At 66.7% G+C, this 57,258-nt stretch carries 53 protein-coding genes and 1 other RNA gene (1 of these 54 only partly in view); 27 read left to right on the plus strand and 27 right to left on the minus strand.

What is annotated here, in order from left to right; translation table 11 throughout:
• The 10 genes from M3C25_RS03520 to M3C25_RS03565 form a co-directional block, all read right to left on the minus strand.
• Positions 1-3,196: FtsK/SpoIIIE domain-containing protein (locus tag M3C25_RS03520; protein ID WP_259855082.1), on the minus strand; the 3,196-nt coding region annotated here is incomplete at its 3' end.
• A gap of 133 nt (positions 3,197-3,329) precedes the next feature.
• Positions 3,330-3,791 carry a pilus assembly protein TadG-related protein gene (locus tag M3C25_RS03525; RefSeq protein WP_102162988.1) on the minus strand — a complete coding sequence of 154 codons (462 nt, stop codon included), beginning with the start codon at positions 3,789-3,791 and terminating at the stop codon, positions 3,330-3,332.
• Positions 3,788-4,240, minus strand: coding sequence for a hypothetical protein (locus M3C25_RS03530; RefSeq protein WP_102162987.1), 453 nt, complete (start codon positions 4,238-4,240; stop codon positions 3,788-3,790). Before M3C25_RS03530 ends, M3C25_RS03525 begins: the two co-directional genes overlap by 4 nt.
• 8 nt (positions 4,241-4,248) lie before the next feature.
• Positions 4,249-4,689 (minus strand): TadE family protein, encoded by a 441-nt coding sequence (locus tag M3C25_RS03535; protein ID WP_259855083.1) that lies wholly within the window; start codon positions 4,687-4,689, stop codon positions 4,249-4,251.
• Positions 4,690-4,691: 2 nt separating this feature from the next.
• A complete protein-coding gene (locus M3C25_RS13140) occupies positions 4,692-4,988 on the minus strand; it encodes a hypothetical protein (protein ID WP_375544673.1) in 297 nt (98 codons plus the stop codon).
• A 78-nt stretch (positions 4,989-5,066) separates the two neighbouring features.
• Complete coding sequence (locus M3C25_RS03545) at positions 5,067-6,044, minus strand: type II secretion system F family protein (RefSeq protein WP_259855084.1); 978 nt, start codon at positions 6,042-6,044, stop codon at positions 5,067-5,069.
• Positions 6,045-6,056: 12 nt separating this feature from the next.
• Entirely contained in the window at positions 6,057-6,929 is an 873-nt protein-coding gene (locus M3C25_RS03550; protein ID WP_259855085.1) for a type II secretion system F family protein, read from the minus strand.
• Between the two features lie 6 nt (positions 6,930-6,935).
• Positions 6,936-8,162 carry a TadA family conjugal transfer-associated ATPase gene (locus tag M3C25_RS03555; RefSeq protein WP_102162984.1) on the minus strand — a complete coding sequence of 409 codons (1,227 nt, stop codon included), beginning with the start codon at positions 8,160-8,162 and terminating at the stop codon, positions 6,936-6,938.
• Between the two features lie 350 nt (positions 8,163-8,512).
• Entirely contained in the window at positions 8,513-8,986 is a 474-nt protein-coding gene (locus M3C25_RS03560) for a RidA family protein (protein WP_102162983.1), read from the minus strand.
• Between the two features lie 142 nt (positions 8,987-9,128).
• Positions 9,129-9,587 (minus strand): GNAT family N-acetyltransferase, encoded by a 459-nt coding sequence (locus M3C25_RS03565; RefSeq protein ID WP_170274575.1) that lies wholly within the window; start codon positions 9,585-9,587, stop codon positions 9,129-9,131.
• Positions 9,588-9,725: 138 nt separating this feature from the next.
• Here M3C25_RS03565 and M3C25_RS03570 point away from each other — a divergent pair, with 138 nt between their 5' ends.
• From M3C25_RS03570 to M3C25_RS03605, 8 genes are all read left to right on the plus strand, one after another.
• Positions 9,726-10,376: an FAD-dependent oxidoreductase gene (locus M3C25_RS03570; RefSeq protein ID WP_259855086.1), complete on the plus strand. Its 651-nt coding sequence runs from the start codon at positions 9,726-9,728 to the stop codon at positions 10,374-10,376.
• A gap of 73 nt (positions 10,377-10,449) precedes the next feature.
• Positions 10,450-10,596, plus strand: a complete 147-nt coding sequence (locus M3C25_RS03575) for a hypothetical protein (protein ID WP_259855087.1) — start codon at positions 10,450-10,452, stop codon at positions 10,594-10,596.
• Between the two features lie 6 nt (positions 10,597-10,602).
• Positions 10,603-10,845 (plus strand): hypothetical protein, encoded by a 243-nt coding sequence (locus tag M3C25_RS03580; protein ID WP_259855088.1) that lies wholly within the window; start codon positions 10,603-10,605, stop codon positions 10,843-10,845.
• 3 nt (positions 10,846-10,848) lie between these two features.
• Positions 10,849-13,704: a DEAD/DEAH box helicase family protein gene (locus M3C25_RS03585; RefSeq protein ID WP_259855089.1), complete on the plus strand. Its 2,856-nt coding sequence runs from the start codon at positions 10,849-10,851 to the stop codon at positions 13,702-13,704.
• Between the two features lie 59 nt (positions 13,705-13,763).
• Positions 13,764-14,894, plus strand: coding sequence for a peptide chain release factor 2 (prfB, locus tag M3C25_RS03590; RefSeq protein WP_102162979.1), 1,131 nt, complete (start codon positions 13,764-13,766; stop codon positions 14,892-14,894).
• A 131-nt stretch (positions 14,895-15,025) separates the two neighbouring features.
• A complete protein-coding gene (ftsE, locus tag M3C25_RS03595) occupies positions 15,026-15,715 on the plus strand; it encodes a cell division ATP-binding protein FtsE (protein WP_259834321.1) in 690 nt (229 codons plus the stop codon).
• Positions 15,712-16,626: a permease-like cell division protein FtsX gene (ftsX, locus tag M3C25_RS03600; protein ID WP_102162977.1), complete on the plus strand. Its 915-nt coding sequence runs from the start codon at positions 15,712-15,714 to the stop codon at positions 16,624-16,626. The genes ftsE and ftsX overlap by 4 nt, the downstream gene beginning before the upstream one ends.
• 5 nt (positions 16,627-16,631) lie before the next feature.
• Entirely contained in the window at positions 16,632-17,879 is a 1,248-nt protein-coding gene (locus M3C25_RS03605; protein ID WP_102162976.1) for a peptidoglycan DD-metalloendopeptidase family protein, read from the plus strand.
• 182 nt (positions 17,880-18,061) lie between these two features.
• Here the strand turns inward: M3C25_RS03605 and M3C25_RS03610 are convergent, their stop codons facing one another.
• Positions 18,062-19,693, minus strand: coding sequence for an HNH endonuclease signature motif containing protein (locus M3C25_RS03610; RefSeq protein WP_259855090.1), 1,632 nt, complete (start codon positions 19,691-19,693; stop codon positions 18,062-18,064).
• 361 nt (positions 19,694-20,054) lie between these two features.
• Between M3C25_RS03610 and smpB the strand changes: the two genes are divergently transcribed.
• Complete coding sequence (gene smpB, locus M3C25_RS03615; protein ID WP_102162974.1) at positions 20,055-20,525, plus strand: SsrA-binding protein SmpB; 471 nt, start codon at positions 20,055-20,057, stop codon at positions 20,523-20,525.
• 612 nt (positions 20,526-21,137) lie between these two features.
• Positions 21,138-21,513: a transfer-messenger RNA gene (gene ssrA / locus M3C25_RS03620) on the plus strand.
• 96 nt (positions 21,514-21,609) lie between these two features.
• Here ssrA and M3C25_RS03625 read toward each other — a convergent pair.
• Entirely contained in the window at positions 21,610-21,930 is a 321-nt protein-coding gene (locus M3C25_RS03625) for a hypothetical protein (protein WP_259855091.1), read from the minus strand.
• A gap of 690 nt (positions 21,931-22,620) precedes the next feature.
• Here M3C25_RS03625 and M3C25_RS03630 point away from each other — a divergent pair.
• The 9 genes from M3C25_RS03630 to M3C25_RS03670 all read left to right on the plus strand — a co-directional run bounded on the left by M3C25_RS03630 (position 22,621) and on the right by M3C25_RS03670 (position 32,085).
• A complete protein-coding gene (locus tag M3C25_RS03630; RefSeq protein WP_259855092.1) occupies positions 22,621-24,435 on the plus strand; it encodes an ABC transporter substrate-binding protein in 1,815 nt (604 codons plus the stop codon).
• Positions 24,436-24,455: 20 nt separating this feature from the next.
• The gene (locus tag M3C25_RS03635) at positions 24,456-24,590 is read left to right on the plus strand and encodes a hypothetical protein (RefSeq protein WP_259835347.1); all 135 of its coding nucleotides are present in this window, start codon (positions 24,456-24,458) and stop codon (positions 24,588-24,590) included.
• A 1-nt stretch (position 24,591) separates the two neighbouring features.
• Complete coding sequence (locus M3C25_RS03640) at positions 24,592-25,644, plus strand: ABC transporter permease (protein ID WP_259835349.1); 1,053 nt, start codon at positions 24,592-24,594, stop codon at positions 25,642-25,644.
• 1 nt (position 25,645) lies between these two features.
• Positions 25,646-26,656 carry an ABC transporter permease gene (locus M3C25_RS03645; protein ID WP_239557071.1) on the plus strand — a complete coding sequence of 337 codons (1,011 nt, stop codon included), beginning with the start codon at positions 25,646-25,648 and terminating at the stop codon, positions 26,654-26,656.
• Positions 26,656-28,431, plus strand: a complete 1,776-nt coding sequence (locus M3C25_RS03650; protein WP_259855093.1) for an ABC transporter ATP-binding protein — start codon at positions 26,656-26,658, stop codon at positions 28,429-28,431. The genes M3C25_RS03645 and M3C25_RS03650 overlap by 1 nt, the downstream gene beginning before the upstream one ends.
• Complete coding sequence (locus tag M3C25_RS03655; protein WP_259855094.1) at positions 28,428-29,414, plus strand: S66 peptidase family protein; 987 nt, start codon at positions 28,428-28,430, stop codon at positions 29,412-29,414. Before M3C25_RS03650 ends, M3C25_RS03655 begins: the two co-directional genes overlap by 4 nt.
• Complete coding sequence (locus M3C25_RS03660) at positions 29,411-30,214, plus strand: serine hydrolase (RefSeq protein WP_259855095.1); 804 nt, start codon at positions 29,411-29,413, stop codon at positions 30,212-30,214. Before M3C25_RS03655 ends, M3C25_RS03660 begins: the two co-directional genes overlap by 4 nt.
• Before the next feature lie 99 nt (positions 30,215-30,313).
• Positions 30,314-31,363, plus strand: coding sequence for a dipeptidase (locus M3C25_RS03665; protein WP_259855096.1), 1,050 nt, complete (start codon positions 30,314-30,316; stop codon positions 31,361-31,363).
• Positions 31,360-32,085 (plus strand): type 1 glutamine amidotransferase, encoded by a 726-nt coding sequence (locus tag M3C25_RS03670; RefSeq protein ID WP_259855097.1) that lies wholly within the window; start codon positions 31,360-31,362, stop codon positions 32,083-32,085. The genes M3C25_RS03665 and M3C25_RS03670 overlap by 4 nt, the downstream gene beginning before the upstream one ends.
• Before the next feature lie 78 nt (positions 32,086-32,163).
• Here M3C25_RS03670 and M3C25_RS03675 read toward each other — a convergent pair whose 3' ends face one another.
• The 3 genes from M3C25_RS03675 to speB all read right to left on the minus strand — a co-directional run bounded on the left by M3C25_RS03675 (position 32,164) and on the right by speB (position 36,543).
• Positions 32,164-33,627, minus strand: a complete 1,464-nt coding sequence (locus tag M3C25_RS03675) for a sodium:solute symporter family protein (RefSeq protein WP_170274564.1) — start codon at positions 33,625-33,627, stop codon at positions 32,164-32,166.
• A 187-nt stretch (positions 33,628-33,814) separates the two neighbouring features.
• Positions 33,815-35,515 (minus strand): thiamine pyrophosphate-dependent enzyme, encoded by a 1,701-nt coding sequence (locus tag M3C25_RS03680; protein ID WP_259855098.1) that lies wholly within the window; start codon positions 35,513-35,515, stop codon positions 33,815-33,817.
• Positions 35,512-36,543 carry an agmatinase gene (gene speB / locus M3C25_RS03685; RefSeq protein ID WP_259855099.1) on the minus strand — a complete coding sequence of 344 codons (1,032 nt, stop codon included), beginning with the start codon at positions 36,541-36,543 and terminating at the stop codon, positions 35,512-35,514. The genes M3C25_RS03680 and speB overlap by 4 nt, the downstream gene beginning before the upstream one ends.
• A 156-nt stretch (positions 36,544-36,699) precedes the next feature.
• Here speB and M3C25_RS03690 point away from each other — a divergent pair, with 156 nt between their 5' ends.
• Positions 36,700-38,214 carry a PucR family transcriptional regulator gene (locus tag M3C25_RS03690; protein WP_259855100.1) on the plus strand — a complete coding sequence of 505 codons (1,515 nt, stop codon included), beginning with the start codon at positions 36,700-36,702 and terminating at the stop codon, positions 38,212-38,214.
• A 43-nt stretch (positions 38,215-38,257) separates the two neighbouring features.
• On the opposite strand, the gene M3C25_RS03695 is transcribed toward M3C25_RS03690, so the two are convergent.
• From M3C25_RS03695 to M3C25_RS03720, 6 genes are read right to left on the minus strand one after another with little or no spacing between them, the layout of a single operon-like run.
• Positions 38,258-39,211, minus strand: coding sequence for a hypothetical protein (locus M3C25_RS03695; protein ID WP_259855101.1), 954 nt, complete (start codon positions 39,209-39,211; stop codon positions 38,258-38,260).
• Positions 39,208-40,236, minus strand: a complete 1,029-nt coding sequence (locus M3C25_RS03700) for a vWA domain-containing protein (protein ID WP_259855102.1) — start codon at positions 40,234-40,236, stop codon at positions 39,208-39,210. Before M3C25_RS03700 ends, M3C25_RS03695 begins: the two co-directional genes overlap by 4 nt.
• Positions 40,233-41,219 carry a vWA domain-containing protein gene (locus M3C25_RS03705; protein WP_170274559.1) on the minus strand — a complete coding sequence of 329 codons (987 nt, stop codon included), beginning with the start codon at positions 41,217-41,219 and terminating at the stop codon, positions 40,233-40,235. The genes M3C25_RS03700 and M3C25_RS03705 overlap by 4 nt, the downstream gene beginning before the upstream one ends.
• Positions 41,210-41,671, minus strand: a complete 462-nt coding sequence (locus M3C25_RS03710; RefSeq protein ID WP_102162945.1) for a hypothetical protein — start codon at positions 41,669-41,671, stop codon at positions 41,210-41,212. Before M3C25_RS03710 ends, M3C25_RS03705 begins: the two co-directional genes overlap by 10 nt.
• Positions 41,655-42,542, minus strand: a complete 888-nt coding sequence (locus M3C25_RS03715; protein WP_170274557.1) for a DUF58 domain-containing protein — start codon at positions 42,540-42,542, stop codon at positions 41,655-41,657. Before M3C25_RS03715 ends, M3C25_RS03710 begins: the two co-directional genes overlap by 17 nt.
• Complete coding sequence (locus tag M3C25_RS03720) at positions 42,542-43,540, minus strand: AAA family ATPase (RefSeq protein WP_170274556.1); 999 nt, start codon at positions 43,538-43,540, stop codon at positions 42,542-42,544. Before M3C25_RS03720 ends, M3C25_RS03715 begins: the two co-directional genes overlap by 1 nt.
• A 623-nt stretch (positions 43,541-44,163) precedes the next feature.
• Here M3C25_RS03720 and nrdH point away from each other — a divergent pair.
• From nrdH to M3C25_RS03750, 6 genes are all read left to right on the plus strand, one after another.
• The gene (nrdH, locus tag M3C25_RS03725; RefSeq protein ID WP_102162942.1) at positions 44,164-44,415 is read left to right on the plus strand and encodes a glutaredoxin-like protein NrdH; all 252 of its coding nucleotides are present in this window, start codon (positions 44,164-44,166) and stop codon (positions 44,413-44,415) included.
• 7 nt (positions 44,416-44,422) lie between these two features.
• Positions 44,423-44,836, plus strand: a complete 414-nt coding sequence (nrdI, locus tag M3C25_RS03730; protein ID WP_259855103.1) for a class Ib ribonucleoside-diphosphate reductase assembly flavoprotein NrdI — start codon at positions 44,423-44,425, stop codon at positions 44,834-44,836.
• On the plus strand, positions 44,806-46,968 hold the full coding sequence (gene nrdE, locus M3C25_RS03735; RefSeq protein WP_259855104.1) for a class 1b ribonucleoside-diphosphate reductase subunit alpha: 2,163 nt from the start codon (positions 44,806-44,808) through the stop codon (positions 46,966-46,968). The genes nrdI and nrdE overlap by 31 nt, the downstream gene beginning before the upstream one ends.
• Before the next feature lie 48 nt (positions 46,969-47,016).
• Positions 47,017-47,991: a class 1b ribonucleoside-diphosphate reductase subunit beta gene (gene nrdF, locus M3C25_RS03740; protein ID WP_102162939.1), complete on the plus strand. Its 975-nt coding sequence runs from the start codon at positions 47,017-47,019 to the stop codon at positions 47,989-47,991.
• A 128-nt stretch (positions 47,992-48,119) separates the two neighbouring features.
• Positions 48,120-49,358 carry a Fic family protein gene (locus M3C25_RS03745; RefSeq protein WP_311200493.1) on the plus strand — a complete coding sequence of 413 codons (1,239 nt, stop codon included), beginning with the start codon at positions 48,120-48,122 and terminating at the stop codon, positions 49,356-49,358.
• A gap of 62 nt (positions 49,359-49,420) precedes the next feature.
• Entirely contained in the window at positions 49,421-50,587 is a 1,167-nt protein-coding gene (locus M3C25_RS03750) for a CobW family GTP-binding protein (RefSeq protein ID WP_259855105.1), read from the plus strand.
• A gap of 9 nt (positions 50,588-50,596) precedes the next feature.
• On the opposite strand, the gene M3C25_RS03755 is transcribed toward M3C25_RS03750, so the two are convergent.
• On the minus strand, positions 50,597-51,589 hold the full coding sequence (locus tag M3C25_RS03755) for an NAD-dependent epimerase/dehydratase family protein (RefSeq protein WP_259855106.1): 993 nt from the start codon (positions 51,587-51,589) through the stop codon (positions 50,597-50,599).
• Positions 51,590-52,008: 419 nt separating this feature from the next.
• Between M3C25_RS03755 and M3C25_RS03760 the strand changes: the two genes are divergently transcribed.
• A complete protein-coding gene (locus M3C25_RS03760) occupies positions 52,009-52,344 on the plus strand; it encodes a hypothetical protein (protein ID WP_259855107.1) in 336 nt (111 codons plus the stop codon).
• A gap of 67 nt (positions 52,345-52,411) precedes the next feature.
• On the opposite strand, the gene M3C25_RS03765 is transcribed toward M3C25_RS03760, so the two are convergent.
• The 5 genes from M3C25_RS03765 to M3C25_RS03785 form a co-directional block, all read right to left on the minus strand.
• Positions 52,412-53,182 carry a crotonase/enoyl-CoA hydratase family protein gene (locus M3C25_RS03765; protein WP_259855108.1) on the minus strand — a complete coding sequence of 257 codons (771 nt, stop codon included), beginning with the start codon at positions 53,180-53,182 and terminating at the stop codon, positions 52,412-52,414.
• A complete protein-coding gene (locus tag M3C25_RS03770) occupies positions 53,179-54,159 on the minus strand; it encodes an NAD(P)H-dependent flavin oxidoreductase (protein ID WP_259855109.1) in 981 nt (326 codons plus the stop codon). Before M3C25_RS03770 ends, M3C25_RS03765 begins: the two co-directional genes overlap by 4 nt.
• Positions 54,160-54,306: 147 nt before the next feature.
• Positions 54,307-55,083 carry an enoyl-CoA hydratase gene (locus tag M3C25_RS03775; protein WP_102162929.1) on the minus strand — a complete coding sequence of 259 codons (777 nt, stop codon included), beginning with the start codon at positions 55,081-55,083 and terminating at the stop codon, positions 54,307-54,309.
• A complete protein-coding gene (locus tag M3C25_RS03780; protein ID WP_259855110.1) occupies positions 55,080-56,126 on the minus strand; it encodes an enoyl-CoA hydratase/isomerase family protein in 1,047 nt (348 codons plus the stop codon). Before M3C25_RS03780 ends, M3C25_RS03775 begins: the two co-directional genes overlap by 4 nt.
• Positions 56,127-57,258 carry the 3' portion of an acyl-CoA dehydrogenase family protein gene (locus M3C25_RS03785; protein WP_259855111.1) on the minus strand. The gene runs 35 nt beyond the window's last position, so the window shows 1,132 of its 1,167 coding nt (coding positions 36-1,167); its start codon lies beyond the right edge, outside the window — the gene reads right to left on this strand; it ends in the stop codon at positions 56,127-56,129.

The following is a 57,258-nucleotide window of genomic DNA, read 5'->3' on the forward strand; positions in this document are numbered from 1 at the left end:
CAGGCAGTCCGTAGTGCAGGGAATCCTGGGCGTCATTGGTCGGGAAGACGATCCGGGTGGCAGCTCGTGCCGCGACCGGGGAGTGGAGGAACCGGCGCCCAGCCACCACGACGAACATCGGTGCCGCCGTGCCTCCGGCTGTCAGCAGCTGTGTGAGCCTCTCCAGTCGTCGCGAGGTTTCATGCCGGGCTGCCAGCGCCTCATAGTCGTCGATGCACAGACACACATCACCTGGGTCGAGGGCGCCGATGTCGAAGAGTGCCAGCAGATACTCCAGCGTCCACGGTTCGTTGTGGCTGAACGTCACGAACCCGGAACCAGCCGCCTCTGAGGAACCGGACGGCCCTGACGACAGCATGATCACTGACTTCCCGTGTGCTGCGGCCGCCTGCCCGCACCGCAGCAGCGCACTCGTCGCTCCCGCACCACTGCCGCCGGTGATGACCACAGACCCATCACGACCGGGGTCGTAGTGCCACGGTTCTGTCACTCCGTCGTCGGGGAAGTCGAGGATGCCGAGCAGCGTGGGCTCTCCGTCATAAGAGACGCGTACCGGCAGCGGCGGCGGGATGACGCGGTGGGGCGCAGGCAGATGGCGTGCGGCCTCATGCGAGGCATCGGCAAGCGCACTGACGGTCAGCGCCGGCGGTTCGGGTGGTGGCACGAATCGTAGCCGTACACAACCAGCCGTCACACCTCCTGACGCTGACTGCCCGTCGCCCAGGCGCGTCCACTGGACTTCGCAGTGCTCAGCCGCCGGGCCACCGGGAGCTTGCGCGCCCGTCTGTGCCCGCGCCTCGTCAGCGGCGATATCGATGGTCGCGGTGCGAAACGGGACCGGCGCACCGCCGTCGCTGAGGAACCCGAGGCCCGGCTGGTCAGGCGGGATGCCGGCAGCGTCCTCACACTCGATGACCTCACGTGAATCGACGCCGTCGCGCACCCGCAGGGCGATGCGCAGGTTGATGTTGGCCTTCATCCGCGGGGTGACGATTCCGGCCGGCCGCTGGGTGGCGAGCACAACGTGGATGCCCAGCGACCGGCCCACCGCAGTCAGCGACTCCAGCACCTCGGTGCCAGCCGGATGCTCGGTGATGAGTGCATGGAACTCATCGATGATGACGACCAGACGCGGCAGACGCTGCGCCGGTGACCCAGTGCCGGCGCCGGCGTTGAACGCGTCGATGTCAGCCGCGCCGTGGTCGGCGAGCAACCGCTCCCGGCGCAGGATCTCAGCACCGAGGTTGCGCAGCGTGCGCATCCCGGCCGCCGGATCGAGGTTGCTCACCACCGCATCCGTGTGGGCGAACGCGGTGAAGGGCGCGAAAGCCGCCCCGCCTTTGAAGTCGATGAGGACGAAGCGCAGCTCGGCGCTGCTGTACCGGGCCGCCAGCGATGCGATCCAGGTCTGGAGCAGCACAGACTTGCCGCTGCCGGTCGTGCCGGCCAGCAGCGCATGCGGGCCGGAGGCGAACAGGTCGATGAGCGCAGCCCCGCCCGGACCGCGCCCGAGCGGCACCGCCGACCGGCGGGCGGCGGCATCAGCAGTGCCGCCGGTCAGCTCCTGCTGGGCGAGCAGCTCACCGAGCGTGCACTCCTGCTGCCAATCAGGTAGCGGAGGCTGCCACGCCCGGTTGAGAGTCAGGAACCGCTCCGGCCGCATCCGCGTCGGCTCAATCTCGCCGGTGAGCGGACGGGGGAGGTCCTCGGGTGCCTCTGCTAGCACCCGGAGGTGTGCCGCACCGTCGTCGCCGAGGCGCAGCAGCCAAGTCTCGACGCTGCGAACCGGATCGCCGCCCGGCCCGATCTGCACCTCCCACTGCCCGTCCTGAGCATCTGCCGCTGGCCGGCCGCTCACTTCGACGGAGGCTTCCCCACCGTCTAACGACAGGGGGAGTGCTGCGAGCTCCGGGCAGACGGACAGCAGCTGCGCAGTCGTCACGTGGACCGCGAGCCCTCGGCTGGTGAGCTGTGAGAGCACCGCCCGCAGCACCGCAGAGACCTGCGCCAGCGACCCCTCGGCCCGGAGCTGCAGGCAGGTGAGGTCGATGATGAGCGGCACGGTGTCAGCCGCCGAGTAGTGGCGCTGCCCGAACTGCGCACCTGTCGACAGGTACTGGTCCAGCTGCTGGCGTTCGGCCAGGGCAAGCGGATCCTCCGTCGCCAAGGTGGTGGTCTCCTGGGCAGTGATCGGGATGTCGCGGATACCGCCGGGCAGCAGCGCGGGACCCATTCCGATGGTCGTCTCCCCGCCGGTGAGTCTGCGCCGGTGGGCGGCGTCGAGCGTCAGCCGGTTGGACTCTGCAAGACGGTACAGGCACTCCCGGACCGCTGTACGGTAATCCTGGCAGGCGCACAGCACGTCGCGTCGGTAGCGGCGCCGACCGGTGACGTACATGATCCCAGCGGTGATGGGCCCGGAGATGCTGAAGAGCAGGAACATCCACATCTGTGTGAAGACCGCCAGCGCAATACCGATCGCGATCGGTGCTGCGTACATCAGCCACGAGGGCGCACGCGGCCGGGCGACGGTGGCGATCCGCGGCCAGCTGACCGGCGACGTGCTGGTCGACTGACCGGAGTGGGGCAGCGTCTGCGGCGGGATGAGGCGTGCAGCGGTGCTGCCGAATGCCGTCACGGTAGCAGTGGACGCCAGCGGGATGCTTCTCATCCCGCCCGAATCGCTCACCTGGATGCCCGAGGGCGCGTTTCGCAGGGTGAGGAGTTCGCGCGAGAGGTACGGGTCGGCGACTGCGATATCGGCCGCAGGTGTCCGGCCCATCGTCCACGCGCCGATTGGCAGCGGGTGAGCAAAACCGGAATCCGGACCGGTGAGGTATTCGATGATGCCGGTGCGTTCGGCTGGCAGCACGGCGACGGGAGCGAGCTGGTCGGCAACCGGACCAGGCGGAGGCGCGGCGACCGCGTCGCCGGTGGCGGGGCCGTCATCGAAGATAACCAAGGTGGCTGCCGCTGCCTGCGCCCACGTGCGCCACGGATCGGTGAGCACCGGCGGCGGTTCGGCCCCGCAGGGCACGACTCGTGGCTGCCCGGTCAGGTGACCTAATCCGACGCGCGGCAGGAAGTCATCGAGGAACGCGCCGAGCACCGATTCGGCACTCGGCCGCCCAGCGGCGACGACGCGCGCGCTGTGCAGCGAGAACTCGGCGATGACGTAGACGATTCCACTCGGCATGCCTGCACGATAGGAACGCGGCCACCCCTCCGGTCACCGAGACGAGAGCGCTGTGGACGACCGGGAGTGTCCACACCCGCGCGTACACCAGCCAGCTCGACGGTCCACAGCCAGCTACCGCCTCGGCGGCGGATCACCGGTCGAGACGCAGGCCGCCGCGGGAGGTGGCCGTGGCCTCCAGCGGGATCCCATCCGGGACGAACGGTGAGAGCGCCACCGGCCGGAACCGCGTCGAGATCGACACTTCGACAGTCGAGTCATCGACCGCCCGGCCGCGCACGCCCACCCGGTAGAACCTCTCGGACCGGGGCACCTGCCGCAGGTAGTCATGGGCCCGGGCCTGCACCTCGGCGTCGGAGAACTCGATCCGCGGTCCCGAGCCCTGATAGGAGGGCTGAAAGCTGTCAGCGGCACTGAGCGCAGCCGAGTCCGCCAGCGCGTAGAGCTTGCGCTGGGCGAGATAGATGTCGCTGATGACGACGGCGAGGAAGATGAGTGCCAGGCCGATCGCGGTGAACCCGATCGCCAGCGGCGTGATCGACCCGTCGTCGCTGGTGAGCCTGAGTCTCCCGGGCTTCGGGGCGTGGGCGATCATGGCTGCGCGCCTGCATCGCGGTGCGGGTAGATGACGTCGGAGTGCTCGGCGGTGACCGTCAGGTGCGGGGTGCGCTGCGGGCCGAAGATCGCCGGCACGCCGGGGACCGGGATACGCGCCCGGACGTGCGCGGTGACGATGTCGCCTGCTTCGGTGCACGAGTCCGAGCAGCGGAAGGTCACGTCATAGGTGGCGTCCTCGACACCGAAATCGGTGAAGTGCATCTGCGCCAGCGCCTCGGCTCGGGCCTGTGCGCTGCCGGGGTGTTCGGCTGCCACGCGGGCGGCGTTGATCGCCGTCGTGTTCGTCGCATAGGACCCCGCTTGCAGGTGCCCGAGAGTGAGAATGAGGTAGATGAGCGGGATCAGCAGCACGACCGAGGCGAAGATGAACTCAATCGGCGCGGTTCCCTCATCATCTCTCAGCCGCTGGCGCAGCGCGGACGTCATCGGCGACCTCATCCGTCGATGTCCTCAACGAGAGCGCGGCCACTGAGCTGCCAGGTGCCCGTGGGTCCCAGCAGCCCGATGACCGGCACAGGCGTAGTGACCGTCACGGTGACGATGTCCTCTCCGCCGATGGTGCTGTAATCGACGTCGATGCGCTCGGCATACCGGCTGCTGACAGCATCACTGATGAGCTGCTGGGTCAGCTCGGCGCCCTCCCGTGGTGCGGCGTCAGGCAGGGAGGCGAGCCGGGCCCCGGCGACGGCCGAGTCGATGACAGTGTTGCGCACATGCATCGCCAACCCGAGCTGAATGACCGCAAGGAACACCAGACTCAGCAGGGCAGCCACCATGACGAACTCAGCGACAGCGACACCATCGTCGCTGCCGAGACCGAGACTGCGGTGACTGCTGCGGCCGCTGCCGGGGAGGCTCTCAGCTGTGCGGGCCACACTCACCCGCCAGAACCGCGCACCTTCGACATCGAGTCCTCGAACATCGACGTGAAGGCATCCCCAGCCAGCGCCCACAGGGCCACCACAAGCCCGGCGGTCATCATCGTGATGAGCACCCAGCCGGGCACGTCGCCGCGGTCTGGGCTCGTCTCCCTGCGGCCCCGCTCGTCCCTCCCGGGCAGGTAGGCGAAGGGGTCGATCACGAAGGCGATGACGAGAAGGTGCCAGCTGGTCCACCGGCGGGTGGGCGCCTCAGCAGGGGAGTGCGCGGCCGGGGTGCGTGTCGGGGTGGTCATGGTTTCTCCTTTCGGTGTGCCGCCAGAAAGCGGCCGGTATCAGGTGCCGCGGCAGACGCGCGCGGTCAGGACAGAAGGTCAGTAGGACAGATTCAGCACCGCCAGGGACGGGAAGATCGCGAACAGAACGGTGATGGGCAGCACGAAGATGACGACGGGAACGAGCATCCCGACTTCCTTCTTGCCGCTGAGCTCCATGAGCTGCCGGCGTCCCTCATCGCGGACATCGGTGGCCTGGGCGCGCAGCACCTCGGACAGCGGAGTGCCGCGGGCGATCGCGACGGCCATCCCGTCGACGAACTGCGCGATCGACTGGATGCCGGTGCGCTTGCCGAGGTGGTCGAGCGCCTCAACGAGCGGAGTGCCGGTGCGGGCCTCGGCGAGGGTGTAGGCCAGCTCCCGGCTCAGTTCGCCTTCGGTGGCCCGGCAGGCTCGGTCGAGCGCATCGACTGTTCCCTCACCGGCGGTGATGGACAGGGCCAGCAGCTCGGCGATCGTCGGGAACTCCGCGAGGATGCGCGCTTCCCGCTGCCGCACCCGGTGCGAAAGCCACCAGTCGTTGAGCAGATGCCCGGCGACGGCACCGAAGATGAGGCAGCCGAGGATGATGATTGGGTGTGGGCCGCGGCTGACGGACACGAACGCCGCCAGCAGCGCCCCGGCTCCGAACCCGCCGGCGATGAGCAGCAGCTGCTGCGCCCGGAACCGCTCGATCGTCTCTCCGGGCCCGAGGCGGTCGAGACGTGCCGTGATCCCGGCATTGGTCGTCAGCCTGGAGGTCAGCCAGGACCCTCCGCGGTTGAGCCACGAGGTGAGGATGCCGCGCACACCGGCATCGGAGGGTTCGGTCTCGGCGAACAGGGCCGCGATCCGCGGCTGATCGCGTAGATACGGGGCGATACGGTCAGCGAGCGTGATGCGGTTGAAGATCGGCCAGCTGGTGACGAAGAACGCGAGCGACAGCCCGAGCACCAGCCCGGTGACGATGATGACAGCAGGATGCGTCGGATCGATGCGCACTGATCCGAGCGGGCCGAAGGGAATCTCAAAGGGCATGGTGCACCGTCCCTATCGCAGCACTCGCGGTTCAGCGGGCAGCCGGCCGATGCGCTTCATCGCGCTGTAGGCGACCAGTGAGATGGCGAAGCCGACGAGCAGCAGCAGTGTGCCGGTGGCCGAGTTGTATGCCTGGGCGGTCTCCGGCCGGGTGGCCAGCAGGGCGAGCACCACCCATGGGGCGGCGACGGCAAGCCGGGCGCCGGTGACCGTCCAGCTCTGTCTTGCCTGCATCTCCGCACGGGTGCGGGAGTCATCGCGCAGGAACTGGCTGAGCGTCTTGAGCATCGTGCCAAGATCGGTGCCGCCGACCTCGCGGGTGACTGCCAGTGCGGCGACGATGCGATCGGCGACCGGGTCGGCACAGGCGGACTTGAAGGCGGTGAGCGCCATGGAGAACGATCCGGTTGCCCGGTACTCCTCAGCGAAGACAGCGAACAGCGGACGCAGCGGCTCGGGCCCGCGCTGGGCGAGCCCGCCGAGCGCCTCGGGCAGGGCGAGACCGGCCCGCACACCGGAGTTGAGGTGGTCAATCGCCTCCGGCCACAGCGCCCGGCGGGCTACGGTGCGCGACCGTGCCCGGTGCCGCACCGCGTAGTACGGCACCAGCGCTGCGAAGAAGGCGAAGCAGCCGGCGATCGCGATCGCGTTCGTGACGGCATAGGCGAAGAGGAACACGATCCCGGCAGCCCCCAGTCCTCCGAGCACGAGGTGGTAGGGCCGCAGCCTGGGCAGGCCGGCGGTGGTGAGCATGTCCTGGGCGTCGCGGATGAAGCGCGGCGGCTCGGTCTGGCGTGGCGGGGACTCCCAGCACGACCACCAGATGAGGAACAGCCCCACCCCGATGCCCAGCCCGCACAGCGCTCCGCTCAGCGACGTCGTCATGGGCGATCACGCCGCCTCGAGCACGGTGTGGATGTCATGGCCGAGCTGCGCAAACCGCTCACCGAGGTGGGTATAGCCGTGGCCGCGCACCAGCCGCCGGTCGGCAGTGGAGGTGAAGACGGTTTCGAGTTCGATGACCTCGCCTTCGATGCCGCCGGGCACGGCGACGATCTCCTCGACCCGGCGCTGCCCGCTGCGATCGAGCCGCATATGCACGACGAGGTCGACGCAGCTGGCGACAGTCGGGGTGACGAACGACGAGCCGATGTTCGGGCCGGCCAGGAGGGGGAGCGTGCACAGCTTCGTCACTGCCGCACGCGCGGAGTTCGCGTGGATCGAGCCCATCGACGGCAGCCCTGAGTTCATCGCCACGAGCAGGTCGAAGCTCTCAGCCTCGCGGACCTCGCCGACGATGACGCGGTCGGGCCGCATCCGCAGTGCCTCCTTGACCAGGTTGCGCAGCGTCACCTCGCCGGTGCCCTCCAGGGAGGCCTGCCGGCACTGCATCGGCACCCAGTCGCGGGAGGGAACCGAGAGCTCGAAGACCTCCTCGCACGTCACCACCCGGTCGCGGACCGGGATCGCCCCGGTGAGCGCGTTGAGCATGGTCGTCTTGCCGGCCTGGGTGGCCCCGGAGACGAGCACATTGGCACCTGCTGCCACGGCGATGGAGAGGAACTGAGCCGCCGCCGAGGTGAGGGTCCCGAGTGCGACGAGGTCGCCGAGGTTGCGGGTGCGGGTGATGAACTTGCGGATGTTGATCGCCGGATGCTTGCGCGTGATGTCCGGCAGCACGACATGCAGCCGTGATCCGTCGGGCAGCGAGGCGTCGACGAAAGGGCTGGAGAGATCGACGCGCCGGCCGGTTGTGCGCAGCATCCGCTCGATGAGCTCGTCGACATCCGCCTCACTCAGCACGGTGGTCGTCAGCTCGCTGACTCCGCGCCGGCTCACGAAGATCTGGTGCGGGGAGTTGAGCCAGATCTCCTCGACCTCGGGGTCGTCGAGGTACTGCTGCAGCGGCCCGAAGCCCGAGACCTGGTCGAAGATCTCCCGGCAGGTCTGTTCGACGTCGGCAAGCAGAGGAAGGGAGCCTGCCAGCGTCCGCTCGTCGTAGTCGTGGACGGCCTGCACGACGAGCTCTCGGGTCGGCGCCGGTTCGGTGCGCGGGTCGATGCCGCGTCTGCGGATCTCCTCGCGCACCTCTGCGGCGATGATCTCAGCTGCGTTCATCTGGGGTACCTTCACTGTTTGAGGGGAGACCTATATGCCATCAGACATATAAGGGTGTTAATCAAATTAACGGGTGTCTCCCAGCCTTTCAAGAGGCTGCGCCCAAACTGTGGAAAGAAGTCGCGACCGGCGTCCCTGCTGTCGCGGCCCTGTCTCCCCCGGTTGAAGCGGCAGGCTGGAACTGGGGCCACAGCGAAGAGTCTGGTCGGAAGGACTCGGATCGGGCGCAGGCGCCACCGCAGGACTGCCCGCTCATCGCGTCGTCCACGGTTCAGGCGGTATGGGCTCCTTCATCGCCCGCCACCGCGACTACACCGGAGTTGTCCCGCCGGACCGCCGGGCGCTGAGCTTCAGCGCAGCTCTGCCACGCACTCCACTTCGACGCAGATGTCGAAGGGCAGCTCTGCCACCCCGATGGCCGCCCGCGCATGCGGGATGCTCTCCGGCCACAGCTCGTTGATGAGTGAGGAGAACCCGTCGATGATCGGCGGCAGGTCGATGAATCCCGGTGCGCAGTTGACGTAGCCGTTGACCTTGACGAACCCGGCGACTGCCGACAGGGAACCGCAGTGTGCCTCCAGCGAGGACAGTGCATTCAGGCACGTGAGGTAAGCAGCATGCTGCGCCTGCGCGAGGCTGACATCGCGGCCGACCTTGCCGGTGACCGGAACACCCTCCGGCGCATTCGTCGGGCCCATCCCGGAGAGGAACACAAGGTTCCCGACCTGCCGGACAGGACTGTACTGACCTGCCGGCGACAGCGGCAGCGGCAACGTGATCTCCTTCTGCCGCAGCACCTCGGCCGGATCTGTCATCAGTGTCATCGGCACTCCCTCTTCTCAGCGCACACCACGCACCTGCGAGGACTCCATCGTCGCACCGCCTCCAGCCGCTGGCCATGACTGGCGCCCACGATGTGTCTGATGAACCGGAAGGCTGGGTCACAGCTACACCTGCGCATGTGGGTCATGTCAGGCAGAACGTGAGTTCAGGCGGCATGCGCCCTGGAATCGACCCGCTGGGTGCTTCACCGATCCGAATCGCGCCATGATGGGCATAGAACGGTTCGGCCCCGGGGTCGGCTTGAAGCGTCAGCGACGTGAAGCCTCGATTTCGTGCAATCTTCAAAAGGTGCTGGAGCAGCCCTCCGCCGACCCCGCGGCCCATTGCGCCGATGTCGACAAAGAGCGCTTCCAATTCGCCGTCGGGTGGAGTTCCGTCGATCGCTGCAAAGCCCAGAACCTGGCCGTCCTGTTTGGCGACGAAGACGTCTCCCGATGCACACTTTTCGGCCGAATAGGTGAGTTCATCTCGACACAGTTCGAGGAAGTCCTCGCTGTAGTTCCAGTGGCCTTTCGACCGCAGGGCTAGAGCCGACAGAGTCGCTGCCTCGCCAGCTCGCGCGAATCGAATGGTGTAGGTCACCCACGGAGTCTACAAGGGCGCAAAGATCTGGGGCTTTCCTCTGGACACATGCGCATGCGTTCGCAGAAGATGGGACACAGGCCTGCAGTTTCGGCTGCCGGCCCGCATCGTGACTGGCCACCAGCAAGGAGGCCCCGCGTGGATTCCGCCGAATACGTCGTCATCGGAGCCGGGCTCGTCGGTGCATCGATTGCCCGCAGCCTCGCCAAGCGCGGTCGCGAGGTCATCGTCGTCGACCAGCACGAACCTGTCGGCCCGCGCGGCAGCTCCCACGGCTCAGCCCGCATTCTGCGCATCACCTACCCTGAGACCTTCTACTCCGACATGGCGCTGCGGGCACGCCGCCTGTTCGACGAACTCGCCGACGAAACCGGTCACCAGCTCATCACCGCCACCGGCACGCTCGATCACGGCGAGGTCCGCCAACCCGAGCGTCTCGCCGAAGTCCTGGCCGACCTCGGCGTCGACCACGAACTTCTCACCGCGGAGGCGGCGATGGAGCGCTGGCCGCAGTTCCGCTTCGACGGGCCCGTCCTCTTCCACCGCGACGCCGGCGTCATCGACGCTGGGACAGCGGTGACCGCCTCACTCGAATCTGCGCTCGCCCACGGCGCGCAGCTGCGCACCCAATGGCAGGTCGACAACGGCTCCCGCGCTCGAGGCGGGCCTCCGGCCGGTGCCAACCTCACCCTCACCTCGGCGACGGGGGGAGCAGCTGGGTGCCCGCCATGTCATCGTCGCCGCCGGAGGCGGGCTGCCCGGGCTGTGCTCCCGGCTGCCGGTCTGTGATCGCGCGCAGAGCGCGCTCAACCGGGTCACTGTCCGCCAGGAGCAGGTCTACCATTTCCCCATCGCAGCCGGGATGCCGACCGACTGGCCGACCTTCATCCACAAGGATGCTGCGATGCAGGCCTACGGGCTGCCCGGCGGCCGCGACGGCGCCTACACCGATACGTCTGGCACCGCCCGCCTGGCACCAAGCTCGCTGAGTTCAACGGCGGGCAGGTGATCGGCGATGCCGAGGAGCAGACCGGACCGCATCCCCGGGCTGGTGGCCGAGCCGTACGCCGAGGCCACCTGCCTGTTCACCTCAACACCTGACCAGGACTTCATCATCGACACCGCCGAGGACATCACGATCGTCTCCGCGTGCTCTGGCCACGGCGCCAAGCTCGCCCCAGCCACCGGCGAGGCGGTCGCTGCAGCGCTCGCCGAGCGCACCGCTCTGCCGGAGCGCTTCGCCTTCGTCCGGGACTGATCGATGACACACGCACCACGGCTGTACGGCGAGACGCTTGCGCGTAGAGTGGCCCCGGGCATCTCGACGAGAGGGGAGATGATGACGGCAGGAGCTCTGCCGCCTCTGCGCCGGCACCAGCGGGAAGCGCTCGCCGCTCTCGCCGCCGCGAGCGCTGCTGATCAACGCCGGTCGTGGATCGTCCTGCCTCCCGGTGCCGGCAAGACACGCGTCGGGATCGAGCACGCTCAGACGCTACTGGCTCAGCACACCGTTGACACCGTGGTCGCCTTCGGTCCCAACACCGCGATCCAAGGCCAGTGGGCGCATGCGTGGAACGGTCGCGGCGATGACGATTTCGGCGCCGCCGGCACGGACCGGGGGCTGCACGCGACATTCACTGCGCTGACCTATCAGTCACTGGCTGTGTTCGATGACGAGCGCAGCATGGGCAGCCTGCTCGAAGAGCTCGCGCCGGGCGGCAGGGCGCTCGTCGACCGGATCGCAGCTGCCGGCTCGGTGCTGCTCATCCTCGATGAGTGCCATCACCTGCTCGACGTGTGGGGTTCGCTGCTGGCTGAGCTGCTCGACATGCTTCCCGAGGTGTGGGTGCTCGGGCTGACCGCCACACCTCCGGCGACGATGACGCGACAGCAGAACGAGCTGGTGGACAGTCTCTTCTCCGAGGTTCGCTACGCAGCCTCGATCCCGGCTGCGGTCAAGGAAGGCGATCTGGCGCCCTTCGCCGACCTCGTCTGGCTGACAACCCCAACCCGCGAAGAAGCGGACTGGCTGGCAGCGACCAGCGTTCACTTCGACGAATTCATCACCAGCATCCTCAGCCTCGGCCACACCCATGGCAGTTCGGGATTCCTCACATGGGCCGATCAGCGGTTCCTCGGCACCCGCGCTGAAACAGTCAGCTGGACGGACCTCAGCAGGGCCGCTCCCGAACTGGCCGACGCCGCTCTGCGCCTCCACCACGCGGGACTGCTGGGTCTTCCCCCGGGTGCCAGAGTCGGCGAACAGCATCGCCGGGACCCCGACATCGACGACTGGATGAGGCTGGTCGACGATTGGATGCGCAACAGCCTGCGCGTCTCCGGTCACGCCGGTGATGCGGCCAACGCCGAGGCGATCCGCCGCGCGCTGCCGGCCCTCGGCTACCGGTGGACCCGGCACGGCATCCGTGCCGGTCGCTCGCCGGCCGACCGGGTCATCGCCCGCTCGGCTGCCAAACCGCAGGCGTGTGCCGACATCATCGCCATTGAAGCAGCCGAGCTGTCCGAGCGTCTGCGGATGCTCATCCTGTGTGACTTCGAATCCGCCACCGCGCGATTGTCTGCTGACGTCAGCGCCGTGCTGAGCGAACAATCCGGTTCTGCACTCCTCGTCCTCGAAACGCTCATCGCCGATCCGCGCACCGAGCCGCTGCGCCCGCTGCTGGTGTCCGGGCGCACGGTCGCCGGCGCTGCCGGTGTGCTGTCCGACCTTCACGCGTGGATCGCCGAGAGCGACACAGCTCTGGCGTCACGGCTGGCCATGAGCGAGCCGTCGAACGGGGTCAGCCGCCTCGAAGGAGGCTGGACCGCCCGCACCTGGCTGCCGCTCATCACCGAGTACTTCAGCCGCGGGCATGCTCAGATCCTCATCGGCACCCGGGGGCTGCTCGGCGAGGGCTGGGACGCCCCAGCGGCCACCGGGATCATCGACCTGTCCACCGCGACCACTCCGACAGCAGTCACACAGACCCGCGGAGGTGCGCTGCGAAAGGACCCCGCATGGCCGGAGAAGGTGGCACTCAACTGGACTGTCGTCTGCTCCAGCTCGAACCACCCGCGCGGAGACCAGGACTGGATCCGACTCGTCCGCAAACACGACGGCTTCTTCGGCACTGATGCCGACGGAGACGTCGTTGACGGCGTCGCCCATATCGATCCGTCGTTCTCCGCCTTCGAACCTCCCGCCGACGCGATGTTCGACGAGATCAACGCTCGTATGATCACGCGAGCTCAGGCGCGGTCTGAGGTGGCCCAGCGCTGGAACGTCGGCGGAGAGTATCGGGACGAGCCGATCAGGACGGTGCGCATCGTCTCCGCGCCCGATGCCGGGAACCGACCGAACAGCGACGCTTCGGGCATCGACGCCATCACCGTGTCGCCTCGTCACCGTTCCGGCGACCCCGGGAACCTGCTGCCATTCCGCCTCGGCTTCGGAGCCCTGAGCGCATGGAGCGGCATCGGGTTGCTTGCCGCTGTCGGCGCGGTCGCGAGCAGTGGTCTGCTCGCCGCAGCGCTGAGTGTCATCGCTGCACTCACACTCGCCAGCCTGCCGGTGACGTTGTCTGTCGCTGGACATCGGCGCCGACGTCTGTATGGGCGTGCACCGACTGTCGCTGAGATCGCTGGAGCAATCGCCGATGCTCTGCACGACACAGGTGCAAGCTCCGCAGGTGCGGACGCGGTGCGTGTGAGCATCGATGCCTGCGGGGACCAGCGGATCCATCTCGACGCCGATCCTGGATCAGCTGAGGTCTTCGCGCTTGCCCTCGACGAGGCCGTCTCGCCGATCTCAGATCCGCGCTATCTGATTCCCAGCTGGCATCTGGAACCGCGGCGTCCAGGGCTGCGTGGGCTCTGGGAGGATCTGCGCTCCGGGGCCGGAAGGGCACATGAACACACACCGGTGTGGCATCCCGTGCCGGCAGTGCTGGGAGCGAACCGATCCCGGGCAGAGGCCTATGCACAAGCGTGGGAGATGTGGGTCGGAGGCGGGGCACCGGTCTACACTCGCAGTCCTGAGGGAGCCGGCATCCTCACCGCGGTGCGCTCCCACGCGCCGCTGGAGCTGACGACGGTGCTGCGCACAGCGTGGCGCTGAAGCAGCAACCGGGTGAGCCACCGCGGCCGCAGGCATCATGCACTACGCTAGGGAGCACTATGGCCATTGACTTTTCTTCCGAGATCGCTGCCCTCAAACAGACCTACGCCTCGATCCGCGATGTCTCCGACATCGACCAGCTGCGCTCCGAGGTCGCAGAGCTGACCGAGGCTGCGGCGGCACCGGACCTGTGGGACAACCCGGATGAGGCACAGCAGGTGACCTCGAAACTGTCCCACCGGCAGGGGCACCTGGAGAAGCTCGAGAAGTTCGACTCCCGCATCGAGGACGTCGAGCTGCTCGTCTCGATGGCCGAGGACGAAGACGACGCCGACACCCTTGCCGAAGCCGAAGACGAGATCGGCAAGCTGCGCCGCGAACTCGACTCCCTGGAGATCGCCACGCTGCTCTCGGGCGAATACGACGAGCGCGCCGCGGTCATCACCGTGCGCTCCGGCGCCGGCGGCGACGACGCCACCGACTTCGCCCAGACTCTGACCCGCATGTACATCCGGTGGGCTGAGAGCAAGGACTACAGCGTCCAGGAACTCGACACCTCGTACGCGGAAGGCGCCGGCGTGAAGTCGGCGACCATCCAGATCAACGCCCCGTACGCCTACGGCACGCTCTCGGTCGAGGCCGGCACGCACCGGCTCGTGCGCATCAGCCCGTTCGACTCGAACGCCCGCCGCCACACCTCGTTCGCCGCCGTCGAAGTCATCCCGCTCATCGAGGCGACCGACCACATCGAGATCGACGAGAACGACCTGCGCATCGACGTCTACCGTTCCTCAGGCCCTGGCGGCCAGTCAGTCAACACGACTGACTCGGCGGTGCGCATCACCCACGTGCCGACCGGCACTGTGGTGAGCATGCAGAACGAGAAGTCCCAGATCCAGAACCGGGCTGCTGCGATGCGTGTCCTGCAGTCCCGTCTGCTGCAGCTCAAGCACGAGGAGGAGGAGCGGGAGAAGAAGAACCTCGCCGGTGACATCAAGGCCAGCTGGGGCGATCAGATGCGCTCGTACGTGACCCACCCGTACCAGATGGTCAAGGACCTGCGAACCGGGCATGAGGAGTCCAATCCGCCGGCGGTCTTCGACGGAGATATCGACGCGTTCCTCGAAGCCGGCATCCGCTGGCGCAAGGAGCAGCAGAAGGCCGCCGAAGCCGAGGCGGAGCTCGCCTGACCTGTGCGGTCACCGCTGGCGATCTCACACCGAACGGTGAGCGACTCGCCAGATGAGGTGCGCGCATTGCCCGGTGGAAGTTCGTACAGTGGGAGCGATTGCCACTGTCCCTCTGCGATTGCGAACCTCATTTGATCACCTTCGAATCGGTCACCAAGGTCTACGATTCCAAGGCTCAGCCAGCCCTGAACGACATCTCCTTCACCGCTGAGGCCGGCGAATTCGTCTTCCTCGTCGGCGCCTCGGGCTCGGGGAAGTCGACCGTCATCCGCCTTGTGCTGCGCGAAGAGGTGCCCACCAGCGGGCGGATCCGGGTGGCCGGGAAATCCGTCGTCAAGATGCCCTCCTGGCGGGTGCCGTACCTGCGCCGCAATATCGGCACCGTGTTTCAGGACTTCCGTCTGCTGCCGAACAAGACCGTCTTCGACAATGTCGCCTTCACCCTCCACGTCATCGGCAAGACCAGGGCTGCGATCTCGACCCTGGTGCCCGATGTGCTCGAAACCGTCGGATTGGAGGGCAAGCACAAGCGCTATCCGCACGAGCTTTCCGGTGGTGAGCAGCAGCGTGTGGCCATCGCCCGTGCGGTCGTCAACAAGCCTGCGATTCTCCTCGCTGACGAGCCGACCGGCAACCTCGACCCGATCACCGGCGACGAGATCATGGAGGTCCTCCAGCGGATCAACCGTGCCGGCACTACCGTGCTCATGGCCACCCACGACGGGGACATCGTCAACCGGATGAATCGCCGCGTCATCGAGCTGAGCAATGGCCGGATCGTCCGCGATGACGAGCACGGCAGCTACGGGGTGAGCGCATGAGGTTCTCCTTCATCCTCTCCGAGACGTGGAACGGCCTGCGCCGGAACATGTCGATGGTCGTCTCGGTCATCCTCGTCACGTTCGTCTCCCTGCTCTTCGTCGGCGCGGCCGCACTGCTGCAGATGCAGATCTCGGGCATGAAGGACTACTGGTACGACCGTGTGCAGGTGGCGATCTTCCTGTGCCCGCCGGATTCCGAGGCACCGACCTGCGCGACGGGTGAGGCGACGGCCGAGCAGAAGCAGCAGATCGAGACGGCGCTCGAAGGTGCCGACCTGAGTCCTTATGTCGAAGACGTCATCTTCGAGGACAAGGCGATGGCCTACAAGCTCTTTCAGGAGCAGTTCGCGGGTACGTCGCTGGAGGGCTCCATCCCACAAGACCAGATGCAGGAGTCCTATCGCGTCAAGCTCGCTGATGCTGAGCAGTACGAGATCATCAACGAGTACTTCTCCGCCACGCCCGGTGTCGAGGAGGTCGTCGATCAGAATCAGCTGCTCGATCAGCTGTTCTCCGTTATGAACGTTATGACGGCGATCGCGATCGGCATCGCCGCGATCATGCTGCTGTGCGCTGTCCTGCTCATCGCCACGACGATTCGATTGTCGGCTTTCTCCAGACGCAGAGAGACGGGCATCATGCGACTGGTCGGCGCATCGAACATGTTCATCCAGCTGCCGTTCGTGCTCGAAGGCGTGATCGCCGCGGCGATCGGATCCCTGATGGCAGCCTTGGGATTGGCTGTGATCGTGCACTTCGGCATCACTGGTTGGCTACAATCGCAATTGGCGAGCTTCGACCTGGTCTCAGTCGCCGACGTCGCTCTCATCGCACCGTTCCTGGTGCTGGTGGGCGTGCTCATGGCTGGACTGTCCTCGCTTGTGACACTGCGCCGGTACATGAAGGTCTGAGTGGGATGCTGAAGACGAACGGACGAATCCTCCCCGCGCTGCTGTTGGCAGCGATCGCCATGTTCCTCACCCTGCTGATGCCTCTGTCCTCGGCAGTGGCGAATCCCAAGGAGCAGAAGAACCGCATCGACAAGCGTGTCGAGGAGCTTCAGAAGGAGTTCCGCGATCTCGACGATGACCTCGCCCGTACCATTGCTGAGAAGGAAGCGGCCGAAGAGGAGATGCCCGGGGCGGAGGAAGCCCTCGACAAGGCGCAGGAAGAACTCGAAGACGCACAGCGCGAAGATGAAGAGCTCGGCGCCCGTCTGACGTCGGCCGAGAACGCTCAGTCCAGCCTGCAGGATGACATCAACAAGGGCGAAGCCGACCTGGACAAGAAGCAGAAGTCGGTGACGAAGATCGCCCGCCAGGCCTATCAGAACTCCGGTGTCACCTCAGATGTCGCGATGCTGCTGCAGATGGCCAGCAAGCAGAACGGAGCCTCGGGGGCCACACGCGTCGACTCGGCGGTGCGCGCCCAGCAGCGCAGCATCACCCAGCTGTCGGAGCAGCGCTCGCTCAACATGAACAACAAGGACCGCCTCGATGCAGTCACCGACGAGATCGCGGACCTGAAAGAAGAAGCTGCGAAGGTGGTGCTGCGCAAGGAAGCCGCTGAGCGCGACGCCAAGCAGAAGCGCGACGACCTTGACTCGCTCATCACCACGAAGGACGAGGCGTCCAAGCGCATCGAGGACAGCCGTGACGAGGCCGAACGGCAGCTTGAGGAGCAGCAGGCAGAGCAGGACCGGCTTGCCAAGGAAGTCGAGGAGTGGGAGAAGGAGCAGGAGAAGAAGGGACTGCCCACCGGCAACGGCGATCTCATCAACCCGGCACAGGGCTACCCGATCACCTCACCGTTCGGCTACCGCATCCACCCGATCTCCAAGCGGCGCAAACTGCATACCGGCACCGACTTCGGCATGGGCTGCGGCTCGCCGGTGCGCGCATCCGGTGATGGTGTCGTCGTCTCAGCCGGCTGGGCTGGTGGCTATGGCAACCGGGTCGTGATCTCCCACGGCAAGATGAAGGGCTCCAAGATCGCATCGACCTACAGCCACAACTCCAGCCTGAAGGTGCGATCCGGTTCGCGGGTCAAGCAGGGCCAGGTCATCGCCTCCTCTGGCACGACTGGTGCCTCCACTGGCTGTCACCTGCACTTCGAGATCATGCAGAACGGCTCGTACGTCAACCCGATGCCCTGGATCAGCTGATCCTGCCAATGGGTGCGGCCGAGCCGGAAAGCCGGCCCAGCCACACCCGAAGGGCCACGTGTTTCACTGTGCGGTTTTCAAACAACGGTCGCTCAGCCCCTGTCCTGCGCTGCTGCGACATCGGCTGACACTGGCTGTGTCGACGTGTCGCTGCGGGCCCAGGTGTGAGGGCGGCGAGGTTTTCATGACGGGCATGCTTCGGCAGGGGAGAAGAGCCCGTCGTTTGGTTCGTTGTGTGGGTCTGGTGAGCCTGGCTGGTGGGCTTCACCTGGTGTGGTGTTGGTGATGAGTTCGGCATGCCGGCGGTGCAGCACTGACCCTGGTGGATGGGTCGTTGCTGTTGTGCCTCCCGGCAGCGTCCATGTCAGCACCCCTGTTCGGGGCTCGCGTCTGAGTCTGAACACCCCTTGCGTCTTGAGCTGATGGTGGTGTTTGCACAGCGGGTGCAGGTTCTCCATGGACGTCGGCCCGCCGCGGGTGGGGTGCCTGTGGTTGAAGGGTTCGATGTGGTCGAGTTCTGCTTTTGTTGCTGGCCGGTCGCAGCCGGGGGCTGTGCAGTATCGCCAGCGAGCCACGAGTGCGTGCCGCATGCGCGCACCGATCGTGTACGTCGTTGCGACGTGGTCGAGAACTTCGCCGGTGTTCGGGTCGGTGAGCAGACGGTAGATTGTGTCCCCTGCCGAGCCGACCAGCTGACGGGCGACATCGGCGCTGATGGGGCTGCCGTCGACCGAGCCGGGCAGTTCATCGGCAGCTGAGCCCTCGGTGAGCGCCATGGCTGGCACGGTGATGGTGATCTTGGCCTGGCGTGCCAGCCACTGATCGCTGGCCGGGCATGAGACGGGCGTATCACTGAGCAGGTCGGCGAGATCATCCGCCAGCGGATCCAGTGGCGAACCAATGTGTCCCGAAGCTTCCTGCCGTTTGGCCAGCGCCTCCTGTGCGAGGTCGAGGGTGTTGACATCCCCGCCGATGGTCGCGCCGATGAGGAAGTCGTACTTCAGCTGTTCGAAGGAGCGGGAGTCAGCGAAGACATGGTTGTCCGGCAGGTCGAACCCGGCAGTGTAGCCGCGGACCACACAGCGGGCCATGCCCTCAAGGCGGGCGTGCAGCAGTGCGATCTCATGGGACGGGCCCTGCACGATGAGCGTGCCGCGGCCGTGCTGATCGTAGAACGCTTCGACCCGCCGGCGTTCACGGATCTGCTGAGCCTGTTCGGCGCGGGTGACGAGTGCTGCGATCGCGGCCTTGACCTCCGAGTAGTACACGCTCTTCTTCGTCGCGGTGATCGAGGCGAGCAGCGTGTCGAGCTGGCCGAGCAGGGCCGGGTCGATCGTGGCGGCCTGGCTGGCTGCGTAGGTGAAGCGGTCGAAGCTGAGCTTCCCAGCCCGCACCTGTGCGGTGAGTTTCGGCAGTCCGATGAAAGCCGTGGCAGCACCGGTCACCCGTGACCATGCCGTGTTCGACGTGATATCGAGGGCGTGGGCGAGAGCGGCCAGCGTCGGTGTGCCGATGCGATCGCGCAACCAGGTCAGCGCCTCTGCGCGCGCTGCGTCGGACGCCTCGCCTGCCGTTTGCGGCTCAGCAGTGGCGTCGGTCGGGTCGGCACTGGCAAGGGAATGCAGTGCATCGACCTGGGTGTCGATGTTGTCTCGGCTGTCGGCGCGCACTCGTTCGAGCACGACGCCGAACATCTCCTCATACCCCTGCAACTGTGCCCGCTCGAGCGCGCTGAGGGACTGCTCGAAGGCGCAGAACCGGCTCCGGTACGCCCCAGCAGGCGTCGGCACGGAAGTCTCAACTGTCGCCGTCATCGCCGTCGCCTCCCTCCGCTTATCGATGCAATGGTTCCATCACACCACGAGGCACTGACAACGCCCCCTGACCAGGGGAGACGCCGGAAAGCAGCACCCGTGACGGCCACTGGATTCACGATCATGGCCACCACTCCTTTGTGCTCCTGGCTTCCGTGCTTCTCCTGCCTTGCTTCCATCACAGCACGAGGCACTGACATCGCCACCTCACCAGCCCAAACACACGAAAACGACAGCGAGACCGCACGCCGGCCACCGCCTCGGGAGCGGCCCGCCCAGCGAGCACAGGGCCCCGCGAGCCATCCGGTACAATGGTGCCTTCGTGCGCACACACGTGCGCCCAAAACGTGAGAGGAGGAGCATGGCCAAGGAACAGGGCAGGAAGACGATTGCCAAGAACCGCCGCGCCCGATACGAGTACCACATCGAGGACACTTATGAGGCCGGGCTCGTCCTTACCGGCACCGAGGTCAAGTCGCTGCGCGAGGGACGCGCTTCGCTGACCGACGGTTTCGGGCTCATTTTCCAGGGTGAGGCGTGGCTGGAGAACGTCTACATTCCCGAGTACCTGCAGGGCACGTGGACGAATCACTCGGCCCGCCGTAAGCGTAAGATGCTGCTGCACAAGGACGAGATCCTCAAGATCTCGCACAAGCTTAAGGAATCCGGTCGCACGCTCGTTCCGCTGGAGCTGTACTTCGACGGTTCTAGGGCGAAGGTCGAGATCGCGGTCGCGCGCGGTAAGAAGGACTGGGACAAGCGCGAGACGCTGCGCCGCAAGCAGGATGAGCGCGAAGCTCAGCGCGCAATGTCGCTGCGTCGCCAGGCCTGATTCTGAGGAGGCGGCAGTGGCGCTGCCGCCTGGTCCATACGTGCCTGTGACCTCTCGTGGGGCCGTTCCCGAGGCGGGCCATCCACAGCATGCCATCCCACCTCTGGCCTGTGGTTAGGTGTGGATTGCAGACATGTTGTCCACAGTATCTGTGGATATGTGTGGATAACATCCTCGCTGCTGTGTATGAGCTCATCCGGACTCATTCCAGCTAAGCGCAGACCCCCACCTGACAGGTCTCTGACCAGTATCGATGCAGGATTTCGCGGGCTGTGATAGAGGCCGACGCTGAGGTCGAGTGCAAACGCCGCAAAGCCTTGCCCTGTAAGGAAACAGCCGGGTTTCCACAGTTTTGAGCGGGGGCTGTGGACAGTGGGCTGGCTTGTGGAAAAGAGTGTGACCTATGTCGTCTGCGCCACCTGCGGACGTGGGAATCGAACCAGCGGTTCTGACTGCCGCCGCCCGTCGCGGTGATGCAATGCACCGGCCGGAACCCTACCGCCAGGAATAGACTTGGGCGGCCGCATGTTGTGCTGATAGACTCACGGTCTGCCGTTGACGGACAGTCGCCCCAGGGTGGCCCCGCCAGCGGGTTGTTTGGAAAGTGAATACGGGGATGATCGGTTTCGACGTCGTTCAATGCGTCGGGAGAAGCGGGCCGAGAATGTAGAGTCATCTCGTTAACGTTCTCTGCAAAAAATAAGTGCTAAGTCTAACGACCGCACCGAATTCGCCCTCGCTGCCTGATTTCAGCGAGCTGCGATTCTGTCAGCCTAGAGTCGCTTCCGCTCTAGTTCCTGGCATCAGCTAGGGAGCCACTGCCGCTGGCATATGTTGGGGATGTCAGTGGAACACTTACTCAACTCCGTTCGTTGGCCACCGTGTTCGTGCGAGGGCCAGGACCTAAGAGACGTTTTCACGAACTGCGCCCGGAGAAGTCCCGATAACTTGCCGACGGACGCGGGTTCGATTCCCGCCATCTCCACTTTCGAAAAGCCCTGTGGGCCGGTGCATCACCGGCCCACAGGGCTTTTGTCATGTCCGCTGGGCCGCGATGCTCACCCGGACCGAGGCGGTGGTCGCCTCACCATCCCGGCGGCCGGTTCATCGCCGCGTACGCCTGCTGACGCGCCCGCGCATTGTGGTTGCCAGCCGCGACGCCAGCCCAGATCGCACACACCGGCCAGGTGAGGAACAGCCCGAGCCCAAACGTCAGGATCCCGATGACGATGTTGACCCCGAACATCACGAGCGCACCGATCCCGGTCGCATAGATCATGCCGATGGGCCCGAAGAAGAATCCGAGCAGCGCGGCCACCGCGACGTTCTTCTCCACCACGATGACCTGACTGTGATGGGTGACCGTGTGGGGTCCGGTGACCGGATAGTGGGTCTGCGGATGCATCCCCGGCTGCATCGGCTGCGGGTGACCGACCGGCGCTGAGGGATAGCCAGCCGGGGCCGACGGGTTGCCAGCCGGGGCCGACGGGTGGGACGGCTGCATCGCTGGAGGGGCGCTGTAGGGCTGCAGCGCCTGCCCCGGCGGCGGCCCCGAAGCCGGGGAAGCCTCCGGGAATCCCTGCGGTGAGTGTCCCTGCGGCGGGAACGGCCGCGGTGCCGAACCGGCCGGCATCGGCCCGGTGACCGGAGGAGCCGGGGGTCGGTTCGGTGGCTGTGCGCTGTACGGTTCCGGCATCGTCGTGCTCCTTTGCAGATCGGCTGGCTGGGCGCTCCCGCCGCGCGACGACGAACAGCCGGCAGCGAGCCACATCTCCACTGTAACCCCGTCCGGGGCGAAAACAACCGGTTTCCGCAGCGCTCGTGACCGCCCCTGAGGCGGATGGCACCTGCCAGCCCAACGCCACCGGTGACCTGGGCTGATGATGGAACGCAACCACCAGCTCGGGCGCGGGGAGCAGACGACATATAGATCTTCCCGCGCCGTGGAATGCCCTTGATCGGATGATGAATGAGATATACGTTACAGTGACGGCTTTACTGAGGAGGCGGTGAATCCCCGGCTGCCTCAGGCCATCCAGCGCGGGTATGTCGCGAAGGAGCGCTGCCGGCGGGGTGAACGACCTGGAAGGACGACATGCTCTCACACACTCTCCGGCGCTGTGCCGCCGGCACTATGGCGCTGGCACTCACAGGGCTGACCGCCACCTCTCTCATTGCGCCAGCGAGCGCCTCGACCGAGCAGGCCCCAGCCGATGAGTCGACGATGCGCATCGCCACCGCGGGCCAGGTCGACAGCTTCAATCCCTTCACCTCGATCTACCTCACACCCACTGCGATCAACCGCTACGTCTACGAGAGCCTCGTGCAGTACGACTCCACGGATTTCGGCCCCACCGAGGGGATGGCCGAGTCGTGGGACACAAGCGACGACGGCAAGGAGTGGACGTACAAGATCCGCGAGGGCATGAAGTGGTCTGACGACGAGCCGATCACCGCCGACGACGTCATCTACACCTTCACCCAGATGATGGAAGACCCTGCGATGGGCGCGGCGAACGGCTCGCTGGTGCAGAACTTCGACTCCGTCGAAGCCACCGACGACCACACAGTGACGATCACACTCAAGGAGCCGCAGGCCCCGAACCCGGGTGGGGAAATCCCGATCGTGCCCGAGCACATCTGGTCCGAAAAGGACGACCCGGCAGGCGACGACAATGACACCGAGGTCGTCGGCTCCGGCCCGTTCACGCTGGAGAGCTACGAGGCCAACCAGTCGATCACGCTCAAGGCCAACCCGAACTTCTGGCGCGGGGCACCGAAGATCGACACGATCCAGTACGTCTACTACACCAACAGCGACGCCCAGGTCCAGGCCCTGCGGGCCGGCGACGTCGACTTCGTCACCGGCCTCAGCCCCGAGCAGCTCAAGGCGCTCGAGGGCGCTGACAATGTCGAGACGAACATCGGCAAATCCCGTCGCTTCACCGCCCTCGGCATCAACTCCGGCTTCGAGACCCCCGAAGGCGAGGCCTACGGCACCGGCGCAGAGGCGCTGCAGGACGTCAAGGTCCGCCAGGCGCTGCGCCTGGGCATCGACATGAACACGCTGCGCGAGCAGGTGATGCAGGACTACGCGACCGAGGCGACGAGCTTCGTGCCCGAATCGTTTGAGAAATGGCACCTGCCGAAGTCGGACAAGATCGTCTCCTCGGACCCGGAGGCGGCGAAGAAGCTGCTTGACGAGGCCGGCTGGACCGAAGGCTCCGACGGCATCCGCGAGAAGGACGGCGAGAAGCTGTCGCTGCGTCTGCTCACCGATGCGCAAGCGCCGACCGAGCAGACAATCGGCGAGTTCCTCACCCCGTGGATGCAGGACATCGGCGTCGAGCTCAAGGTCGAATCGAGCGACTCGGACACGATCGCCGACCGCTCTCTCGTCGGTGACTTCGACTTGTACATCACCGGCTGGTCGGTCACCCCGGACCCGGAGTTCCAGCTCTCGATCAACACCTGCGCTTCCCGCCCGGACGCGGAGGGCAACGGCCCGACCTCCCAGGACGGCTACTGCAGCGAGAAGTTCGACGAACTGTACGCCAAGCAGCACGCCGAGCTCGACGAGTCCAAGCGCATCGAGTACGTCCACCAGGCCCTGCAGCAGCACTATGACGACGTCGCGCAGATCACCCTGTGGTACCCCAGCCAGCTCGAGGCCTTCCGCTCGGACCGCTTTACTGGCTTCACCACCCAGCCCACCGACGGCGGCGTCATCGGCAACCAGTCCGGTTATTGGGGCTTCCTGTCCGCCGAACCGGCCGCTGAGGCCGACGCCGGTGACAGCGGGGGAGGACTCTCCGCGATCGCCTGGGTGGGCATCGGCATCGCTGTGCTCGCCGGCGCCATCGGCATCCCGCTGGCGCTGCGCCGCCGCAAGGCCGAGGACCGCGCCTGACCAGGTGGCCGGCTGATCCGGTGACAGGACACCCCGTGCCCGAGGCGGTGGGCGGCACCCGCGTGCGCCCCGCCTCGGGACCGGGCTCCGGTCACTATGAGCACCATGACTGCGCTGCGCACGTGTGCGGCAGCGTGTGGAAGGCAGGAGACTGACGTGTCAGTGAACGCAGAGACCGAGGCAGCCGACCCGCAGTCGGCCGACGGGCGGGAGGACATCGACGCACCCCCACCGGGGCAGTCGTTCGGCGGATACCTGCTGCGCAAGGTCGGCGGGGCGCTCATCAGCCTGCTGATGGTCGTGCTGCTGGGCTTCTTCGCCTTCAGGATCCTGCCCGGCGACCCGGTGCAGAAGATCGCCCGCGAACGCCAGATGAGCCCGGAGCAGATGGAGTTGCTGCGCGCCGAGTACGGCCTCGACAAGCCGCTGGTCGTCCAATTCTGGGACTACCTCGTGGGCATCTTCACCGGCAATCTGGGCACCAGCTACGTCTACCGGCAGCCGGTCAGCCAGCTCATCGCCGAGTACGCCTGGCCGACCCTGCTGCTCACCGGCACGGCGGCGATCCTCGCGATCGCCCTCGGGCTGTGGATGGGACAGCTGGCGGCCTGGAAGCGCGGTTCGCTGTTCGACAAGCTCACCACCTCGACCAGCCTCGTGTTCTGGTCGGTGCCGACCTTCTGGCTGGCGCTGCTGCTGCTCATGATCTTCGCCGGCCGGCTGCAATGGCTGCCGACCGGCGGAATGGTCTCACCTGGTGTCGAGTCCGGCAGCCTCGAATACGTCGTCGACGTCGCCAAGCATCTGATCCTGCCGGTCATCACGATGACCGCTGTCGTCTACGCCCAGTACCTCATGGTCATGCGCGCCTCGCTGCTCGGCGAGATGAGCGCCGACTACCTCACGACCGCCCGCGCCAAGGGCCTGCGCGAGGATGATGTGCGGCTCAAGCATGCGGTGCCCAATGCGCTGCTGCCGACGGTCACACTCGTGTTCATGCACATCGGCGGGCTCATCACCGGTGCGGTCACCGTCGAGACGGTGTTCTCGTGGCCGGGGCTGGGGAAGCTGACCTATGAGGCGATCTCGGGTCCGGACCTGCCGCTGCTGCAGGGCACCTTCGTCGTGTTCTCCTCGGCGATCATCATCATGAATCTGCTCGCCGACCTCATCTACCGGCAGCTCGACCCGCGTGTCAGGAGGGCATGAGATGGCACATTCCAGCACCAGCCAGCCCAGCACCAGCCAGCCCAGCACCAGCCAGCCCGGCGCTAGTAAGACCAGCCAGCCAGGCACCAGCAGGACCGGCCCAGCCACCGCCTCGGGTCCGGCCAGCCCGCGGGCACTGGCCTGGAACCGCCGCCTGGCCGCCGCACAGAAGAACTGGAAGGTCTTCTTGGAGGACCGCGCTGGAGCCGCCGGCGGGATCGTCCTCATCCTCGTCGTCCTCGTCGCCGCATTCGCCCCGCTCATCGCCGACCGGTCCATGCTCGACGTCACCCAGAACCTCGACCAGCCGCGCTACGCACCGCCCTCGGCCGAACACCCGCTGGGCACCGACAACTACGGCCGCGAGCTGTGGGCCCGCCTCGTGTGGGGCGCCCGGGTCTCCCTCATCGTCGGCCTGGCTGCGACTGCGATGTCGATGGTCATCGGCACCATCATGGGCATGGCCGCCGGCCATTTCTCAGGGCTGTTCGGCGGGCTCATCATGCGCATCATCGACTTCTTCCTGGTGCTGCCCTCCCTGCTGCTGGCGATCGTGCTGTCCTCAGTGCTCGAACGCGGCGTCCTCACGATTGTCATCGCCATCGGCATCACCTCCTGGGCCGGCACCGCGCGCATCGTGCGCGCCCAGACGCTGTCGGCTGAGTCCCGGCTCTACATCGAACGGGCCAAAGTGCTCGGCGCCGGGCACTGGCACATCATCCGCACCCACCTGCTGCCGGCCGTTATGCCGCTCGTGCTCGCCAACACCACCCTGACCGTCGGCTCGGCGATCATCGCCGAATCGACGCTGGCCTTCTTGGGCCTGGGCGACACCACGCAGCAGTCGTGGGGCACGATCCTGAAGAACGCGATGGACGTCTCGGCCGCGACCTCGGGCTACTGGTGGTACATCCTCACCCCCGGGCTCGCCATCGTCGCGGTGGTCCTGGCCTTCACCCTGGTGGGCCGGGCCATCGAAGCCATCGCCAACCCGACCCTGAGGAGCCGCTGATGAGCAGAACCGACCCAGCCACCGCCTCGGGAGCCCAGCCGGCCGGCAGCGACCTCGTCTTCGACGACGTCTCGATCCTGTACTCCTCGCGCACCTCCCGCGGCGACATCGCCGCGGTCAAGAACGTCACCCTCGAACTGCCTGCCGGTGGCACCCTCGGCATCGCCGGCGAATCCGGTTCCGGGAAATCGACGCTCATCCTTTCGGCGCTGCGGCTGCTGCCGCACAATGCGGCGCTGACCGGTCAGGTGCGCTTAGGCGGCACCGGCATCGCGGAGCTGAACTTCGGGCAGATGCGCGCGGTGCGCTGGTCGCAGGCCGCGATCATCTTCCAGGGCGCCCTGCACTCGCTCAACCCGGTCCGCCCGGTCGGCAAGCAGATCCTCGAAGCCCTTGAACTCCACGTCAAGGACGACTGGCGCACCGATGCCGCCCGCAGCACGCGCATGCACGAGCTGCTCGGCCACGTCGACCTCGGACCCGAGATCGCGAAATCGTATCCGCATGAGCTCTCCGGCGGGCAGAAGCAGCGCGTCATGATCGCGATGGCGCTGGCCTGCGACCCGGACATCATCATCGCCGACGAGCCGACCACCGCCCTCGACGTCATCGTCCAGGAACAGATCCTCACCCGCCTGCGCGCACTCGTCGAAGCCCGCGGTATCTCGCTGCTCATGATCTCCCACGACCTCTCCGTCCTCGCGGCCGCCTGCGACCGGCTGGCGATCATGCGAGACGGCGAGATCGTCGAACTCGGGCCCGCCGAACAGGTGTGCAACGACCCCAAGGAGGAGTACACCCGGCAGCTGGCCGACGCCTTCCCCACCATCGGCGACCCGGACTCGCGGCTCAACCCGATGACCCGCAACCCCGCCCGCATCACCACCGACACCCCGCACGAGATGACCGACGAGGTGGTGCTGGCCGCCGAGAACCTCAACGTCACCTTCTCCGCACGCGGGCGCACCGTGCGCGCCGTACGCAACGTCGACCTCACCCTGCACCGCTCGGAGATCCTCGCCGTTGTCGGCCAGTCCGGCTCCGGCAAGACGACGCTCGCCCGCGCGCTGCTCGGCCTGCAGCCACCGGACCGCGGCTCGACGCTCACCTTCCGCGGCAAGCCTCTGCCCACCTCGGCCAAGGGGCTGCGCCAGTTCCGCCGCGATGTGCAGATGATCCTGCAGGACCCCTCCGGCTCGCTCAACCCGGCGCTGTCAACCTACGAATCGGTCGCCGAGGGCCTGCGCGTGCAGAAGTTCTCCGGCGATGAGCGCGAACGCGTGCGCACGAGCCTCGAATCGACCGAGCTCATCCCCGGTGAGGACTTCTTCGAACCGATCCCGCAGGAGCTCTCCGGCGGGCAGCGCCAGCGCGTCGTCATCGCCAGCGCGCTCGCCCTCGACCCCGACATCCTCATCGCCGACGAACCGGTCGCCTCCCTTGACGCCTCCGTTCGCGGGGAGATCCTCTCACTCATCCTCGCGCTGAAGAAGAACCTCGGCCTCACCGCCCTCGTCATCACCCACGACCTCGGCCTGGCCTGGAACATCGCCGACACGGTCGCAGTCATGTACCGCGGCGAGATCGTCGAGCGCGGACCCGTCGAACAGGTGCTGCTCGACCCTCAGCACGACTACACCCGCCAGCTGCTGGCCGCCGTGCCGAGCTTCCGCTCCCAGCGCGCCTCGATGACCGCGCCCGAGGCGGCCGGCACCACCGAGCACACGGTCGCCTCCCAGCAGACGAACGGGCCCGAGGCGGTGGATCGGCAGTGACGGACCCCGCCTGGCACACCGGCCAGGCACCCCTGGCCCCCGGCGACCGGGTCTGGCTCATCGCCCCCTCCGGCCCGGCACCTGAGGGCACCGTCGAACCGGCGATCGCCTACCTCGAAGACTGGGGTCTCGACGTTAAGGTCGGCACCCACCTCAGATCAGTCGACAAGCGGGCCTCCTACCTAGCTGGCAGCGACGCTGAGCGGCTCGCCGACCTCGTCGAAGCGTGGACGGATCCCGAGGCCGCAGCGGTCATCGCCTTCCGCGGCGGATTCGGGGCGATGCGGCTGATCGACAGCCTCGACTTCGACACCCTCGCCGCCGCCGCACGCCGCCCGGACGGCCGGCCGAAGCTGCTGACCGGCTCCAGCGACATCACCGCCCTGCACCAAGCGTGGGCACACCACCTGAGGGTCCCAACCCTGTTCAGCCCGATGGTCGGCAACGACGTATTCCGCTCAAGCGAGCGCATCCGCACAGATGTCCACCGCTGGCTCTTCACCCCATGGGCAGACCAGCCGGTCAGCCTCGGCGAACATGCTGAGACACTCGTGGCCGGCGAGCACACCGGCATCACCTACGGCGGCAACCTCAGCCTGCTCGCTGCCGGCCTCGGCTCCCCGGAATTCGATCCCGGCACCCCAGATGAACCGGGCATCCTCATCCTCGAAGACGTCGACGAAGAGGTCTACCGGCTCGACAACCTGCTCCTGCAATTGAAGCGCGCCGGCTGGCTCGCTCGCGCCGGCGCGGTGGTGCTCGGCTCCTGGGAGAACTGCGGAGAGAAACCAGCCCAGCGCGAACTGCTGCGCGAAAACTTCGCCGACGCCGGCATCCCCGTCGTGTGGGAAGCTGAGCTCGGCCATCACCCGCACGCCGGTTCGATACCGTTGGGAGTGCCCGCCCAGCTGAGTGCACCCAGCCCAGCCACCGCCTCGGGCGCGGTGACCCTCACGATCGCCCCGACGGGAAGGACCCCATGACCGACATCTTCACCCAACTCGACGGGGTCGAATTCTCCGCCCGCGCCATCGACATCGACACCGGCGACGAGATCTTCAGCCACCAGCCCGACCGGGTGCTCTCCACCGCCTCGATCGCCAAGATCTTCCTGCTGCATGCCGCCCTGCAGATGCGCGAGTCCGGCGAGCTGCGCCTCGATGAGCGGCTCACCCGCACCGCTGCCGAGCGGGTCCACGAATCCGGGCTGTGGTACCTGCTCGACCAGCCCGACCTCACCATCCACGACATCGGCATGCTCATCGGCGCCTTCAGCGACAACTACGCCACCAACGTCCTCATCTCCCGCGTCGGCCTCGACCGGGTCGCCGACGAGATCACAGCCCTCGGCTACACCGACTCGGCCCTGCACGACTTCCTGCGCTGGCCGCGCCCGGCAGGCGTCCCGGCCCGCCTGTCCTCCGGGACTGCCAGTGAGCTGAGCGACTATATGGCCCGGCTGTCGCGCGATGAGCTCTTCGACTCCTCGACCTCGGAGATCATGCGCCGGTGGCTCGGCGCCGGTGCCGACACCTCGATGGTCGCCTCCTACTTCGAACCCGACCCGCTGGCGCACTACTACTACACGCGCGGGGAGTGGATTGTGAACAAGACCGGCACCGACGACACCGTCCGCGCCGACACCGGCATCGCCTTCACCCGCGAGCGCCGCGTGGCCTACGCCGTGTTCGCCAACTGGGAGGCCGGCACCGACCGGGTGCTGGAGGTCATGCCGCTCATGCGCGCAGCCGGCGGCCTCATCAGCGACCACCTCCACGCCTGAACCGCGCCTGACTCGCACACCTGACCTGCGCCGGCTCCAATCCCCACACCTGCGCCGGCTCCAATCCCCACACCTGCGCCACCGACCGAAAGGACCCCGATGACCGCAGAGCCCATCCCGATCTTCGACGGCCACAACGACCTGCCCTACTACCTGCGCGAGACCCGCGACTCCTCCGTCGCCGGGCTCACTGATCCTGCGACCGCTCCGCAGACGGTCATTCCGCAGCTGCGCGCAGGCGGTGTCGCCGCCCAGTTCTGGTCAGTGTTCGTCCACTCCGATGTCACCGGGGATGAAGCCGTGCGCGTCACACTCGAGCAGATCGACCTCGTCGACCGGCTCATCACCGCCTACCCCGACGACCTCGCCTGGGCGACGACCGCTGAGGCGATCCGTGCCGCCCGCACCTCCGGGAGGATCGGCGGGCTGCTCGGCATCGAAGGCGGCAACCAGATCAACGAATCCCTCGGCGCCCTGCGCATGTTCGCCCGGCTCGGCGCCCGCTACATGACCCTGACGTGGTCGACGACCCACAGCTGGGCGGATTCGGCCACCGACGATCCCGTCCACGGCGGTCTCAGCGACTTCGGCCGCGAGGTCGTTGCCGAGATGAACCGGATCGGCATGATCCTCGACCTTTCGCACGTCGCCCCCACCGTCATGGACCAGGCCTTGGAGATCAGCGAGCTGCCGGTGCTGTTCACCCATTCGAACGCCCAGGCGCTGTGCTCGCACCCGCGCAACGTCCCCGATGAGATCATCGACCGGCTGCCGACCAACGGTGGCGTCCACATGCTCACCTTCGTGCCCTCCTTCGTCTCCGAAGCCCGCTACGCATGGGTCAAAGACGGCGAGAAGGGCACCGCCCCAGAGGTGACGATCGCCGATGTCGCCGACCACATCGACTACGTGCGCGAACGCATCGGCGTCGACCACCTCGGGCTCGGTTCCGACTTCTGCGGCACCGACGCCTTCCCCACCGGCCTCGACAACGCCGGCACCTACCCAGCACTCATCAACGAGCTGCGCAACCGTCGCTGGTCCGAGGCAGACCTCACAAAGCTCGGGTACGACAATGTGCTGCGGGTACTCGAGGCCAATGACGACAACTACCGCCGCTTCATCGCCGCAGGTCAGGAGTTCGCATGACCCGGGTCCTCATGATCGTCAACGACATCGACTCCCAGCCGCGCCGGCTGCTCACCCGGCTCATCGCCCACCACATCGACGTCGACATCCGCATCGGCCCCGGCCGTGACGGCACGTGGAATGCGGTGCCCGGGCCCGAGGCGGTGGACGCCTACGACGGGTTCGTCTACTTAGGCGGTGGGCTCATGCCCGATGAGACCGACCGGGCGCCGTGGCTTAAGAACGAGGCAGCGCTCGCCCAGGCCGCGCTGGAGGCCGATAAGCCGCAGCTGGGCATCTGCCTCGGCGGGCAGCTGCTGGCCCACATCACCGGCGGTGAGGTCCGCGCCCAGACCGGCGCCCCGGAGAAGGGCGCGACAGCAATCACGATGCTGCCGACGGCAGCCGAGGATCCGGTGTTCGGCAAGCTCAACCAGCACACGCACTTCATCGAAAGCCACGTCGACCGGATCACCGCACTACCGCCGGAGGCGACCCTGCTGGCCAGCAGCGAACGGTGTGAGATCCAGGCGTTCCGCGTCGGCCGGTCGTGGGGCATGCAGTTCCACCCCGAAGCCTCGGCCGAGTCCGTGCGCGGCTGGGAGGCTGACAAGCTCGCCGCCCTCGGCTTCGACAAGGACACCCTCGTCGCCGAAGCCGACGCGGTCGAAGCTACCAGCGCCCGCGACGCCCAGGCACTCTTCGACGCGTTTGCGCAAGAGGTCATCGGCACCGGCAGCTGAGACGACAGCGGGCCCGGTGACTTCTGAGAGTCACCGGGCCCGCCTGCATTCACGCCAGCAGCGGCGCGCAGCGCCGTATCAGCGTGCCAGGCGCTCCCGCCACGCGGTCATGACCGCAGGATCGGTGGGCTTGGAGGCAAGCGAGCCGATGACGTAGGCGACAGCTGAGGCGGTGAGCGCCAGGTAGATCGCGGAGTTGGCGAACACATCGACGAAGGCCATGATGCCGATCGCGGTGGCCGCACCGGCGACCATTGCCGCGAGCACGCCGACGATGGTGCCGCGCTTCCAGATGAGCCCGCCGACGATCGGGACGAACAGGCCGCCGACGAGCAGGTTGTAGGCGACCGTGAGCGCCATGACGACATCGGGCATCGCGATCGCCAACAGCAGGGTGACGATGCCCAGCAGGACGAGGTAGACGCGGGAGTCGCGGACCTCGTCGCCGGTCTCGCGCACGAGTGCACCGGCCAGCTGGCCGCCGAGTCCGCCGTCGGAACCGGACTTGGCGATCCGGCGGCTTTCGAAGACGGGCTCGATGACGTCCTGGCGGAACACTGTCGAGGCCGCCAGCAGCGCACCTGAGGACGTCGACATGACAGCTGAGAGTGCGGCGGCGAGGACGAAGCCGGCGATGAGCGGTGACATCGTGGCGTCGACGACGGCGGGGAAGACGTCATCGCGTTCGGCGATGCCGGGCACGATCTTCTGTGTGGCCACACCGACGAGCGCTCCGGCCACCGCATAGAACAGGCAGTAGACACCGGCCGAGACGCCGCCCCAGCGCGCCACGCCGGGGGTGCGGGCGGTGAAGACGCGCTGCCAGATGTCCTGGCCGATGAGCAGGCCGAGGCCGTAGACGAGGAAGTACATGAGGATGGTGTCCCAGCCGGTGGCCAGCGGGTTGAACATCTCGTCGGGCAGCTCAGCTTTGAGCGTGCCGAGGCCGCCGGCTTTCGTCAGCACGATCGGCAGCAGGATGAGGAAGATGCCGATGGTCTGGATGATGAACTGCACGAAGTCGGTCAGGGTGATCGACCACATGCCGCCGAGCATCGAGTAGATGATGACGATCGAGCCGCCGAGCAGGATCGCCGGGACCTTGTCGATGCCGAACAGGGCGTGGAAGATCGTGCCGTAGGCGACCGTTGAGGTCGTCGAGATCATGAGCCCGTAGCCGGTCATGATGATGCCCGAGACCATGCGCGAACCCTTCCCGTAGCGCAGTTCGAGCATCTGGGAGACCGTGTAGATCTCCAGACGCTGGATGCGCGGGGCGAAGAGCAGGGATAGGGCGATGATGCCGAAGCCGATGAAGAAGACCAGCCACATGCCGGAGATGCCGTTCATATAGCCCAGCCCGATGCCGCCGACGGTCGAGGCCCCTCCGAGGACAACGGCGGCCATGGTGCCGGTGAAGAGCAGGGGACCGAGGCGGCGGCCGGCGACGAGGTATTCCTCTTGGTTCTTCGCCCGCATTCGTCCCCAGACGCCCACGGCGAGCATGCCGATGAGGTAGAGGACGACGACTGCAATGTCCATGGTGTGTCCTTTCTGTGCCCGCAGGCAGCGGGTCGGTGGTGCGTGGCGTGCCCGCAGGCGGGTGTTCGCGCCGGGGGATGGAGCTGTGAACGACGCAAGCGCCGGTGCTCAAGGGGTGAGCTGCGGGCACCGCAGGCCCGGGTTCGTCAGCCTGAAGCTGTCAGCCCGGGGACTGCCGGCCCCGCGGTTAGGCGCCGGGCAGGGTGATCCGGATGACGGCCGGACGGTCGCCGGCCAGGGTGGTGCGGATCGCCTCGGCGAGCTCAGTGTCGATGGCATCAGCGCTGATCGTCACACCGCGGGCGCCCATCGACTCGCCGAGGGCGGCGAAGTCGGGCCGGTGCAACCTGACGGCATAGGGGTCCATGTCCCGGTCCTCCATCTGGTGTTCGATCTCCGCGTAGCCGCCGTTGTCGACGATGACGAAGGGGATCGGCAGCCTGAGTTCGACGGCGGTGACGATCTCCTGGATGGAGAACATCGCCGCACCATCGCCGACGACGCACACGACCGGCCGAGGCGGGGCGGCGAGCTTCGCTCCGATCGCTGCCGGGATGCCGTAGCCCAGGGTTGCGAAGCCTGGCATGTACAGCAGCTGGTCCGGGGTGTGGGCAGTCAGCGCGTGCACCGTGCCGTCGTAGGTGATCTGCGAGGAGTCACCGGCGATGATGACATCGGCACCGGCGGCTGCGGTGATGACCTCGTGCAGGTGCACGTTCGTCGACGCGAAGTCGAAATCGGCCTGGTAGGCCTCGGTGAGCGCCGTGACCCGGTTCTGTCCGTCGCGCTCGCCGGCACCGTGCAGCGCTTCATGCTCCAGCAGCGCGGTGAGGAAGTCGGTGCAGTCGGCGAAGGCGTGGATGTTGCCGCGCAGGTTCTTGTTCAGCTGATCGGGGTCGATATCGCAGCGGATGACCGTCTGCGCGGCCGTGGAACCGGCCCCAGCCTCCGCGCCGTCGGCCGCACTGTCGCCATCGGTACCGATGCGCCCGCCCCACAGGTCGGAATCTGCCAGCTCGGAGCCGAGCACGAGCAGCACATCGGCCTCCGCCGAGGCGCGCTGCACGGCCGGGAACCGGACGTTCGCGCCGAGTGAGAGCGGGTGGGTCTCATCGAGCACGCCCTTGCCGTTGGCGGTCGTGACGACCGGCGCGTCGAGCGCCTCGGCCAGCGCCCTGACCTCGGCAGCAGCCCGGCGTGCCCCGCCGCCTGCGACGATGAGCGGCGTCCGGGAACCGGCCAGCGCCTCGGCGGCGGTGGCGACCATGTCCATGTCGAGTACCGGGCGGCGCGGGGCCTGCGGGGCCGGGACGGCACCCCACCACTGGCCTTCGAGCACGTCGAGGGGCACCTCGATGTGGACCGGTCCGGGCCGTTCGGAGGCGAAGAGCGCGAACGCATCGGCGACCGCCTGCGCGGCGCCCTCGGCGGTGCGGGTGCGACGCGAGGACACGAGCAGGTGCGACAGCGCCCCGGAGGAGTCCTTCGTCTCGTGCAGCATGCCGATGTCAGCGCGTTCCAAGCCGATCGGCACACCGGGGGAGAGGATGAGCATCGGCCGCGATTCGGCGTAGGCGGTCGCCGCGGCGGTGATGACGTTCGTCAGCCCCGGCCCCGAGGTGGTGATGACGACCCCGGGCTTGCCGGAGACGAGGAAGTACCCGTCGGCCCCGTAGCCGGCGCCCTGTTCGTGGCGCGGGGTGATCGCCCGGATCCCGAAGTCGGGCAGGTGCCGGTAGAACTCCAGGTTGTGGGTGCCGGGGATCCCGAAGATCATGTCGACGCCGTGGGCGGCCAGCGCTGCGACGACGGCCAGGCCGCCGTTATGGAAGCGCTTTTCCGTCGCCGAGGCGGTGGTCGCCGCGGCCAGTGTGGTCTCCTGGGTCATGCGTCCTCCTTCCCGAAGCCGAGGCCGGTCGCGGCCGGGCCGCTGGGTTCGCTGTGTCCGCCGGCATCGGCGGCCCACAGGCTCAGCAGCTCGTAGCCGAGCTGGGCTGCGGCCAGGCCGGTGATCTCGGCGTGGTCGTAGGCGGGGGCGACTTCGACGATCTCAGCGCCGACGACGTTGAGGCCCTGCAGTCCGCGCACGGCGTTCATGAGCTCACGGCTCGTCAGCCCGCCGGCTTCCGGGGTGCCGGTGCCAGGTGCTGCGGCCGGGTCGAGGACGTCGATGTCGATGGAGATGTAGACCGGGGCATCGCCGAGGCGGCGGCGCATCCGGGCGACGATGTCGGAGACCGGGGAGAACTGGAAGTCATCGGAACGGATGATCTGGAAGCCTAGCACCTCATCGTCTTCGAGGTCTTTGGCACCGTAGAGCGGGCCGCGGATGCCGACGTGCATGCAGCGCTCCAGATCGAGCAGACCCTCTTCGCTGGCGCGGCGGAACGGGGTGCCGTGCGTGTACGGGGCACCCATATAGGTGTCCCAGGTGTCGAGGTGGGCGTCGAAGTGCAGCACGGCGATCTTCCCGTGGGTCTTGGCCACCGAGCGGATGTTCGGCAGGGCCAGGGTGTGGTCGCCGCCGAGCGTCAGCAGCTTCGCGCCATCAGCGCGCAGCGCATCGACGTTGTTCTCGACGGTGGTGATGGCCTCTTCGATGTTGAAGGGGTTGACGCCCAGGTCGCCGCAGTCGGCGACCTGCTGAGCGGAGAACGGGTGCATGCCGGTGGCCTGGTTGTACGGCCGCAGCAGCTTCGAGGACTGGCGGATGTGGGCCGGGCCGAAACGGGCGCCGGGCCGGTAGCTGACACCGGCGTCGAAGGGCACGCCGAAGACTTTGACGTCGATCGGCGCGCCGGGTCGGGCGGCCTCGACCTCGTCGATGCGCGGCAGCAGCCCGAAGGTCGGCGGTCCGGCAAACCGGGGTGTCAGGCTGTAGTCCGCTGGACCCAGCGGGGTGGTCTCATTCGTCATCGCGAATCCTCTCTCGTCTCGGAATGCTCGGCCGCGTGCGCAGGCAGCTCTGCCCGCTGACGGCAGACCCACCCTACGGGTATGTGCACAACCACCGATATGTCCACCATGGCAGGGTGTGGGCAATCACAGTCCACCACGGATAGAATCAGCGTTGTGGTCACTCTTGGACAGCTGCTCTCCCTGCCCGAACTGCACCTGCAGGTCGTCTCCGATCCGCCAGGCTGCCGCAGCGCACCGGTGACGATCGTGCACTCGTCCGAGCTGCCCTCGGTCGACCAGTGGCTGGCCGGCGGCGAGGTGCTGCTCACCATCGGCGCGCTGCAGGACCTCGACTCCCCGGACGCCGCCGACTACATCCGCCGCGTCCACGCCGCAGGAGCCGTCGCACTGGGCATCGGGCTCGGCGAGCACCTGCCGAACGCCCGCGCGCCCGAGCAGCTCATCACCCACGCCCGCGCGGTCGGGCTGCCGCTGTTCATGGTGCCCGAACCGGTGCCCTTCGTCGCTGTTGTCGAGGCTTTCACCCGTCTGCGCGAAAGCGAATCCGCCCACGAGGTCTCAGCGCTCGTGCGCACCCAGCGCCGCTTCGCCACCGCCTTGGCCGCCCGCGGCACGAACGCCCTACTGGCCGAGATCTCCCGGGCGCTTGGCGCCCCGGTCGCGCTCGCCTCACCGACCGGCCGGCTGCTCGGCACCACCGAACGTGTGGCCGCCCGCCAGGGGCTGCCGGGCCTGTTGCGCGAGGAGCTCATCACCGCTGCCGCCGCCGGTGGGACCGCGCCGCGGCTGCTGCGGGCCACCGCGCCCGAGGTGGTGGCCGGTTCGGATCTGGAGGCGATCCCGGTCGGCTCGGAGACGGTGACCGGTTGGCTGCTCACCCCGGTCGCCGGCACCCGGCCCGGTGGGGACCGGCACAATTCTCGCACCCTGCTGCTGGCGACCGCGGCAGCGCTGCTGGCGCTGCAGGACACCCGGCTGGCCGATCGCCGGGAGCTGGCCGCACAGCTGTGCACCGGGCTCATCGGGGCCGATGAGCTGCCTGAGCGCTTCGCAGATTCCACCGGCTTCAGCCTGCCAGCCGCGCTGAGCTTCGCGATTGCCGGCGGCGAGCGGGCGGCAGAGCACAGCGAGGAAAGCGGGGCGAACTCCCGATTCGACGCGCTTCTCACCGATCTCAGCCCGGGCGTGCTCCACCATCCCACCACCTCGGGAACGGCGCTCATCTGCCCGCCAGGGCTGCGCGGCCTGGTCGAGGCCATCTGCCGTGCGCTCGGCATCCCGGTGACCGATTGGTCGGACGGCACCCCCGACCAGGTGCATGATCGGTGGCATGAGTGGCGCTACGGTGCTGGCGATCGCCGCTCACAGCTGGGGCAGCTGCTCGCCTCTGTCAGCCGCGAGGCCGCCGCCGATTTCGTCCAGCGCACCCTCGGCCCGCTCACTGCAGCCGATGACGACGGGATCCTCATGCGCACCTTAGAGCACTTCGCCTCAGCTGGCGGCAGCCGTGATGCGGTCGCTCAGGCCCTCGGCGTGCACCGCCACACGGTGCGCGCCCGGCTGGAGCGGATCCGCCAGATCCTCGGCTACGACCCGCGCGAACCCGGCCACCTGCAGGCGATCGGCATCGCCTTCCTGCTGCGCGAGACCACCACAGCCCACCGCTGAGACCCGGCCCCGGCCGCAGCCATGCGGCTGTGCGGGCGCCTCGTCACCAGGGTTTGGTGTCGCTGCCGCTGCTGTTGTCGCCCCGGTCGTCCTCATCGTCGCGCTGACGCTGGTCGGCCTCCCGGTTGCGCTCCTCGAGCTCACGCTGTTTGCGTTCGGCTTCGGTCTCCTGACCACCACCATCGCTGCCATCGCCGCCAGAGCCTTCGTCCTCGCCGTCACCGGGCTCGCCACCGCCGCCGTCGCCGGAGTCGTCTCCGCCGTCACCGCCTTCGTCGTCTCCACCGGAGCCGTCACCGCCATCGTCGCCGCCGTCTCCACCGTCGCCGGGGTTGTTCATGTCCTCCTGGGACTCATCGATGCGCTGTTCGGACTCGTCCATCTGCTGGTCGCTTCTGCTGCCTTCCGGCCGACACTCCTCAGGAGCCTCCTGGAGGGTGGTGCGGGCCAGATCGAACTTCTCATTGGCCTCATCAGTGCTCTCAGCGGTCTTGAACTCCTCGGCCTGCTGCTCGTAGACGTAGGAGAGGTTGACTCGCACAGCGCACTCATCGCGCACCGGCGTGAGGTCGAGGGCGCGTTCGAGCAGGGGCTGGGCATCCTCGTAGCGGCTTTCGGCGGCTGCCACGGTGCCGATGTTGAACGGCGGCTTGTGGTGTTCGAAGAGGCTGATCTTCTCGAACCGCTTTGAGAGCCGGACAGTCTCGTCGTAGTCCGCCTGCTTGTAGGCCCGGGATGCGCTGTGCAGCGTCCAGACGCACACAAGACTGTAGATGCACACGAGCGCTAAGGCAGTGCCCAGCGTCCCGCGGATGAGGTGCGGCCACAGGCGGCGGCGCGGCTTCTTCTCCGGTTCCGCGGTCGGCTTCGCCTGTGCATCAACCTTCGTTTCGCCTGGCTTTGCCTCACCCGGTTTCGCCTGCGCGGACTCTGCCGGCTGCTGTGCAACCGGATGCTTCTTCGGGTCCTGTGGCTGCCGGTCAGTCGAGTTGTTCACCGTGACCTCCTCAGCAGTGCGTAGAGTCGGTTGAGGGACCGGAACTGGCCCAGGGATCGCCCGGCGTCGACGGTCAGCAGCGCGATGACGCCGAGCAGCGGAATCCAGAAGTAGTCGCTGCGGCCGTCTGCGACGTGCTCGTCGTCGTGCTGCTCTTCCAGCTCCGGCATCGTCACCGCCGCCTTCAGCTCGGTGCCGGCGGTGCGGTGGGTGTAGTCGACCCCGAGGTCCTTGGCGATGGCCTTGAGCTGGTCCTCATCGATGACCGACAGGGCATCCTTGCCGGTCTCCGGGTCCTGGATGTACTCAGGTGGTTCCGGATCCGTCGTGCTGCCGTCGATCGACCAGTCGAAGCCGGCGGTCTCCAGCATCCGCCCACCAGCAGAGGTACCGTAGCCGAACACCCCGCCGCCGTCGATGCGGTCGCCGATGTCGGCCAGCGACTCGGGCTGCTGATCGGAGGTCTGCTCACCGTCGCCGAAGTAGAACACGAACCGCTGGTTGTCCGGATGGTTCTCCTCGCTTTTGTCCAGCCGGGAGACCAGCTCACCGCGGGCGGCGGTGACCGAGCTGCCGGTCGACGAGGTGGTCCGCTCCGGCCGCATCACCTCGAAGGCGGAGCGCACTGCGGCATGATCGGTCGTCAGCGGTACCCGCACGCTGGCACGGGAGTCGAAGGTGATGACGCTGACGCGCGCGCCTGGCAGCTGTTCGAGCAGCGCGTCGACATCGGCGCGCACACCCTCGAGCCGCGGCTTGTCGCCGTCCCAGTCTTCGGCCACCGCCGAGGCGGTGGTGTCGACGAGCAGGAATACGTCGGCTGCCGCGACGGGCACCTCGGTGGTGACCTCGGTCGGTACGCCCGGTCGCAGGCATGCGCCGATGAGGAGGGCGGCAGCGACGGCGCGCAGGATCCAGGCGATGCGCCGGCGGCGGATGAGGATCGCCAGGGTGATGCACCCGCCGATGAGCAGCACGGCGAGCACGGCCAGCAGCGGCCACGGCATGATCGGAGCGATGCTCATAGCCGGAACCTCCATGCGAAGACGAAGGCGATGATGACGCCGATGAGTGTGAGGGTCAGCGGCACGACTGGCCGGTCGTGGACAAGCGTGACCGGGGTGGCATCGGTCAGCTTGGCCTCCTCTTCCTGGATCGAGCGCACGATGCCGTCGACGGCGGACTGCCCGCCGAGTGAGTAGTGCTCCCCGCCGGTGCTGTTCGCGGTGTTCTTCAGCTCGTCCATCGGGCCGGCGCCGAGGAAGGAGAACGGCGGGGCGAGGGTGTAGACGCGGATGTCGCGTTCGACGGCGAGCTCGGTGGCCTCATTGAGCTGGTAGATCGGCACTCCGGCCAGTTCGTTGTCGGTGGCGAAGATGATCGAGCGGGAGCGCTCCTCGTCCTCCTTCTTGTCGAAGGAGCCGATGCAGGAGGCCAGCCCGTCGCCGATGAGTGAGGATCCGCTGACGTTCGGGTCGATGGTCCCGGCCATGAAGCCGGTGCCCTCGGTGCCCCAGGACTCGAAACCGTCCTTGGCCTCTTCGAGGAATTCGCGGACCATGTCGTAGTCGTCGGTGAGCGGGAAGACGGTCACGGCGGTGGAGTTGAAGACGGTCATGCCGATGCGCTCGCCTTGGAAGGAGTCGAGCATCTGGATGTAGGAGTCGACGATGTCGGCGTCGTAGGTGAGCATCGACCCTGAGGCGTCGAGGCAGAGTACGACGTCGCGGCGGTGCTGATCAGGGGTGATCGTCTGCACGGTCGAGGGCCGGGAGACTCCGACAAGCGCGCTGAGCAGCGGCAGCAGCGTGACGAGGAAGACCGCGAGTGCGCCGAGCAGCAGCCGCTTGCGGCCGCGGGCGAAGGCCGGCAGGGCGGTGAGCCGGCCGATGTGGGCAACCGGGACGCGGCCGTGGCGCTCGTGCTTGCGCGGCCGGGAGAGCAGCCAGATGAGCACGGCCAGGACGGGCAGGAGGGCTAAGGGCAGCCACCAGAATGTCAGGACCATCGGTCGACCAGCCCCCTCACACGCGCAAGCTGAGTGCCGGCGTTCGTTGGCTCCTCGCGGGCGAACTCATCGGCATACAGGCGCTCGACGACCTCGGCGACGGTGCCCAGCCGGAAGGCCTTGAGCTCGCGCAGGGTCATGTGCCGGATGTTGAGGTTCCAGGCGTCGCGGGCGAAGTCGCGCACGATCTCCGAGAGCCGGTGGGCGACCTCGCGGTCGGACAGCTCGCCGGCCTGCCAGGACTTCCCGACCTCGTCGACGGTCACCAGGTACTTGTGCCGGACGCGCTCCGGGACTCTGGCGGTGCCGTCACCGCGCAGCCCGGCGCGGTAGACGCGCGCGCCCAGCGGCCACAGCAGCAGCACGGCAGCGGCCAGCGCGGCGAACACGACTGCGGCATACCACCAGTCGCTGGGTCCCAGGGCCGGGTGCAGGCTAGCGGCGAAGAGCATGCTGTTTCCTCATGAGCCGGCGCAGCTGGCGCAGCGCGTGCCGGGAGTCGTCAACACGGACATGGGCGATGCCGGCCGAGCGGAGGAACCCCTCGGTGCGGTGCTTGCGTTCGGCCTCGGCGTGGGCGTACTGCTCAGCGAGCTCCTTGCCGCCGAGCAGCTCGTGCGGGATCGGCAGGTGCCGGTCATCGGAGATGTCGAAGGGCACCGCGCCGCGGCCGAAGCCGGTCAGCTGCGCATCGGAGACTGTCAGCCACATCATCTCGTGCTGGGCGCTCAGCCGGCGCAGCAGCGGCATGTCCTCACGCACCAGGCCGATGTCATCGGCGATGACGAGGAGCATCATCCGCCGCCTGAGGTGCTCTGCCGCCCAGGTCAGCTGCCTGCGCACATCCGAGGGGCGCCCGCGGCCGCCGGCGGACTGGATGCCGCGCAGCAGCTGCTCCAGGTGAGCTTCGGTGCCCTTGAGCCGGCTGGCCGCGGTGTGCTCGGCATCGCCGTGCATGAGCATGACGTCATCGCCGTGGCGCACTGCCAGATACCCGGTCATGCCCGCGAGCAGGATCGCCAGTTCGCGCTTGCTCTCACCGCTGGCGGCGATGGCATCGAAGTTGCGCCCGGAGTCGGCGATGATGCCCAGGGCGTGCCGGCGGTGGGCGACATAGCGCTTGACCAGGGGAGAGGTGTGCCGGGCGGTGGCCTTCCAGTCGATGTCGCGGATCTCGTCGCCGACGACGTATTCGCGCAGGTCATCGAAGTCCATGCTGTGGCCGTGGTAGATCGAGGCGTACTCGCCTTCGAGCAGCCCGCGCATCTTGCGGTGCGCGTGGATCGTCATGTTCGCCTTGACCTTCGTCAGCAGGGCAGTCATCACGGAGTCCTGATCGCAGCGAGCAGGTCGTTGATGATCCGCTCGACCTTGACGTCCTCGGCCACGGCCTCGAAGTTCAGCAGGATGCGGTGGCGCAGCACGCGGTGGGCGATGTCCTTGACGTCTTCGGGGATGACGTAGTTGCGCCCGCGGATCATCGCCAGAGCACGCGAGGCGTTGGTGAAGGCGATCGAGGCGCGCGGGGAGGCGCCGCACTCGATGAATCCGGCCAGCGGCCCGATGTAGCGGCCGGCTGAGCGGGTGGCGGTGACGATCTCGACGAGGTAGCGGCTAATCGCCGGGTCGATGTAGATGCTGCGCGCATAGCTGCGCAGCATGTGCACGTCTTCAAGCGAGCACGCCGGCGGCATCTTCGCGGCCTTGTCGAACACCCCGGCATCGAGCCGGCGCAGGATCTCCATCTCCTGGTCCGGGTTCGGGTAGTCGAGCAGATCCTTGAGCATGAACCGGTCGAGCTGGGCCTCGGGCAGCTGATAGGTGCCCTCCTGCTCGATCGGGTTCTGGGTGGCCATAACGAGGAACGGTTCGGGCAGCGGATAGGTCTTCCCGCCGATCGTCGTCTGCTTCTCCTGCATCGCCTCGAGCATCGCCGACTGCGTCTTCGCGCTCGAGCGGTTGATCTCATCGAGCAGCACGAGGTTGGCGTGCACCGGGCCGAGCTGCGTTTCGAACGCACCGGTCGAGGAGTTGTAGATCTGGGAGCCGATGATGTCGCTGGGCAGCAGGTCGGGGGTGCACTGGATGCGGTTGAAGGAGGCCTCGACCGAATCGGCCAGCGCGGCAGCCGCCGTCGTCTTCGCCAGTCCCGGCACGCTTTCGAGCAGCAGGTGCCCGCCGGTCAGCAGTCCCAGCAGCAGGGTCTCGCGCAGCCGCACCTGTCCGACGACAAGTGAGTCCAGGTACTTTTGGATCCGTGACAGGATCGCCTGTGCCTGGGTGATCTCCTGCGTATTGGCCGGACGCTCATCGGGTGCCATGGTGCTCCTCATGTTGCCTGCCCGGGCCCGGCCCGGCGCAGCGGGGTCATCTGCGTGGTTCCCACACTATCGGCCAGCACTGACGTCTGGCTGACCGTGGTGTGACAGGCCTGCCACATGTGTGACATGGTCGGTTCCCGGTCCCGAGGCGGTGGTCGCCTGCTGTGGCGCCGGCTGCGTGCCCATTGTGGGTCCGGTCACGCACCGACGGCGGGTCCGGTCACAGGATTCATGCCTGGCGGAGGGTCTGCGACACGCGGCTGAAAATATTCGCGAGAATTTTCAGCTGTGGATAGAGCGGCTCGTCAGGCGTGGGTGTTTGCCAGGCGCGGTTCGTGCCTGCCCGCATGTGTGCTGGTAAGCGAACTACACGCGTGTTGTTCACATGGTGTGGATGCCCGGTGTGGGCGGTGCGCACCGCTTGTGCAAAACCGTTGACCTGCCTCAAATCACACTGGTGTAACACATGATCTAGGGGTACGCTGGTGGGCAGACACAACATCTAGTGGTTGAACTGCCGGCGCGGGTCGATAGCTCCGATCACCGTCAGGACGGGGAGAGCACCGGATGGCCGCCCATCAGAACACCGCATCAGACACCGAATTCCTCTGGAGGAAGACGCCATGATCACCGTGTACACCAAGCCAGCATGTGTGCAGTGCACCGCAACTTTCCGCGCGCTTGATTCGCGGGGAATCGACTACCGAGCCGTCGACCTCACTGAGGAGCCCGGTGCACTCGATGTCGTCAAGGCAATGGGCTACATGCAGGCTCCGGTCGTCGTGACCGACAGCGATCACTGGTCGGGCTTCCGCCCGGACAAGATCGCCACACTCGCCGGCAGCGGAGCCGCTGCCTCTGTCGTGGCCTCGTGATGCAGTCGTGCTCGTCGTCTACTACTCAAGTGGATCTGAGTACACCCACAAGTTCGTCAACAAGCTGGACCATCCCGGCCTGCGGCTTCCCCTGCTGACAAAAGAGCCGACTCCCATCGTGGGTGAGCCCTTCGTGCTCATCACCCCGACCTACGGGGCGGGCAGGAACCGGGGGGCGGTGCCCAAACAAGTCGTCAAGTTCCTCAACGTCGAGGAGAACCGCAATCGTCTCGTCGGCGTCATCGGCGCAGGCAACACCAACTTCGGTGAGTACTACTGCGCTGCGGCCTACAAGGTCGCTGCCAAGTGCCAGGTGCCGCTGCTGTACAACTTCGAGTTGCTCGGCATGCCCGAGGACGTCGAGAAAGTCAACAAAGGATTGGATTCACTGTGTCAACAACCGTTGAAGACCGCGACCTAGAAGCGATCATCCGCGAGGAGACCGACCTCGACTACCACGCGCTCAACGCGATGCTCAACCTCTACGATTCCGAGGGACGCATCCAGTTCGCACGCGACCGTCAGGCGGCCCGGCAGTTCTTCCTGCAGCACGTCAACAACAACACCGTCTTCTTCCACGACCTCAAGGAGAAGATCGACTACCTCGTCGAGCACGACTACTACGAGAAGGAAGTCCTCGACCAGTACTCGTTTGAGTTCATCGAGAAGCTGTCGAAGCAGGCGTACGCGAAGAAGTTCCGCTTCCAGACCTTCCTCGGCGCGTTCAAGTTCTACACCTCGTACACGCTCAAGACCTTCGACGGCAAGCGCTACCTTGAGCGCTTCGAGGACCGCGTCGTCATGGTCGCGCTGTTCCTCGCCCGCGGTGACGAGCAGCTGGCGACCCAGCTGATGGAGGAGATCATCTCCGGTCGGTTCCAGCCGGCCACCCCGACCTTCCTCAACGCCGGCAAGCGCCAGCGCGGCGAGCTCGTCTCGTGTTTCCTGCTGCGCATCGAGGACAACATGGAGTCGATCGGCCGCTCGATCAACTCTGCTCTGCAGCTGTCCAAGCGCGGCGGCGGTGTGGCCTTCGCCCTGACGAACATCCGTGAGTCCGGTGCCCCGATCAAGAAGATCGAGAACCAGTCCTCGGGTGTCATCCCGATCATGAAGCTGCTGGAGGATTCCTTCTCCTACGCCAACCAGCTCGGCGCACGCCAGGGTGCCGGTGCCGTGTACCTGCACGCCCACCACCCGGACATCTACAGCTTCCTCGACACCAAGCGCGAGAACGCCGACGAGAAGATCCGCATCAAGACCCTCAGCCTCGGCGTCGTCATCCCGGACATCACGTTCCAGTTGGCGAAGAAGAACGAGGACATGTACCTCTTCAGCCCGTACGACGTCGAACGCGAGTACGGGATGCCGTTCAGCGAGATCTCGGTGACCGAGAAGTACTACGAGCTCGTCGACAATCCGCACATCAAGAAGAAGAAGATCAACGCCCGTGAGTTCTTCCAAACTCTGGCAGAGATTCAGTTCGAGTCCGGCTACCCGTACATCATGTACGAAGACACCGTGAACCGCGCGAACCCGATCGACGGCAAGATCATCATGTCGAACCTGTGCTCGGAGATCCTCCAGGTCTCCTCGCCGAGCACCTACCATGCTGATCTGTCCTACGCCGAGGTTGGCAAGGACATCTCGTGCAACCTCGGTTCGCTCAACATCGCCATGACGATGGACTCGGAGAACTTCGGTCGCACCGTCGAGACCGCCATCCGCGGCCTGACGGCAGTGTCGGAGGCCTCGAACATCGACTCGGTGCCCTCGATCGCCCGCGGCAACGACATGTCGCATGCAATCGGGCTCGGGCAGATGAACCTGCACGGCTACCTGGCTCGTGAGCGCATCCACTACGGCTCCGACGAGGGCCTGGACTTCACGAACATGTACTTCTACACCGTCGCCTACCACTGTGTGCGCGCCTCGATGCTGCTTGCCAAGGAGCGCGGCCGCACCTTCGAGGGCTTCGAGCGCTCGAAGTACGCAACAGGGGAGTACTTCGAGAAGTACATCAAGGGCGACTGGACGCCGCGCACCGAGCGCATCGCACAGCTCTTCGCCGACGCCGAGGTGCACATCCCGACCCCGCAGGACTGGGAGGAGCTCAAGGCGCAGGTCGCCGAGCACGGCATCTACAACCAGAACCTGCAGGCCGTTCCGCCGACCGGCTCGATCTCCTACATCAACAACTCGACCTCGTCGATCCACCCGGTCGCCTCGCGGATCGAGATCCGCAAGGAAGGCAAGATCGGCCGCGTGTACTACCCGGCTCCGTTCATGACCAACGACAACCTGGAGTACTACCAGGACGCCTACGAGGTCGGCTACGAGAAGATCATCGACACCTACGCTGAAGCCACTCAGCATGTTGATCAGGGGCTGTCGCTCACGCTGTTCTTCAAGGACACCGCGAGCACCCGCGACGTCAACAAGGCGCAGATCTACGCGTGGCGCAAGGGCATCAAGACGGTGTACTACATCCGCATCCGTCAGCTCGCCCTGCAGGGGACGGAAGTCGACGGCTGCGTCTCCTGCATGCTGTAAGCCGGCACGAGGCAACCTCACCACATCTTTGAGTTATCAGGAGTGAACATGACCGAGCAGCTCAAGCTCGTGTCCCATGTGGACGCAATCAACTGGAACCGTATCCAGGATGATGTCGACCTCGAGGTCTGGGATCGGCTGACAGCCAACTTCTGGCTGCCGGAGAAGGTGCCGCTGTCCAACGACGTGCAGTCGTGGGCAACGCTGACCGAGGATGAGAAGACGCTGACGATGCGCGTCTTCACCGGACTGACCCTGCTCGACACCATCCAGGGCACCGTCGGCGCAGTCTCCCTGCTGCCGGACGCACGCACCCCGCACGAAGAGGCGGTGCTGACGAACATCGCCTTCATGGAGTCGGTGCACGCCAAGTCGTACTCGTCGATCTTCTCGACGCTGGCCAACACCCGCCAGATCGACGACGCCTTCCGGTGGTCGACGGAGAACCAGTCGCTGCAGAAGAAGGCGCAGATCATCCTCAAGTACTACCGTGGGGACGATCCGCTCAAGCGCAAGGTCGCCTCGGTGATCCTGGAGTCCTTCCTCTTCTACTCCGGGTTCTACCTGCCGATGTACTGGTCGAGCCGGGCGAAGCTGACGAACACCGCTGACCTCATCCGCCTCATCATCCGCGACGAGGCCGTGCACGGGTACTACATCGGCTACAAGTACCAGCGCGGAATCGCCGAGGTCGACGACGCCCGCAAGCAGGAGCTCAAGGACTACACCTTCGAGCTGCTCTTCGAGCTCTACGAGAACGAGGTGCAGTACACCCACGATCTCTACGACTCCGTCGGGCTGGCCGAGGACGTCAAGAAGTTCCTGCATTACAACGCCAATAAGGCGCTGATGAACATGGGCTACGAGGCGATGTTCCCGTCATCGGTCACCGACGTGAACCCGGCGATCCTCTCGGCGCTGTCACCGAATGCCGATGAGAACCATGACTTCTTCTCCGGCTCCGGTTCGTCCTACGTCATCGGCAAGGCCGAAAACACCGAAGACGAAGACTGGGATTTCTGATTCCTGGCTCAGCGGCTCACCTCCTCAGCGGGGTGGGCCGCTTTCGTCATTCAGTCCTGAACGGCAAGCTGAGGGCACGCTATCGCGTTACCAACACTTATTCTCTTAAATGTTGGTAAAATCAGATCATGTCGTCAGCCTCGGACACGGTCGTACCGATCGACCCGGTCTCTTCGGAGACGTTCGGCTGGGTGCCTCGGGCGCCCGGTCTGTACTCCCGTGTTGAGGTTCGACGCCAGACAGGTCCCTATGACGCAACTGTTCCGGCCGCTATCGCCAGCTGGGAACCCCACATGGCCGGTGAGATGACAGCCGACATCGAGGACGCGACCCGGCAGCTCGTCGAATTCGACGCGCACGCACAGAAGCGACTCGGAACAGACAGCCCGGCACTCGGCCCGATGACCGCCATCCTGCTGCGCACCGAATCAGCATCGAGCTCACAGATCGAGCAGCTGACGACATCCGCAAAGCAGCTCGCCCTCGCCGAGATCCACGAAGGAGACAAGGCGAACGCCGTCACCGTGCTGGGCAATGTGCACGCCATGGAAACCGCACTCCAGCTTGCAGGCAACATCACAGCCGAGGACATCCTCGGCATGCACGCCGAGCTCATGCGCCATCAGCACGAGTTCGCACCTGTTGATGCGGGACGTTTCCGCGAACAGCAGGTCTGGATCGGACGCGGAGATGCCGGCCCGCGAACTGCAGACTTCGTCGCTCCGCACCACGCACGGGTTCCGGACGCAGTCGAGGACCTTGCGGCATTCATCCGGCGTGAGGATCTGCCTGTGCTCGCTCAGGTGGCAGTCGCACACGCCCAGTTCGAGACCATCCACCCGTTCACGGACGGCAACGGGCGCACCGGACGAGCCTTGGTCCACGCAATGCTGCGCCGGACCGGCTTGGTGACGTCCACTGCCGTTCCGGTCTCAGCTGGCCTGCTGACCGACATCGACCGGTACTTCGCAGCCCTCGGTGCCTACCGCCTCGGCGACGCCGGCCCCATCATCCGCGCCTTCACACACGCTGCCCGAACGGCTGCCGTCACAGGTGCAGACCTCGTCGACAACCTGGCAGCCGAACTGGAGAACTCCCGAGCCAAGCTCGCCGGCCTGCGCGCAGATGCGGCCGCCTGGACGATCCTGCCCGTCCTCATCGGACAGCCGGCGGTGAACACCCGCTACCTCATGAACCGGCTCGGCATGGGGGAGATGACTGCGCTGCGAGCCCTGGCCACGCTGACCGAACGCGGAGTGCTGACCGAGATCACCGGCAGAGCTCGCGGCCGCGTGTGGCAGCACCGAGGCATCCTCGACGTCCTCGACGACTACGCCGCCACCATCCGCCGCATGGCCAGCCGCTGACCCGGCACATATGCCGCCGGCCGCATTCCCCTCAGCAGCTGACTGACACTACCCTGGACAGCGTGCGACCCGAGGAGACGACGAACAGCCCGCGGACAGCGGCGGCAGATCAGCTGCCGAACGCCCGCGCCGCCGTGCCGGTCATCGTGCTCACCGGCTACCTCGGCGCCGGCAAGACCAGCGTCCTCAACCACCTGCTGCGCCACCCAGCCGCCCGCATCGGCGTCATCGTCAACGACTTCGGCGAGCTCAACGTCGACGCCGGACTCATCAGCGGCCAGGTCGACGAACCGGTCTCGATCTCCGGCGGCTGCATCTGCTGCCTCACCGACGCCGGCGGCATGGAAGACGCCCTCATCGCCATGGCCGCACCCGCGCTCGCCCTCGATGCGATCATCGTCGAAGCCAGCGGATTCGCCGAACCCCTCATCCTCGCCCGCATGATCTCCCGCTGGGGCCGCAGCCGCTTCCGCCTCGGCGGACTCATCGACGTCATCGACGCCTGCGAGCACTTCACCACCATCGACGACGGCGACCTCCCGCCGGTCCGCTACGCCGCAGTCACCCTCGCTCTGGTGAACAAGCTCGACCTCCTCCCCGAAGCCGAACGCGGTGCCCGTCTTGATCGCATCCGCGACCGGGTGCACGCCCGCAATCCACGGGCCGCGGTGCTCGGCACAGTGCTCGGCCGCATCGACCCGCACCTGCTCTTCGACGGGGCTGCCGCGCCCGAGGCGGAGGGCACCACAGCAGATCGGTCACCTGACGGCGCAGAGAGTTGGCAGCAGGGGGAGCTGCCGTTGCACGAGCTGTTCATGGATGCTTACACCGCCCGTGACGAGGCGATGCTGGCCGAACTGGACACCCCAGTCCACGACCACATCCACGCACACGCCGTTACCGTCGAAGTCCCCGGCGCTGTCGACGCCGATGCCGTGCTCGACCTGTTGGAGAACCTGCCGGCCGGTGCCTACCGGGCCAAGGGTGTCATCGCTGTGCCGACAGGTCGCGGGACGCGCTCGTATGTGGTTCAGGCTGTCGGCCCGAACGTCTTCGCCGCCGTCTCCGACGGGCCGAGTGAGGGCAGTGCGCTCGTCATCATCGGCGCAGAGTTGGATGAAGATGCGGCTCGGGCCGCTGTGACTGCCGCGCTGGCCGAGCTGCCAGCAGATGGCTCAGCGTCGCCGGGGTTGGACCGAATCCGCTCACTCATCCGGCTGCACAGCTGAGGCGCGGGCTTAGTCCCCGCGCGCCAGCCGGCGCAGCGTCTCTTCCATGGCATCGGACAGTCCGGCGGCACCGGCAGCGATCGGCCCGCCGCGGGAATCTTCGAAGGCAAGAGCATCGGCAAAGGTCTGTTCCAGCGGCCGATGCGTCAGCCCGCGGGCGCGTGCTGCATCAGCCCCGACCGTGCCGATGAAGGGCATGTCGGGGATCTCAGCCCACAGCGGCAGACTCTCCGGGCCCATCCACGTGCCCGCTCCGGCATCGGTGAGCAGGCCCGCGTCGACCGGCAGCAGCTCCAGCTTCGTGCCGGCAGCCTGCTGCGCGGCGTCGAGCAGCTCTCCGAGCGTGGCCGTCGGCCCAGCGGCATTGAGAATTCCGGTGATCCGGTGCTCAGCGCAGTGCACGATCCAGTCGGCCAGGGCGGTGACGGCGAGCAGGCTGAGAGGGAATCCGATGTCCATCGGAACCACCACCTCGGGCCCGGTGGGATGCGCGAACCGCCACGGGTAGTAACCCGACCGGCCCGTGTCATCGCCAGCACCGCCGAGCAGCCCGGGGCGGATGATGAGGTGATGGGTGGTGAGTCGTTCGACAGCTGCCTCGCAGGCTGACTTCGCGGCACCGTAGTCAGTCGCGTCGTCGAGCTTGTCATCGGCCATCGCCGGGTGGATCGGGGCCGTCTCGTCAGGTTCGAAGATGTCGCCGCGGGCGTAGACGCTGGCGGAGGAGATGTAGATCCAGTGCGCGGCATCGACGGCCCCGAGCGCGTCGCGGACGAATCCCGGGTGGCTTGTCAGATCGATCGCGACGTCCCAGCTGCGGCCGGCCAGTTGTTTCAGAGCGTCAGGGGAGTCGCGGTCGACGGTGATGAACTCGGCGGCCTCGTCAACGGGAGTCGTGCCGCGGCAGGCGCACGTGACGTGATGACCGGCGCCGGCGAAAGCAGTGACGAGCTGCCGGCCGAGCATGCCGTTGCCGCCGAAGAGAAGCACTGAGAGACTCATGCCCTCACGCTAGGGCTTGGGGCGGTCGACGGCAATGGTGATCTGCTGTCAGCAGAAGGCGCGAGGCGATAGAGCGGATCATAGCGGTACCGGTCGAAGCTTCCTTCTCGCGGACGGGTTGAACGAGGGATATCCACAGATTTGTCCGATGCGTTGCGGCACAGGTTTGGGAAAGTACCGTTTTGGAGTATGGGGCGATACTGGAAGAGGCATCCGAAGAAGGAGCTCGAAGCGCTGCTGGGAGAGTTTCATGAAGCAAACTGGAAGATCGTTGACCCGCGGAAGAAGTACTATAAGGTGAAGTGCCCCTGCGGCAAGCACATTCGAACCATCCACCTCTCGCCGAGTAATCCGAACTACGTCAGGGACACACTTGGGTGGTTGTACAGACAGCCTTGCTATCCCTGGGAGGAGGGCACATGAGTCAGCAACAGAGCGTCATGGTAGTTTCCGAGATCGAGTTCCGCGTCTCCATCAGTGGCGATACTGATCTGGAATCAGTCTTCGATGCCCTCGCCGTTGAGCTTGCGTCGTTGGAGGACGCGACAATGGGTCTGCTCGATTCGACCGTCTCCATGGACGCGAACGAAAGTCTCATTGCCGCCACCGTCACGACCGAAGGTGACACTTTCGAAGCGGCGGCTCAGACAGCCGACTCCGCAGTTCGGGCAGCCGTGCACGCGGCCGGCGGCGCGACGCCGGGCTGGAACGCCATCACCGTCAGAGACACCTCAGAGCTCGTCTCGAACTCGTGAATGAGCAAAGCGCCTCGCACTGAACACAGTGCGGGGCGCTTCGTCGTTCAGCAGGTGCGGGTGGTTCTCACCGTCCGGTCCAGCGCGGCGCGCGCTTCTCGGCGAATGCCGTGGCGCCCTCGCGGGCATCGTCGGATTCCATGACCGGGTCGCTGATGGCAGCCTGGCGAGTGAACTTCTCACCGGCCGGCCAGCCGGGGCTTTCGCTGATGATCTGCTTCGAGGCGCGCACAGCCAGCGGCCCGTTCGCGGCGATCCGCTCAGCCAGCGCGAGCGCTCCGTCGAGTGCCTGGCCCTCAGGCACCAAGGCGTTGACAAAGCCGTGCTTCTCACCGAAGGCCGCCGGGTAGATGTCACCGGTGAGCGCCATCTCCATCGCCACCGCCCGGTGGGTGCGCTCCGGCAAAGTCACGAGACCACCGGCTGCAGCGACCAGGCCGCGCTTGACCTCTGGGATGCCGAACTTCGCCGACTCCGAGGCGACGACGAGATCGCAGGCGAGCATCGTCTCGAACCCACCGGCCAGCGCGTAGCCTTCGACGGCGGCGATGAGCGGCTTGGCAGGTGGTGCCTCGGTCAGCGCCAGGAACCCGCGGCCGGGCAGGCCGGGCAGGTCACCGCGCACGAATCCCTTGAGATCCATCCCGGAGCAGAACGTTCCGCCGGCACCGGTGAGCACGGCGACGCTGAGGCTGTCATCCGCATCGAAATCGTCGATGATCCCGGCCATGAGCCGGGCCATCTCGGCGGTCGCTGCGTTCTTCGCCTCGGGCCGGTTGAGGGTGATGACGAGGACGCCGCCGCGGACCTCGGTGAGCACCTCGGGCCGATCGGTCATGTGCTGACTCCGAGGGTGGCGAGCATGTCGGCCTTCGCGGCTTCGTACTCATCGGCCAAGCGGGCGACGAGCTCACCGGCGGGCAAGGACTCATCGATCGTGCCGATGCCCTGGCCGGAGCCCCAGATGTCGCGCCAGGCCTTCGACTTCTCCGAGCCGCCGGAGCCGAAGTTCATCTTCGAGGGGTCGGATTCGGGCAGGTTGTCCGGGTCGAGGCCGGCGGCTTCGATGCTGCCGCGCAGGTAGTTGCCGTGCACACCTGTGAAGAGGTTGGTGTAGACGATGTCGCTGGCCGTGGAGTCGACGATCATCTGCCGGTACTCATCGCTCACCTGCGCCTCCGGGGTCGAGAGGAACGCCGAGCCGACATAGGCGAAGTCGGCACCGGCCGCCTGGGCGGCGAGGACCGAACGGCCGTGGGCGAGAGCTCCGGAGAGTGCGATCGGGCCGTCGAACCAGGCGCGGACCTCGTTGAGGAAGGCGAACGGCGAGAGCATTCCGGCATGTCCGCCGGCGCCGGCGGCGACGAGGATGAGCCCGTCGGCGCCTTTCTCGATCGCTTTGTGCGCGAAGCCGTTGTGGATGACGTCGTGGAGCACGATGCCGCCGTAGGAGTGCACGGCGTCGTTGACCTCGGTGCGCGCGCCCAGCGAGGTGATGACGATCGGCACCTGGTGCTTGACGATCGTCTCCAGGTCGGCCTCGATGCGGTTGTTCGACCGGTGCACGATGAGGTTCGCAGCGACCGCGCCGACCGGCTTGTCCGGGTTCGCTTTGGCGAAGGCCGCATTGGATTCTTCGATCTCGTGCAGCCATTCGTCGAGCAGCTCGGCCGGGCGTGCATTGAGAGTGGGGAACGCGCCGATGACACCGGCCTGGCACTGCGCGGTGACGAGCTGGGGGCCGGAGGCGATGAACATCGGCGATGCGATGACCGGCAGCCGCAGGGGACGGGTGAGGACCTCGGGAAGGGCCATGTTTCTCCTCGGAAATATCGGGGTGACCGAACGATTGTTAAGCACTGTCGCCCACTACTGTAACCCACACCACGCGCAAGGCGGCGGTCACCCGTTCAGGTGACCGCCGCCTCGGGCGCGGTTGCCGGCGGCTGCTGGCAGAACCGATCAGGTGTCGGTGAAGTTCGGGTCGCGCTTCTCGACGAAGGCGGCCATGCCCTCAGACTGGTCGTTGGTCGCCAGCGAGGAGTGGAACAGACGGCGCTCGAAGAGCAGACCCTGCTGCAGCGTCGTCTCGAAGGAAGCGTTGACGGCCTCCTTGACCATCGCCGAGGCGATGCGCGACTTGCTAGCGATCGTCGCGGCGATCTTGCGGGCCTCGTCCATGAGTTCGTCGTGCGGGACGACGCGGGCCACAAGCCCGGAGCGCTCGGCTTCCTCGGCGTCCATCATCCGGCCGGTCAGGCACAGGTCCATCGCCTTGGCCTTGCCGATCGCGCGGGTCAGGCGCTGGGAGCCGCCCATGCCCGGCAGCACGCCGAGGTTGATCTCCGGCTGACCGAACTTCGCCTTCTCCGAGGCAATGAGGATGTCGCACATCATCGCGACCTCGCAGCCGCCGCCGAGCGCGAAGCCGTTGACCGCAGCGATCGTCGGCTTGCGCACCGAGGTCAGGCGGCTCCAGCCGGCGAAGAAGTCGGTCTTGAAGGCGGTGGCGAAGTCGAGCTCGGCCATCTGCTTGATGTCGGCACCGGCGGCGAAGGCGCGGTCGGTGCCGGTGATGATGATCGCCTTGACGGAATCATCGGCATCGAACTGCTCGGCGGCGGTGGCGATGTCCTCGAGCACCTGCTGGTTGAGGGCGTTGAGCGCCTTCGGGCGGTTGATCGTGATGACGGCGATGCCGTCGGCGGATTCGGTGAGGATCGTCTCGAAGTCGGTCATGAGAAAACCTTCCTGTCCTGTTCGGTGTTGAGGATCGCGTCGACCTCGGCCTGCTCGACCTCGCCGAGGGTGGCCGGGTTCCACTGCGGGTTGCGGTCCTTGTCGATGACCTGGGCGCGGATGCCCTCGCGCAGATCCGGGCGGGCGGCGATTTCGGTGCCGGCGCGCAGATCGCGTTCGAGGACCTCCTGCAGGGTCATCGTCTTGGCGGTGCGGATCATCTCGAAGGTCACGGCCAGCGACTGCGGCGACTTCGACTTGATGACCTCGGCGGTCTTCGCGGCGTCCTCGTCGCCGTGGGCGAGCAGGGCTGCGATGATCGCCTCGACGGAGTCGTGGGCGAAGCAGGTGTTGATCCACGCCTCGGCTTCGGCCAGCTCATTGGCCGGCGCGTCTGCCGCGAAGGTCGCCAGGGTCTCGACGGCCTTCGTGCCGTCGGCCTCGAGGGCTGCGACGAGCTCGTCGACCTTGTCCTGGGGGACGAAGGTGTCGGCCAGCCCATAGGCCAGTGCCGCACCCGGTCCGATCGGCAGGCCGGTCAGGCCCATGTACATGCCGATCTCACCGGGGGTCTGGGCGAGCAGGTAGGTGCCGCCGATGTCGGGGAACAAGCCGATGCCGGTCTCGGGCATGCCGAGCTTCGTCGTCTCGGTCACCACGCGGTGCGAGCCGTGGACGGACACGCCGACGCCGCCGCCCATCGTGATGCCGTGCATGATCGCGATGTAGGGCTTGGGGTAGTTGGCGATGTCGAAGTTCATCCGGTACTCCTCGGCCCAGAAGTCCTGGGATTCGGAGGTGCCGGCGACCAGATCCTGGTAGATCGCCTTGATGTCGCCGCCGGCGCACAGGCCGCGCTCGCCGCGGCCGGTGATGAGCACAGCGGCGACGGCGTCATCGTCGCGCCATTCGTTGAGGGCGTTGTCGATGGAGGCGATCATGTCGCGGCCGAGGGCGTTGATCGCCTTGGCCTTGTTCAGCTCGATGCGGCCGAGGCCGTTCACCACGCGTGTGATGACGAGCGCGTCGTCAGATGACGTCATTTATCCCACTCCTGTGCTCTTGCGGGAGATGATGACCCGCATGATCTCGTTCGTGCCTTCGAGGATCTGGTGGACGCGCAGATCGCGCACCAGCTTCTCGATCCCATACTCGTTGAGATAACCGTATCCGCCAAACAGCTGCAGGGCGTCGTTGGCGACCTCGAAGCCTGCGTCGGTGGCCGCCAGCTTCGCCATCGCCGCCAGCAGCGAGGTGTTGGGGTCCCCGGCATCGTAGGCGGCCGCTGCGCGGCGCAGCAGCGAGCGGGCGCCTTCGAGCTTGGTCTGCATGTCGGCGAGGCGGAAGCGCAGTGCCTGGAAGCCGTTGAGCTCGGTGCCGAAGGCCTGCCGCTCACCCATGTAGGTGATGGCCTTCTCAAGTGCCGACTGGCCGCCGCCGAGCGAGCAGGCGCCGATGTTGAGGCGGCCGCCGTCGAGGCCGGACATCGCGATCTTGAAGCCCTCGCCTTCTTCGCCGAGGCGGTTCTCGACGGGGACCTGCACGTTCTCCATGAACACCTGGCGGGTTGGCTGGGCGTTCCAGCCCATCTTGATCTCATTGGGCCCGAAGTCGAAGCCCTCGGTTCCCTTCTCGACGATGAACGTCGAGATGCCCCGCGATCCCTCCTGGCCGGTGCGGGCCATGACGAGGTAGATCTCCGAGGTGCCGGCACCGGAGATGAACTGCTTGACGCCGTTGAGCACGTAGTGGTCGCCGTCGAGGCGGGCGGTGGTGCGCAGGGCTGCGGCGTCGGAGCCGGCGTTGGGTTCGGTGAGGCAGTAGGAGCCGAGCTTCTCGAAGGCCACGAGCGGCTGGAGGTACTTCTCCTTCTGCTCCTCATTGCCGTACTTGTCGACCATCCACGCGACCATGTTGTGGATGGACATGTAGGAGGCCACCGACGGGCAGCCGGTCGACAGGGCCTCGAAGATGAGCGCGGCATCGAGCCGGCCGAGTCCCACGCCGCCGGAGTCCTCGGAGACGTAGATGCCGCCCATGCCGAGCTCGGCGGACTTCTGGATGACGTCGACGGGGAAGTGCTTGTTGGCATCCCAGTCAAGAGCGTGTGGAGCGATCTCGGCATCGGCGAAATCGCGGCACATATTGGACAGTTCGATCTGGTCGTCGGTCAGC

The organism is Brevibacterium luteolum, assembly GCF_025147615.1.
GTDB classification, from domain to species: Bacteria; Actinomycetota; Actinomycetes; order Actinomycetales; family Brevibacteriaceae; genus Brevibacterium; species Brevibacterium luteolum.

Coding starts and splice junctions, on each gene's coding strand:
- M3C25_RS03525 (WP_102162988.1), bottom strand. CDS start 3,791: ATGATCGCCCACGCCCCGAAGCCCGGGAGACTCAGGCTCACCAGCGAC.
- M3C25_RS03530 (WP_102162987.1), bottom strand. CDS start 4,240: ATGACGTCCGCGCTGCGCCAGCGGCTGAGAGATGATGAGGGAACCGCG.
- M3C25_RS13140 (WP_375544673.1), bottom strand. CDS start 4,988: ATGACCACCCCGACACGCACCCCGGCCGCGCACTCCCCTGCTGAGGCG.
- M3C25_RS03545 (WP_259855084.1), bottom strand. CDS start 6,044: ATGCCCTTTGAGATTCCCTTCGGCCCGCTCGGATCAGTGCGCATCGAT.
- M3C25_RS03550 (WP_259855085.1), bottom strand. CDS start 6,929: ATGACGACGTCGCTGAGCGGAGCGCTGTGCGGGCTGGGCATCGGGGTG.
- M3C25_RS03555 (WP_102162984.1), bottom strand. CDS start 8,162: ATGAACGCAGCTGAGATCATCGCCGCAGAGGTGCGCGAGGAGATCCGC.
- M3C25_RS03560 (WP_102162983.1), bottom strand. CDS start 8,986: ATGACACTGATGACAGATCCGGCCGAGGTGCTGCGGCAGAAGGAGATC.
- M3C25_RS03575 (WP_259855087.1), top strand. CDS start 10,450: ATGCCGACCGACTGGCCGACCTTCATCCACAAGGATGCTGCGATGCAG.
- M3C25_RS03580 (WP_259855088.1), top strand. CDS start 10,603: ATGCCGAGGAGCAGACCGGACCGCATCCCCGGGCTGGTGGCCGAGCCG.
- M3C25_RS03585 (WP_259855089.1), top strand. CDS start 10,849: ATGACACACGCACCACGGCTGTACGGCGAGACGCTTGCGCGTAGAGTG.
- prfB (WP_102162979.1), top strand. CDS start 13,764: ATGGCCATTGACTTTTCTTCCGAGATCGCTGCCCTCAAACAGACCTAC.
- ftsX (WP_102162977.1), top strand. CDS start 15,712: ATGAGGTTCTCCTTCATCCTCTCCGAGACGTGGAACGGCCTGCGCCGG.
- M3C25_RS03605 (WP_102162976.1), top strand. CDS start 16,632: ATGCTGAAGACGAACGGACGAATCCTCCCCGCGCTGCTGTTGGCAGCG.
- M3C25_RS03610 (WP_259855090.1), bottom strand. CDS start 19,693: ATGACGGCGACAGTTGAGACTTCCGTGCCGACGCCTGCTGGGGCGTAC.
- smpB (WP_102162974.1), top strand. CDS start 20,055: ATGGCCAAGGAACAGGGCAGGAAGACGATTGCCAAGAACCGCCGCGCC.
- M3C25_RS03625 (WP_259855091.1), bottom strand. CDS start 21,930: ATGCATCCGCAGACCCACTATCCGGTCACCGGACCCCACACGGTCACC.
- M3C25_RS03630 (WP_259855092.1), top strand. CDS start 22,621: ATGCTCTCACACACTCTCCGGCGCTGTGCCGCCGGCACTATGGCGCTG.
- M3C25_RS03645 (WP_239557071.1), top strand. CDS start 25,646: ATGGCACATTCCAGCACCAGCCAGCCCAGCACCAGCCAGCCCAGCACC.
- M3C25_RS03650 (WP_259855093.1), top strand. CDS start 26,656: ATGAGCAGAACCGACCCAGCCACCGCCTCGGGAGCCCAGCCGGCCGGC.
- M3C25_RS03660 (WP_259855095.1), top strand. CDS start 29,411: ATGACCGACATCTTCACCCAACTCGACGGGGTCGAATTCTCCGCCCGC.
- M3C25_RS03665 (WP_259855096.1), top strand. CDS start 30,314: ATGACCGCAGAGCCCATCCCGATCTTCGACGGCCACAACGACCTGCCC.
- M3C25_RS03670 (WP_259855097.1), top strand. CDS start 31,360: ATGACCCGGGTCCTCATGATCGTCAACGACATCGACTCCCAGCCGCGC.
- M3C25_RS03675 (WP_170274564.1), bottom strand. CDS start 33,627: ATGGACATTGCAGTCGTCGTCCTCTACCTCATCGGCATGCTCGCCGTG.
- M3C25_RS03680 (WP_259855098.1), bottom strand. CDS start 35,515: ATGACCCAGGAGACCACACTGGCCGCGGCGACCACCGCCTCGGCGACG.
- speB (WP_259855099.1), bottom strand. CDS start 36,543: ATGACGAATGAGACCACCCCGCTGGGTCCAGCGGACTACAGCCTGACA.
- M3C25_RS03700 (WP_259855102.1), bottom strand. CDS start 40,236: ATGAGCATCGCTCCGATCATGCCGTGGCCGCTGCTGGCCGTGCTCGCC.
- M3C25_RS03705 (WP_170274559.1), bottom strand. CDS start 41,219: ATGGTCCTGACATTCTGGTGGCTGCCCTTAGCCCTCCTGCCCGTCCTG.
- M3C25_RS03710 (WP_102162945.1), bottom strand. CDS start 41,671: ATGCTCTTCGCCGCTAGCCTGCACCCGGCCCTGGGACCCAGCGACTGG.
- M3C25_RS03715 (WP_170274557.1), bottom strand. CDS start 42,542: ATGACTGCCCTGCTGACGAAGGTCAAGGCGAACATGACGATCCACGCG.
- M3C25_RS03720 (WP_170274556.1), bottom strand. CDS start 43,540: ATGGCACCCGATGAGCGTCCGGCCAATACGCAGGAGATCACCCAGGCA.
- nrdH (WP_102162942.1), top strand. CDS start 44,164: ATGATCACCGTGTACACCAAGCCAGCATGTGTGCAGTGCACCGCAACT.
- nrdF (WP_102162939.1), top strand. CDS start 47,017: ATGACCGAGCAGCTCAAGCTCGTGTCCCATGTGGACGCAATCAACTGG.
- M3C25_RS03745 (WP_311200493.1), top strand. CDS start 48,120: ATGTCGTCAGCCTCGGACACGGTCGTACCGATCGACCCGGTCTCTTCG.
- M3C25_RS03755 (WP_259855106.1), bottom strand. CDS start 51,589: ATGAGTCTCTCAGTGCTTCTCTTCGGCGGCAACGGCATGCTCGGCCGG.
- M3C25_RS03760 (WP_259855107.1), top strand. CDS start 52,009: ATGAGTCAGCAACAGAGCGTCATGGTAGTTTCCGAGATCGAGTTCCGC.
- M3C25_RS03765 (WP_259855108.1), bottom strand. CDS start 53,182: ATGACCGATCGGCCCGAGGTGCTCACCGAGGTCCGCGGCGGCGTCCTC.
- M3C25_RS03770 (WP_259855109.1), bottom strand. CDS start 54,159: ATGGCCCTTCCCGAGGTCCTCACCCGTCCCCTGCGGCTGCCGGTCATC.
- M3C25_RS03775 (WP_102162929.1), bottom strand. CDS start 55,083: ATGACCGACTTCGAGACGATCCTCACCGAATCCGCCGACGGCATCGCC.
- M3C25_RS03780 (WP_259855110.1), bottom strand. CDS start 56,126: ATGACGTCATCTGACGACGCGCTCGTCATCACACGCGTGGTGAACGGC.